At 68.1% G+C, this 41,309-nt stretch carries 38 protein-coding genes; 6 read left to right on the top strand and 32 right to left on the bottom strand.

All coding sequences use genetic code 11. From position 1 onward, the window contains the following. Together ABD401_RS17975 and ABD401_RS17970 are read left to right on the top strand one after the other, a co-directional pair. Positions 1 to 1,601 (top strand): tyrosine-type recombinase/integrase (locus tag ABD401_RS17975; protein WP_344607247.1); only part of this gene is annotated, 1,601 nt, incomplete at its 5' end. After that, positions 1,573 to 2,430, top strand: coding sequence for an alpha-hydroxy acid oxidase (locus ABD401_RS17970; RefSeq protein ID WP_344607246.1), 858 nt, complete (start codon positions 1,573 to 1,575; stop codon positions 2,428 to 2,430). The genes ABD401_RS17975 and ABD401_RS17970, both read left to right, overlap by 29 nt. A 26-nt stretch (positions 2,431 to 2,456) precedes the next feature. Here the strand turns inward: ABD401_RS17970 and mftD are convergent, their stop codons facing one another. From mftD to ABD401_RS17945, 5 genes are read right to left on the bottom strand one after another with little or no spacing between them, the layout of a single operon-like run. Beyond that, positions 2,457 to 3,629: a pre-mycofactocin synthase MftD gene (gene mftD / locus ABD401_RS17965; RefSeq protein ID WP_344607245.1), complete on the bottom strand. Its 1,173-nt coding sequence runs from the start codon at positions 3,627 to 3,629 to the stop codon at positions 2,457 to 2,459. Positions 3,630 to 3,681: 52 nt separating this feature from the next. Beyond that, positions 3,682 to 4,668, bottom strand: a complete 987-nt coding sequence (locus tag ABD401_RS17960) for a hypothetical protein (protein WP_344607244.1) — start codon at positions 4,666 to 4,668, stop codon at positions 3,682 to 3,684. A gap of 4 nt (positions 4,669 to 4,672) precedes the next feature. Continuing rightward, positions 4,673 to 5,851 (bottom strand): thiolase family protein, encoded by a 1,179-nt coding sequence (locus ABD401_RS17955; RefSeq protein WP_344607243.1) that lies wholly within the window; start codon positions 5,849 to 5,851, stop codon positions 4,673 to 4,675. After that, a complete protein-coding gene (locus tag ABD401_RS17950) occupies positions 5,848 to 6,312 on the bottom strand; it encodes a Zn-ribbon domain-containing OB-fold protein (RefSeq protein WP_344607241.1) in 465 nt (154 codons plus the stop codon). Before ABD401_RS17950 ends, ABD401_RS17955 begins: the two co-directional genes overlap by 4 nt. After that, on the bottom strand, positions 6,309 to 7,181 hold the full coding sequence (locus tag ABD401_RS17945; RefSeq protein ID WP_344607238.1) for an amidohydrolase family protein: 873 nt from the start codon (positions 7,179 to 7,181) through the stop codon (positions 6,309 to 6,311). The genes ABD401_RS17950 and ABD401_RS17945 overlap by 4 nt, the downstream gene beginning before the upstream one ends. 134 nt (positions 7,182 to 7,315) lie before the next feature. On the opposite strand from ABD401_RS17945, the gene ABD401_RS17940 reads away from it, so the two are divergent. Next, positions 7,316 to 7,978, top strand: coding sequence for a TetR/AcrR family transcriptional regulator (locus ABD401_RS17940; protein ID WP_344607236.1), 663 nt, complete (start codon positions 7,316 to 7,318; stop codon positions 7,976 to 7,978). Between the two features lie 24 nt (positions 7,979 to 8,002). On the opposite strand, the gene ABD401_RS17935 is transcribed toward ABD401_RS17940, so the two are convergent. The 27 genes from ABD401_RS17935 to ABD401_RS17805 form a co-directional block, all read right to left on the bottom strand. Beyond that, complete coding sequence (locus tag ABD401_RS17935) at positions 8,003 to 9,592, bottom strand: AMP-binding protein (protein WP_344607234.1); 1,590 nt, start codon at positions 9,590 to 9,592, stop codon at positions 8,003 to 8,005. A 40-nt stretch (positions 9,593 to 9,632) separates the two neighbouring features. Continuing rightward, a complete protein-coding gene (locus ABD401_RS17930) occupies positions 9,633 to 11,312 on the bottom strand; it encodes an FAD-dependent oxidoreductase (RefSeq protein WP_344607232.1) in 1,680 nt (559 codons plus the stop codon). A 4-nt stretch (positions 11,313 to 11,316) separates the two neighbouring features. Further along, positions 11,317 to 12,573, bottom strand: coding sequence for a cytochrome P450 (locus ABD401_RS17925; RefSeq protein WP_344607230.1), 1,257 nt, complete (start codon positions 12,571 to 12,573; stop codon positions 11,317 to 11,319). A gap of 12 nt (positions 12,574 to 12,585) precedes the next feature. Next, positions 12,586 to 14,565, bottom strand: coding sequence for a flavin-containing monooxygenase (locus tag ABD401_RS17920; RefSeq protein WP_344607228.1), 1,980 nt, complete (start codon positions 14,563 to 14,565; stop codon positions 12,586 to 12,588). A 102-nt stretch (positions 14,566 to 14,667) separates the two neighbouring features. After that, the gene (locus tag ABD401_RS17915; protein WP_344607226.1) at positions 14,668 to 15,897 is read right to left on the bottom strand and encodes a cytochrome P450; all 1,230 of its coding nucleotides are present in this window, start codon (positions 15,895 to 15,897) and stop codon (positions 14,668 to 14,670) included. A gap of 25 nt (positions 15,898 to 15,922) precedes the next feature. Then, on the bottom strand, positions 15,923 to 16,738 hold the full coding sequence (locus ABD401_RS17910; protein ID WP_344607224.1) for a mycofactocin-coupled SDR family oxidoreductase: 816 nt from the start codon (positions 16,736 to 16,738) through the stop codon (positions 15,923 to 15,925). A 31-nt stretch (positions 16,739 to 16,769) separates the two neighbouring features. After that, positions 16,770 to 17,927 (bottom strand): acyl-CoA dehydrogenase family protein, encoded by a 1,158-nt coding sequence (locus tag ABD401_RS17905; RefSeq protein WP_344607222.1) that lies wholly within the window; start codon positions 17,925 to 17,927, stop codon positions 16,770 to 16,772. After that, positions 17,917 to 18,132, bottom strand: coding sequence for a ferredoxin (locus ABD401_RS17900; RefSeq protein ID WP_344607220.1), 216 nt, complete (start codon positions 18,130 to 18,132; stop codon positions 17,917 to 17,919). Before ABD401_RS17900 ends, ABD401_RS17905 begins: the two co-directional genes overlap by 11 nt. Before the next feature lie 8 nt (positions 18,133 to 18,140). After that, complete coding sequence (locus ABD401_RS17895) at positions 18,141 to 19,622, bottom strand: aldehyde dehydrogenase family protein (RefSeq protein ID WP_344607218.1); 1,482 nt, start codon at positions 19,620 to 19,622, stop codon at positions 18,141 to 18,143. A gap of 63 nt (positions 19,623 to 19,685) precedes the next feature. Next, positions 19,686 to 20,510: a mycofactocin-coupled SDR family oxidoreductase gene (locus ABD401_RS17890; RefSeq protein WP_344607216.1), complete on the bottom strand. Its 825-nt coding sequence runs from the start codon at positions 20,508 to 20,510 to the stop codon at positions 19,686 to 19,688. A 109-nt stretch (positions 20,511 to 20,619) separates the two neighbouring features. Then, the gene (locus ABD401_RS17885; protein ID WP_344607214.1) at positions 20,620 to 20,958 is read right to left on the bottom strand and encodes a cytochrome C oxidase subunit IV family protein; all 339 of its coding nucleotides are present in this window, start codon (positions 20,956 to 20,958) and stop codon (positions 20,620 to 20,622) included. After that, a complete protein-coding gene (locus ABD401_RS17880) occupies positions 20,955 to 21,563 on the bottom strand; it encodes a cytochrome c oxidase subunit 3 (RefSeq protein WP_344607212.1) in 609 nt (202 codons plus the stop codon). Before ABD401_RS17880 ends, ABD401_RS17885 begins: the two co-directional genes overlap by 4 nt. Next, positions 21,560 to 22,321, bottom strand: coding sequence for a hypothetical protein (locus tag ABD401_RS17875; RefSeq protein ID WP_344607210.1), 762 nt, complete (start codon positions 22,319 to 22,321; stop codon positions 21,560 to 21,562). The genes ABD401_RS17880 and ABD401_RS17875 overlap by 4 nt, the downstream gene beginning before the upstream one ends. A 119-nt stretch (positions 22,322 to 22,440) precedes the next feature. Beyond that, positions 22,441 to 23,667, bottom strand: coding sequence for an acyl-CoA dehydrogenase family protein (locus tag ABD401_RS17870; RefSeq protein ID WP_344607208.1), 1,227 nt, complete (start codon positions 23,665 to 23,667; stop codon positions 22,441 to 22,443). Further along, positions 23,664 to 24,641 (bottom strand): cyclase family protein, encoded by a 978-nt coding sequence (locus ABD401_RS17865; protein WP_344607206.1) that lies wholly within the window; start codon positions 24,639 to 24,641, stop codon positions 23,664 to 23,666. Before ABD401_RS17865 ends, ABD401_RS17870 begins: the two co-directional genes overlap by 4 nt. Next, positions 24,638 to 26,245: an AMP-binding protein gene (locus ABD401_RS17860; protein ID WP_344607204.1), complete on the bottom strand. Its 1,608-nt coding sequence runs from the start codon at positions 26,243 to 26,245 to the stop codon at positions 24,638 to 24,640. Before ABD401_RS17860 ends, ABD401_RS17865 begins: the two co-directional genes overlap by 4 nt. Beyond that, positions 26,242 to 27,435, bottom strand: coding sequence for an acyl-CoA dehydrogenase family protein (locus tag ABD401_RS17855; protein WP_344607202.1), 1,194 nt, complete (start codon positions 27,433 to 27,435; stop codon positions 26,242 to 26,244). The genes ABD401_RS17860 and ABD401_RS17855 overlap by 4 nt, the downstream gene beginning before the upstream one ends. Beyond that, positions 27,432 to 28,328, bottom strand: coding sequence for an enoyl-CoA hydratase (locus ABD401_RS17850; RefSeq protein WP_344607200.1), 897 nt, complete (start codon positions 28,326 to 28,328; stop codon positions 27,432 to 27,434). Before ABD401_RS17850 ends, ABD401_RS17855 begins: the two co-directional genes overlap by 4 nt. A gap of 4 nt (positions 28,329 to 28,332) precedes the next feature. Then, positions 28,333 to 29,280, bottom strand: a complete 948-nt coding sequence (locus ABD401_RS17845; RefSeq protein ID WP_344607198.1) for an LLM class flavin-dependent oxidoreductase — start codon at positions 29,278 to 29,280, stop codon at positions 28,333 to 28,335. Next, on the bottom strand, positions 29,277 to 30,281 hold the full coding sequence (locus tag ABD401_RS17840; protein WP_344607196.1) for a Rieske 2Fe-2S domain-containing protein: 1,005 nt from the start codon (positions 30,279 to 30,281) through the stop codon (positions 29,277 to 29,279). The genes ABD401_RS17845 and ABD401_RS17840 overlap by 4 nt, the downstream gene beginning before the upstream one ends. Before the next feature lie 113 nt (positions 30,282 to 30,394). Next, positions 30,395 to 31,090: an ABC transporter ATP-binding protein gene (locus ABD401_RS17835; RefSeq protein ID WP_344607195.1), complete on the bottom strand. Its 696-nt coding sequence runs from the start codon at positions 31,088 to 31,090 to the stop codon at positions 30,395 to 30,397. Continuing rightward, complete coding sequence (locus ABD401_RS17830) at positions 31,090 to 31,887, bottom strand: ABC transporter ATP-binding protein (RefSeq protein ID WP_344607194.1); 798 nt, start codon at positions 31,885 to 31,887, stop codon at positions 31,090 to 31,092. Before ABD401_RS17830 ends, ABD401_RS17835 begins: the two co-directional genes overlap by 1 nt. Continuing rightward, on the bottom strand, positions 31,887 to 33,908 hold the full coding sequence (locus ABD401_RS17825) for a branched-chain amino acid ABC transporter permease (protein WP_344607193.1): 2,022 nt from the start codon (positions 33,906 to 33,908) through the stop codon (positions 31,887 to 31,889). The genes ABD401_RS17830 and ABD401_RS17825 overlap by 1 nt, the downstream gene beginning before the upstream one ends. After that, positions 33,905 to 34,219: a hypothetical protein gene (locus tag ABD401_RS17820; RefSeq protein WP_344607191.1), complete on the bottom strand. Its 315-nt coding sequence runs from the start codon at positions 34,217 to 34,219 to the stop codon at positions 33,905 to 33,907. Before ABD401_RS17820 ends, ABD401_RS17825 begins: the two co-directional genes overlap by 4 nt. A 50-nt stretch (positions 34,220 to 34,269) precedes the next feature. Further along, the gene (locus ABD401_RS17815; protein ID WP_344607189.1) at positions 34,270 to 34,677 is read right to left on the bottom strand and encodes a hypothetical protein; all 408 of its coding nucleotides are present in this window, start codon (positions 34,675 to 34,677) and stop codon (positions 34,270 to 34,272) included. Further along, entirely contained in the window at positions 34,674 to 36,104 is a 1,431-nt protein-coding gene (locus ABD401_RS17810) for a hypothetical protein (protein ID WP_344607187.1), read from the bottom strand. The genes ABD401_RS17815 and ABD401_RS17810 overlap by 4 nt, the downstream gene beginning before the upstream one ends. Continuing rightward, positions 36,101 to 37,732 carry an ABC transporter substrate-binding protein gene (locus ABD401_RS17805; RefSeq protein WP_344607186.1) on the bottom strand — a complete coding sequence of 544 codons (1,632 nt, stop codon included), beginning with the start codon at positions 37,730 to 37,732 and terminating at the stop codon, positions 36,101 to 36,103. The genes ABD401_RS17810 and ABD401_RS17805 overlap by 4 nt, the downstream gene beginning before the upstream one ends. 177 nt (positions 37,733 to 37,909) lie before the next feature. Between ABD401_RS17805 and ABD401_RS17800 the strand changes: the two genes are divergently transcribed. The 3 genes from ABD401_RS17800 to ABD401_RS17790 all read left to right on the top strand — a co-directional run bounded on the left by ABD401_RS17800 (position 37,910) and on the right by ABD401_RS17790 (position 41,252). Continuing rightward, entirely contained in the window at positions 37,910 to 38,620 is a 711-nt protein-coding gene (locus tag ABD401_RS17800) for a PaaI family thioesterase (protein ID WP_344607184.1), read from the top strand. 14 nt (positions 38,621 to 38,634) lie between these two features. Beyond that, positions 38,635 to 39,273: a TetR family transcriptional regulator gene (locus tag ABD401_RS17795; protein ID WP_344607182.1), complete on the top strand. Its 639-nt coding sequence runs from the start codon at positions 38,635 to 38,637 to the stop codon at positions 39,271 to 39,273. Positions 39,274 to 39,623: 350 nt separating this feature from the next. Further along, positions 39,624 to 41,252, top strand: coding sequence for a hypothetical protein (locus tag ABD401_RS17790; RefSeq protein ID WP_344607180.1), 1,629 nt, complete (start codon positions 39,624 to 39,626; stop codon positions 41,250 to 41,252). The last annotated feature ends 57 nt before the right edge of the window (positions 41,253 to 41,309 follow it).

The following is a 41,309-nucleotide window of genomic DNA, read 5'->3' as shown; positions in this document are numbered from 1 at the left end:
GCCTCGGTCAACCGCGCAAGCCCGCGACACCGACAGCCTCACGAAAGATCGAGGCTAAAGCGGGTGTCCGCAGTTCGAATCTGCGCGGGGGCACATCTTCTGACCTGCGGGTTTGTCTCCACAAAGTTCACCAAGGTGAGCCGCGTGGCATGAAACGTGGCATGAACTCCCGTAGCCTGCAGATGTGGCGGTGGTCCGGGGGACGCGCGGAGGGGAGCATCGAGCTGCTCCCCTCGGGCCGGTATCGCGTCCGCGTGTACGCCGGCCGGGACGCCTTGACCGGGCGGCAGATGTACCTCCGGGCCACAGCCCGCACCAAGACCGAAGCTAAGGCGGAACTCGCCCGCCTGGTCAGCCAGATTCACGACCGGCGCCAGCCGAAAGCGTCGATCTCCATGGCGCAAGCAATCGAGCAGTGGCGCGAGGTGGTCCGACACGAGGCCAGTACTCGGGAGCGCAACGAGCAGCTGATCCGGCTGTACATCGAGCCGACGCTGGGCAAGAAGCCGGTTCACAAGATCACGGCCGAACAGCTGGAGCTGCTCTACTCGCGTCTGCTCAAGTGCCGGGCGCTGTGCAGCGGCCGCCCGAAGGCCGGGCACCAGTGCGAGCCTCTGGCGCCGAACACGGTTCGCAAGGTGCACTTCATCATCCGCTCGGTCCTCGACCGCGCCGTGCGGTGGAAGTTCCTGTCCGTGAACGAAGCAGAACTGGCGGAACCGCCGGCGTCTCACCGGCACGAGCCCGACCCTCCGACGCCGGAGGAGGCCCGGGCGCTCCTCGCCGAGGCATCCCGCGATCCCGACTGGGCGCTTCTGCTCTTCCTCACCATGGTGCTCGGTTGGCGTCGCGGCGAGCTCTGCGCCCTCCGGTGGACCGACGTGAATCTGAAGGACGGCTACATCACGATCGAGCGGAGCCACTGGGGCGGCGTCGAGAAGCGGACGAAGACGAATCAGACCCGGCGTGTGGCACTGGACCAGCACTCGGTCGACCAGCTGCAGGAATTGCGCAAGCGACGGCAAGCCGCGTGCGCAGCGCTGGGCGTCGAGTGGTCCCGCGATTCCTTCGTCTTTTCCCGGGCCGCGGACGGAACGACCCCACTCACGCCCTCCAGCGTCACCCAGCGATACCGAAAGCTCGCGGTGAAGTTGGATCTCCGCAGCACGCGCCTGCACTCCTTGCGGCACTACTCCGCCACCGAGCTGATCGCCGCGAACGTCGACGTCCGGACAGTCGCCGGCCGACTCGGCCACGGCAGCGGTGGGACCACGACATTGCGCACCTACGCCGGGTGGAGTGCCGACGCCGATCGCCGGGCCGCGGAGAAGATCGCGGGGCTGATCCCGCGACCGGAGCCCGCCCTTCGGCGGCCGCAATCGCCCTACGAGCAGCTGGCCGCCAGCCTCCGGGCGTCGATCCTGTCCGGCGCTCTGCCCGTCGGTGCCCAGTTGCCGACCCTCGCCGAGCTGGCGTCTGAACACAACATGGCACCCAACACCGCAGCACGGGCCATCGCGATGCTCAAGGACGAGGGACTCGTGTCAGCCGAGCGCGGCCGCCGAGCGATCGTTGTCGGCCGCTCAGAATCGCACACCTGAACTGACGAGCCGTCACTCAGGCGCCGCGACCGCTTCACAGAGCAATCCTGTGATGGTCGGGCGTCCGATCATTCCGGACGCCGGACTGATGGAGTCTCTGGTCAAGCGTGCCTACGCCGCCGGCTACGAGGCGCTCGTGATGATGGTCGACGCCCCGGTCGGCGGGAGCCTTGAGCGCTCGCTACGCCGCGGCGCGATCCCGGCCAAGTACACGGTGCGCAACGTGCTCGATGTGGCGTCGCGACCGCAGTGGGCGGCGGGCTTCCTGCGGACCGCGCACCTCATCGCCGCACGCAACCTCGGCGAGGCGGAGGTGAAACGCAAGTTCCCACCGCGGCCCGTCATTCCCGGCCAGGCGTTGTCCAGTGGCCCGAAGCGGAGTTGGGACGACCTGCAGCGGGTTCGCGACCGATGGGACCGCCCGCTGCTGGTGAAGGGCATCCTCGACCCCAGCGACGCGGTTCAGTGCATCGAGCGCGGCGCCAACGGCGTGATCGTCTCGAACCACGGCGGTCGGCTTCTCGACGGTGCGCCCGCCAGCCTGTCCGTGCTGCCGGAGATTGCCAGCGCGGTCGCCGGACGCGGTGATGTCCTGCTCGACGGCGGCATCCGGCGGGGCAGCGACATAGCGAAGGCCCTGGCCCTCGGCGCGACGGCGTGTTGCATCGGTCGGCCGTACCACTACGGCCTCGGAGCTGGCGGAGAACCCGGGGTGAGGAAGGTGCTCGACATCCTCCTCGCCGAAATCGATCGGACGCTTGCGTTCCTGGGTTCATCCTCGGTCCGCGAGATCGGCGCTGATCGCGTCCGGCGCCGTCAGCCGCTCTGAGAGACCGAGCGTTCCGGGCCTACGGGTCAGTCCGCGCCGAGGGCGCGGGTGAACCCGTCGGGGATGAGGATGTCGGAACGGGAGAACTCGCTGACCTCGGACTTGCCGGTGGCGAGCATGGTGGAGTCGATACCCGCACGCAGGATGTCCAGGACGTTCTCGACCCCGGCCTGGCCGTTGGCCGCCAGGCCCCACAGGTAGGCGCGGCCGATCATCACCGCACGGGCGCCGAGGGCAACGGCCTTGACCACGTCCGAACCACGGCGGATACCGCCGTCGAAGAGAACCTCGATCTGGGAACCGACCGCGTCCGCGACCGCCGGCAGCGCCCGGATCGCCGCGGGGGTGCCATCCAGATTGTTCCCACCGTGGTTGGACACCGAGATCGCCGAGACCCCCGCATCGACCGCGCGCTTGGCGTCATCGACCCGGCACACGCCCTTGAGCAGGAACGGCCCGTCCCACTGCGAACGCAGCCAGGCCACGTCCTCCCACGACGGGGGCGGGGTCATCATCCACTCGCCGTACGCCTCGAAGAACCCCGGCGAGGGCTCCGTGCGCGGGCGCACGTTCGGCACGCCCAGGTCCGGCAGCTTGCCGGTCTTGGCGAAGGCCAGCAGCCACTGCGGCCGGATCGCCACCTCGGGAGCGAACTTCACCGCGGTCTTGACATCGATCGACTGCGGGATCGAGGGCGAACCCCAGTCGCGCTGGTGGGAGAACGACCAGTCCAGCGTCAGGATGATTCCCTTCGCCCCGTTCGCACGCGCGCGGTCCAGCCGCGCGATCATCGCCTCCCGCGACCCGGACCAGTACAGCTGGAAGAACGTCGGCACCCCGGTCGCCACGACGTCCTCGATCGGCTTGGACGCGAACGAGGACAACCCCATCGCGATCCCCCGCGCCGCCGCGGCCCGGGCCACCGCCACCTCACCGTCGGGGTGCACGGCCTGCACACCCGTCGGGGAGATCAGCACCGGCATCGAGATGTCCTGGCCCAGCACCCGCACGCCCTGCTCACGCTTGGCCGACGCACCGGCCACGTGCGGGGCGAACCCGAGCTCACCGAACGCCTTGAGGTTGTCCTCCAGCGTCAGACCACGCTCCGACCCGGCGATCAGTGCCTTGTACACCGACCGCGGCAGCCGCCGCTTGGCCCGCCGCTGCGCCTGCGCGACCGTCTCGAACCATGTATTCACAGGGCCACCACCACTGGGGCATTTCCGGCGCCGGGCAGAATCTGTCGGATCATCAGTACCTTCCTCGGCTGCGCCGGACGAATTGGCGGAAGAAGTCGGCCGGGAACACCTCGCAGGTCCCGCCCCAGACCTGATCGCCACTGTCGAGCTGCCATTCGTAGAGCGCCGGGAACGCAATCAGACCCGGCAGTCCGGACCACTTGAGCAGGGCCACGCGCCGGCCTTCGGCGGCGAAGCGGCGACCCAGCTCGTCCTCGCCCTCTATCGCGACGACCGTCGCCACCCCGTCACGCCGCCTCTCCAGCACCTTCCGGTCTCCCCGAACTAGAGCAGCAGTTCGGACACCGTCGTGGAACCAGCCGGACAACAGACGATCGCTGGCGTAGTGGACGAAGTCGCGTTCGGGCTCTCTCGTCGGCACCGTGTACATGCTCATCGCGCGACCGGCGCCGTCGTTGAACCACGGCCGGTCGTGGCGTGGGAACTCGGCCCACGAACGGCGCCGATAGTCGCGCACTCCCCACATGCGACCGCGGCTGGAAACGCACGAGATCGAATGCTTCTCGCCTCGAATCCAGAGAACGCCGGTCATCCGACCCGGTTGCTCGTCCTGGCCCGATCCCCACCCGTCCGATCCGGGCTCGAACGGGCTCGTCACGACGGGGGCCAGTCCGTTGAACTCCACGTCGAGTTCGACGTCGTTGCGGTCATAGGTGATCCGGTATCTGTTGCCCGGTTCGACGCACCGGACGGCGAGGTTGTCCGGCTTGGAAAACTCGAACAGCGCAGCTTCCACGTCCACCGCCGGACGTTCCACCCAGTCGTAGTGGACGCAGTCGTAGACCTCCTCACCGACCGGCTCGTAGAGGACGACGCCGGTCGAAGCGGTGCGCAGGCGCGGCCGGAGGTCGACGCAGATGAACCCGTGCAGCTTCCGCTCGGGAACGCTGATGGTGAACCAGGCGCTCTCGCGCCAGAGCGGATCTCGTGCTCGGGGGTGGGAATAGTCGTCCTCCAGGATCACGGAGGCGGTGACCACCCACTTACCTCCCTGCGGTCAACAGCATTGAACTCGCGGACGCGCCTCCACCGACTCCCGCGACGGCGACCTCGGCCTTGTCGAGCTGGCGCAGCCCGGCCTGACCCCAGAGCTGGTGCAACGCCTCGGCCAGGAAGCCCCAGCCGTGCAGTCGTCCCCCGGAGAGCTGTCCACCCCAGGTGTTGATCGGGAGCTCGCCGTTCAAGCCGATGCGATGTCCACCTTCGACGAATGGGCCGCTCTCGCCGGGCTTGCAGAACCCCAAGGCTTCGAGCCAGAAGAGCACGAACGGGCTGAACGCGTCGTAGATCTGCACGACGTCGACGTCCGACGGCCGTAGATCGGTCTGGCTCCACATGTGGTCGGCGGCGTCGTGGGTCGCCATCTCCGTGAGATCGGGCCAGTGCTCCCAGTACGGCCGATGACGCATGGCCGTACCCAAGGCCTCGATGGTCGCGTAGTGCCGCGCATCGGGAGCCGTGTCGGGGTGCGAGACCACGATCGCGAGCGATCCGTCCACCGGGATGTCGCAGTCCAGCAGCGACAACGGGGTCGAAATCATCCGACTCGACAGGTAGTCGTGCATCGACATCGGTTCACGCATGATGGCGTGCGGGTTCAGCATCGCCGCGGCACGCTGCGCCACGGCCACCGCACCGAGCTGTTCTTTGGTGGTGCCGTATGCCCGCATGTGGTGCTGGGTGTAGAAGGCGGTCCAGTTGGCGGCGGACACTGCTCCCGATGCAAGCAACCAGGACAGGACCCCTTCCATCTCGAACCCAGGAGACCCGAGCCCCCCACGACGGCCGCCGCTCTGCGCGCTCGCCTCCGTGGTCGTGCGAAAGACCACCGCATGGCGACAGAGTCCCAGGCTGACCGCTCCCGCCGCCGCCGCGACGGACATGAATTGAGCCGGCCCCTGACACACGCCGAGGTGCCAGTTGAGGGACAGCCCGAGCCCGTCCTGGATCTCGTAGAGGTCAGGTCCGTTGAAGCCCGGATTCAGTGGCACGGCGTTGCCGGGGTACGTGACGAGGCCGTCGATGTCCCGGACCGAGAGGCCGGCGTCATCGATCGCCGCGAGGATCGCGTCGATCGTCAGTTGGTACGCGGTCTGCGGTAGGCGCCGCCCGATGGCTGACTGTCCGATTCCCGTGATGATCGCGTGGGGCTTGTCCGTCATGCGCCGAGCCAGGGTACGAAGCCGATCCGGGTGAGCCCTTCGGAAAAGGGCGTGAAGGTGAAGTCGAGAAGGTCCCCGATGCGGGGTTCGCGTTCCAACTGGTCGAGCACGCCGACCATGCGGATGCGGTCGTGTTCGGGAAGTTCCACCAGACCCACCGTGTAGACGCCGAGACCCGGCGCCCACGGGTGGTGGTTGTGTGTGAAGGCGTGGAGCACCGCCGGCGGCGCGACGTCGACCCAGGACAGCGACCGGCCGAGACACCGGCGGCAGATGCCCCGGGGCGGGAACACGTGGAGCCCGCAGTCGTCGCACCGTTCGACGACGAGGCGGCTCTGTGCGGCGGCGTCCCAGAACGGCTTGGACTCCGGAGTGATCGCCGGACGTACGCCGAGGACGGCGAGATCCTCCAGCGATGGTCTCGACGCCATCGCGCGGGCGGCCGGCATGGCGCGCGTCATCGGGCCGCCCCTGCCGTAGCCCCAGGCCCCTCGACCGCAACGTCCGCAACGTCCGCGATGTCCGGGAAGAACATGCGCGCCGCGTTGCCGTAGGCGAAGTCGAACCGTGTCTGCTCGTCGAGGTCCATCGCGGCGATCTGCTCCCGACACCGCGAGAATTCGAGGATGGGGTAGTCGCTGGCCCACATGACCCGCTTGCGGCCCCGGCCCCTGAGGTAGTCCACGGCCGGCGTCGGGATGCGCCGCGGCGAGTACGCCGACGTCATGTAGTGGAGGTTCTCCCACTTGGTCATGAGCTTGACGCAGACGTCCGCCCACGGGTCCCCGCCGTGCGACATGACCACCGTGAGCTCGGGGAAGAAGCAGCAGACCTCGTCGAGGGAGATGGGGTCCTGCACCCGGCCCGGAACCCGCGGCCCGGGGATGCCGACGTTCACGGTGATGGGCACGCCCAACTCGGCGCATTTCGCGTAGACGGGGAAGTAGGACGCGTGGTCGTACGGGAGCTGGGTCTCCAGCGCGAGCACACGGATCAGGACGAAACCGAGGTCGCGAACGACGTGCTCGATCGCTCGCACCGCCGCCATGCCGGTCCGCGGGTCCACGACCAAGGAGCCGGCAAATCGATCGGGGTGCATCTGAATCGCCTCGGCGACCCAGGGCAGGTTGTCGGCGCCGCGGTAGCCCGCGCAGAGGATCGCCCGCCGGACGTTGGCCTCATCCATCTCGTCGACCAACTGCGGCAACGTGGTTCCGCGACGTCGGCGCTCCGCCAACCCGCGGAAAAGACCAGCCACCGCCGGGTCGACCTCCGTCACCGCGAAGTTCGGGTTTACCCAGGGGTCGATCATGGGAAACCGCGTTGCCACCAGGCCCACCTTCGATGCGACAGACTGACGATTCTTGTTACTTAGTCAGCAGTATCCGTCGCACACGGGAGGCCGTCAAGCGCTGTGACAACCTTTGTCACGCTGTATCATGTGATCGACCTTCAGGAGGCTCCTTGTCCCGACGCAGCAGCTCCCGAACCAGCAATGGCGACGTGCGGGGGACGGTGCTGCGCGCCGCCGAACGTTGCATCCAGCGCCACGGCATCCGCAAGACGACGATGGATGACATCGCGCGCGAAGCGGGCATCTCACGCCCGAGCGTGTACCGCTATTTCGCGGACCGCGAGGACCTGCTCCTCGCCCTTCTTGACGAACGTTCACGCGCACTGACCGAGCGCGCTCGCAAGTTCATCGACCAGTTCCCCACCGTCGAAGAAGGGCTCGTGGAGGGCCTCGTCTACATCGCCGAGCACGGCCACCGGGACGAATTCACCCGCTACCTCGCGTCGATGGACGACAGCGACTTCGGTCGCCGGGTCGCCGACACTGACGCGTTCGCGACGCTGACAGCCGAGTTCTGGGACCCGTTCCTCGACGCCGCCGAGAAGCGCGGCGAACTGCGGTCCAGCCTGAGCCGGCACGACATCCACGTGTGGTTGGGCAGCGTCGGGCTGATGCTCATGAGCATCCTGGACCGCGAGGAGATCCCGAACCCCAAGGCCATGCGCGAGCTGGTCCGACAGTTCGTCGTCCCTGCCTTCGTCTCCCCCGACTATGCGCCAGAGGAGACGAAGGCGCCGCGTGCCACCAGCAAGACCAGCAAGAGCCGCCGGTAGCTACCGTCGACCGGACCGAGCGTCTTACCGACGTCGGTCCGGTCCCCGGTCGTAGCACGTCGGTCCGGCCACCTGGTTACGGAGGTCGACCTTCTTCACCTTGCCCGTGGGCGTCTTCGGAAGCGCGGGGACGATCTCCACGTAGCGCGGGACCATGAACTTCGGCGCCCGCGGCAGCAGGAACTCCACCAACTGCTCCCCCGTCAGCGTCGAGCCCTCGGCCAGGACGACGAAGACCTTCACGTCGTCATCCTTGACCGCGTCGTTCTCGTGCGCGAGCTCGGACGGGACACCCACGCACGCGGCCTCGACGACGTCGGGATGCGCGAGGGCCTCGGCCTCAACCTCGAAACTCGAGATGTTGTGCCCGCGGCGGCGCAGGCTGTCCTTGAGCCGGTCGACGAAGTAGAGGTTGCCCTCCTCGTCGAAGCGGCCCGCGTCCCCGGTGTGGAACCAGCCGTCCCGCCAGGCGTCTGCCGTCGCCTCGGGCATCCCGAGATACCCCTTGTTCAGACGCCAGGGCTTGTCGTGGCGGACGAGGATCTCGCCGACGGTGCCCGTCGGGAGCGCTTCGCCGAACTCGTCCGCGATCCGAATGTGGTAGCCCGGCGCCGGCCGGCCGTTGACCTTGTGGTCCGCCGGCGCGGACGTCGTCGCCGCCCACCCGACCTCGGTGTTGCCGAAGCCCGCGCTGACGCGGACCCCGAATCGACGCTCGAAGTCGCGGAAGGCCGGGATCAGCGGGTACATGCCGACGCGAACCAACGGGTTGTCAGCGTCGTCCGCCCTCTCCGGCTCGTTCATCAGCAGGCCGGAGACCACGAGGAGCGGCGCATGTGTGCAGCCGTACTTGCGGATGTCCGACCAGAACGCACTGAGGCTGAAGCCCTCGCGGAAAACCATACGGAGGTCGAACATCGGCGCTGCGACCATGCCGAACTTGCCGCTGCTGTGGAAGGTCGGCCAGCAGGTGAAGATCGCACCGTTGTCGTAGTTCGCCGGGTTGTCGTCGGGGAACATGCCCCACGCCATCCCGTGCAGGTTGACCCACGGCTGGAGCACACCCTTCGAGGGCCCGGTCGTCCCGGAGGTGTAGATGACCGCGTGGGTGTCGTGGTACCTCGGCGTCGAGTAGCTCGCCTGGATCCCGTTCGCCAGGAATTCCTCCCCGGAGAGAACTCGCCACGGCAGGTCCGGGAGTGCGCCCGTGGCGTCCGGCACCACGACGGTACGCAGGTGCGGAAGGCTGTCCCGCAGCAGGTCCAGGCGTTCGACGAAACGCTCGGCGATGACCAGCACCTCGGCCCGAGAGTGATTCAGCGGGTACGCCAGGGTCTGGCCGAGAAACTGCGGGTTGATCGGCACCTCGATGGCGCGCAGCCAGCTCAGCCCGAGCCAGCAGCGGTACGAGGTGATGTTGTTGGGCAACATGGTGGCGACGACCGCCTCGGCCTGAACGCCGACCGCGGCGAAGCCGTCCGCCCACCGACGAACCGAGTCATGGAAGTCCCCGTACGTGTGGGTCGGGCCGTCGATCTCCTCGATGAAGGTTCGCCCGGGCTCCTTCTCGGCAAGATCGGCGATGAGAACGGGCAGCGGCGTCTCGAGGTCCATCGTTCTCCTACGGTCGGTCAGACGTCCCACGGTCACACGGTCAATCGGCGGAAGCGGCAGCAACTAGGTCAACGGTGGTCACGAGCTTCACGCGCGGGCGCCCCGCGGAGGCCCCCGCGTTCCGTTCGGCCGCGTCGATCCTCGACCACTCCGGAAGTCCGAGCGGGACGACCCCGCGTTCGGCGAGCAGAGCGTCGAGCTCGTCCAGACTTCCGGACGGAGGCGTCAACGCACCCGCGGCCCAGTCCTCCAGAAGCGCGGCAACGGTCTCCGACGCGCAGTGCTTGTTGGTCCCGACCACGCCGGTCGGTCCGCGTTTGATCCACCCGGTGACGTACGTACCGGCGTCTCCCCCGGACTCCGCCCGAACCCGCCCGTGCTCGTGCGGGACGGTTCCCCGCCGCTCGTCGAACGGAAGACCAGGGATCGGCTGCCCTCGGTACCCCACAGATCGCAGCACCAACTGCGCTTCGAGGACCTCGGTCTCTCCGCTCGGCACGGCCGTGACGGACCCGTCGGGGTCGACCGTCAGGCGGTTGCGCACGATCTCGACCTTGTCGACGCCGTCACCCCCGAGCACCTCTGTGGGCGAGGCCAGGAAGCGAAGGACAATCCGCCGGTAGCCGGTCGACGCCTCGCCGGCCGGCCGATCCGCGATCTCCCGAAGCACGGCCAATTTCCGAGCCACCGTCAGATCCAGCGTCCCGGACGCCTCCTGGGCAGCCGTGTGTTCGTCGAGCTCCAGATCCTGCGGGTCGACGACCACCTCGACGCCGGGTAACTCCAGCAGATCCAGCAGTTCCGGGGTGGTGAAGGCCGCCTGAGCAGCACCGCGCCGCCCCAGGACGACAACCTCTTCCACCGCACTGTCCCGCAGCACCTGCAACGCGTGATCCGCGATGTCGGTGGCAGCAAGGCGATCGACATCGCCGGCCAGCACGCGGGCGAGGTCGAGCGCGACGTTGCCGTTGCCGACAATGACCACACGCCGACATTCGCTGAGATCGACCGCAAGATCCGCCCGCGCAGGGTGGCCGTTGTACCAGCCGACGAAGTCGGTCGCCGAGTACGAACCCGCGAGGTCCTCGCCGGGGATGCTCAGTCGGCGGTCCGAGTCGGCTCCGACGGCGTAGATCACGCCGTGGTAGTACCGCGACAGTTCTTCGTGGGTGATCTGCGTCCCGACCTCGACCCCCAGTCGCAGGCGCAGCCCTCGCATGGCGTTGTACGGGTACGCCTGCACGACCTTCTTGGTCTGCTGGTGGTCCGGCGCGATCCCGAACCGGACCAGGCCGTACGGCGTGAGCAGACGTTCGTAGAGGTCGACCTCGACGCCGGGCCGATCGAGCAGGGCGGCCGCCGCGTAACTTCCGGCCGGCCCGGACCCGACCACCGCGACCCGCAGACCCCGGACGTCGACGTCGGAGCGCGCGGGGACCGGCGGGTCGCCGAAGCTTTCCAGGGGATTGCGGGCGTAGAACGCGGCATTGATGTCGAGATACTGCGTCTCAGCGCCTTCCAGGTCCTCCTCGGCCTTGATGGCGTCCACCGGACACACCTGGACACAGGCCGAGCACTCGATGCACGACTCCGGGTCGATGAAAAGCATCTCCGTGGTGAGGTACCCAGGCTCCCCCGGCGCGGGGTGGATGCAGTTCACCGGACAGACCGGAACGCAGGACGCGTCGTTGCAGCAACGCGCAGTGATGACGAAGGTCATCTGGTCAATCCTTACGCGCCGGGCGGAAGGTCAGCGGCAGCCCCGTCACCCGCCGGACGACGCCGTGAGCCACGAACTGGACGTCTTCCGCAGCCACGGCCAGCTGGATGTCCTCCAGCCGCGAGAAGAGTTGCTCACAGGCGATCCGGGCTTCGAGCCGGGCCAACGGTGCACCGAGGCACATGTGGTTGGCGTGCCCGAATGCCGTGTGGCTCGGGCCCTTCCGGAAGATGTCGAAGCGGTCGGCGTCCGGACCGTAGATCTCGGGGTCGCGATTCGCCGCACCCCAGCCGAGCATCACGCGCGAGTTGGCCGGAATCGGGACGTCGCCGATCTGCGCGCCCTCGGTGTAGACCATCCGCGGGTTCCACTGCACCGGCGACTCCAGGCGCAGGACCTCCTCCAGCATCGCGGGAATCAGGCTGAAGTCGGCGAGCACGGCCTCGAACTGCTCGGGGTGCGTCAGCAGCAGGTACATCGCCGACCCGAGCAGACTCGCCGTGCTCTCGGTCCCACCGGCCACGAAGATTCGGATCAGTTCGAGGATCTCCGGCAGGTCGAGCGGCCGTTCCTCGTCGGCCCTCGCCGTGATCATCGCGCTGAGGAGGTCGTCGCCCGGTTCGGCCCGCCGCTGCTCGATCAGGTCGGCGAAGTAGAGCTGCATCTCAACCATCCCGCGGGCGCACTCGAGGCCGCGCTCGCGAGGCAGTGCCCCGGATGCCATCTCCGCGATGATGTCGGCCCAGCGGCCGAAGTTCTGCAGGCCGTCCTCGGGAACCCCCAGGATCGCGCCGATGATCGTGGTCGGGAACGGCAGTGCGAACTGGCTCATGATCTCGACGTGCCCGTCGGCCTCGAACCGGTCGATGAGGTCGGCGACCGTCTTCCGGATCAGGTGCTCATGCGCCAGGGTCGACTTCGGTGTGAAAGGCTTGTTGACCAGCTTCCGGTAACGCATGTGCTCCGGCGGGTCACACGTCACGAGTGCAGCCACGGCGGGGTAGCCGTTGGCGCGGATGGCGTCGAACTCGGGGTCGCCGGCCCCCATCGTCGGACGCAAACTGCTGAATGTCGCAGTGTCCTTTGCGACGGCGCACACCGTGTCGTACCGCGTCACCATGAACCCGCCCATGGCGGGGACGGGGTAGGCGGGCGTCTCGACCCGCGCGCGGTCGTAGAAGTCGTACGGGCAGGCCGCAACGCCGGGCGACGCGTAGTCCGCCGGCGCGGCGGCTTCCTGTGCCTTGTCCACCGAGGCCATGTCCTCAACTCCTCATTGATGCGATGCCGTCGACGAAAGACCCAAGGTGTTCGCGGCTGCCGAGTCCGCTTGGGGAACCACGATGTACTCCGAGAGATCAGCCGCCCGAGTCATCCGCCAGAAGTCGACGTTGCGGAATGGGCTGATCGCGACCACCCGGCCGCGCGAGTTCCGGTAGTAGGTCGTCATCGCGGGATGCGTCCAGACCATGCCTTCGTGCATCCTGTCGACCGTCTCGGCGTACTCCCGGTACACGTCCTGTCGGACTTCCACAGCAGCCAGGTTCTGTTCCACCATCGCGGTGATCAGACTGGCGATGTAGTTCAGCTGAGCTTCCGCCGTGTAGATGAAACTGCCACCGTGGCCGGTTTGGGTGTTCGGCCCGTACACCGTGAAGAAGTTCGGGAAGCCGTGGATCGTGAGGCCGAGGTAGGCGCGGCAGTCGTCGTCGTCCCACTCCTGGCGCAGGTCCCGGCCGTCCCGGCCGAGGACGCGGAACGTCGACACGAAGCGCACCACGTCGAACCCGGTCGCGAACACCACGACGTCGCCGGCGTGGTGGACGCCGTCCGCGGTCACGACGCCGTCGGGCCGAACCTCGGCCACGCCGGCAGTGACGAGCTCGACGTTGTCCCGGGTCAGAGTCTTGAACCAGCCGTTGTCCTGAAGCATCCGCTTGCCGAACGGCGGGTAGCTGGGGACCACCTTCTCGAGAAGATCCGGCCGGTCGCCGATCTCGCTGCGGATGTAGTCGGTGAAGTACGCCCGGTGCATCTCGTTGACGGCGTTGATGGTCCGCTCGTCCGACCAGCCCGGTTCGCGCTGCAGGGCCTGGTAGAGCTTGTCGTGGAAGATCCAGCTCAGTCGCAGTCGGTACCAGGCCCGGTAAACGGGGACCGCCTGGAACAGCACACGGAGGGCATCCGGCACCGGCTTGTGCAGCTTCTCGAACGGCTGCACCCACTGCGGCGATCGCTGAATGATCGTCAGCTTCGCCACGGACTCCGCGATGGCCGGCACGACCTGCATCGCACTCGCGCCGCTGCCGACGACGATCACCGACTTATCGTTGATGTCCAGGTCGTCCGGCCAGTCGGCCGTGTGGAACAGCGGACCCTCGAACGAGTCGAGACCCGGCACCTGGGGAATCACCGGGGGGTTGAAGGCACCCACGCAGCTGAGGACGACGTTCGGTCGCAGTACCTCGACGGATCCGGTCGTGTCGCGAACTCGGACGGACCAGCGGCAGTCCTCGGCGTCGAACTCGGCGAGCTCCACCTCGCAGCCGTAACGGATGTGCGCGTCGAGACCGCGGGCGTCGACGACGCTCTCGACGTACTCGACGATCTCGTCCCGCATCGCGAAGTACTGAGTCCAGTCCTTCGTCGCGAAGGAGTACGAGTACAGGTGACTCGGAGTGTCGACACCTGCTCCGGGGTACCGGTTGTCGCGCCAGACACCGCCGGGCGCCGGCGCACGCTCGAGCACGACGAACGGGATGCCGAGCTCCTGCAGCTTTACCGCGGCGGCGACCCCGGAGATGCCTGCTCCGATGATGACCGCGGAGAAGCCGGTCGGTACCTGCACCCGGCTCGGCGGCGGGGACGTTCCGATTCCGGCAGAGAGTTCCTCCAGGAGGACCTCGCCGTACTCGGACGGGACCTGCTCACCCATGCTGACGCCCAGCATGCGGACCAGGAGCTCAGGGTCCGGGTTCGGGAGGGCCATCGGACGACCGCGACGCCAGGCCACGATCGCCTCGGCAGCCGCACTGCGAACGGTGACCTGCACCTCGGACGGAAGTCCCCCGTCGTCGTGGTCCGCCATGCCCTTGGTCCGCGTGGGCTGGTACGGCGGTTCCAGCCAGGCCAGGTCTCCGGTCAGGTGGACGAGCACCATCAGCAACGTGGGGACGTTGGCCTCCGCCACGGCGGCCCGCACGGCGGCGTCGTCGATTCCCGCGTCGACGGGCGACGGCGCGTGCACGGTCATGGAGAGCTCCGGTGGTGACGTTCTGACAATTCTTGTCCTTTTGTCCAGTATCGCGACGCCAAGACGGCGGGTCAAGTCATTGACCCGCCGTCTCTGAGAGCCTTAGCGAGCAAGCAGGACGGGGACAGCCACTGGCCCGCGGGCCATCGACGCGCGCCACTTGATCTCGGCGTCGGGAACGACCTCGAAGCGTGACAGAGCACAGATTGCCCGAACCATCGCCTTGATCTCCCGGCGAGCGAGGTGCGCGCCGAGGCAGCGGTGAATACCGCTTCCGAACGCTACGTGGGACGCCACGTTCGGTCGGTCGATGTCGATCGTGAGCGGATCCGGGAATTGCGCCGGGTCCAGGTTGGCCGCAGCCCAGTTCAGCATCACGCGGTCGCCCTTCTGGATCGGGCATCCACCCATCTCGACGTCCTTGGTCGCCGTTCGCGACAGCTGCGAAACGGGCGTCGCGAAGCGCAGGAACTCCTCGATGGCGCGGTCGATGGTGCGCTCGTCGGCGTCGCGCAGGCGGGCGCGGAGTTCCGGACGGGTTCCCAGGAGCCACGCGGTCGCTCCGAGGCCGCCCATGGTCGTCTCCATGCCCGCCATGACAGCGAGGTTGATGGTCTCGATGCGCTGCTTCTCGTCCATGTGCAGGCCGCCCTCACCGAACCCCATGTGAGCGATGACGCCGGCGAGGTCCTCCTTACGTCCGGCGGCACGACGGCTCTCCAGCAGCTCCCCGCACCACGCCAGCAGCTTGGGCGCCGCCTCCATCGTCAGTTCGGGCTTGGTGAGCATGATGTCGACCAGTTCCAACAGCTGGCGCCCCTGCTCCTCCGTCGAGTCCAGGAACCCTGGACCGAGGAACACCACCGGCGGCAGCTTCGCGGTGAACGACGACACGAAGTCCACTGGGCCCTCCTGGGCCAGACAGCCCTCCAGCAGGCCCGCCACGACCTCGTTGATCTCCCCGACCTTCTCCTCCAACGCGTACGGGGTGAAGAACGGATTAAGGGCCTTCCGGATCTCGCGGTGGGTGGGCGGGTCGGTCTCGACAGGGATCAGGCGAAGAATGTCGAGCGGCAACTGAACCGAGGACACACCGTCGGCGCTGCTGAAGGTCTGCCAGTCCGTCGCCGCGGCCATCACGTCCCGGTGGGTGTTGATGATCCACTGACCCGACTCGGTCATGCTCCACTGCGACGTCGACCAACCGACTGGGCACTTCTCCCGAACCTCGGTCAGCACGTTCCAGTAGTCGTCGTGCACCCGCGGGTCCAGCGGCGCGAAATCGACAACCGGGTACGTGGGTTCGCTGGCGGACGCTGCGGGCTCGCTCATCGGGTTCCTCTCAGGGGGCGTTGCATCACTTGGTGGTGAAGCCGGCATCCACCGGCAAGGTGACCCCGGTTACGTACCGGGCGGCGTCCGACACGAGCCAGAGGACGGCACTGCTGATGTCATCGGGGCTCATCCGCCCGACCGGAAGCAGGTTGGTCCACGCCGACAGGTCGCGGTTGGCCATCAGTTCCGCCATAGCCGGGTTGACGACCATGGGCGTGTCCACACCCGCCGGGTGGACGGTATTGACGCGAATCGAGTGCTGCGCCAACTCGGTGGCGTAGGCGCGCATCAGGCCGACCATCGCGTGCTTGGACGCGGAGTACGCGTAGCCACCGACGGTCTTCATCGCCAGGGTGCCCTTCAACCCGGCGGTGGAGTTGATCAGCACGATGGCGCCGCCGTTACCGCCGGAGATCATCGCGGGCAGGCTGACCTCGACCGTGTGGAAGACGCCGGTCAGGTTCGTGTCGATGATGTCCTGCCACGAACGGGTCGGTGACGCCGGCGCCAGCTCCAACGGAGCGATGGCGGCGTTCGCGACGACGATGTCGAGGCGGCCCAGCTCGGCCAGCCCCTTCTCGGCGGCCGCGGCGAGGGCCGACCGGTCACGGACATCTGCCTTGACGGCCACGATCCGGCGGTCGAGCCCCTCCACCTCCCGGACGGTCTCCGCAAGGTCGGCGTCGGTGGACATCGCGTACGGGACGGTGTCGTACTGCTCGCACAGGTCCACGGCGAGGATGTCCGCACCCTCGGCCGCCATGCGAATCGCGTGCCGACGACCCTGGCCACGGGCCGCGCCGGTGATGAACGCGACCTTGCCGTCGAGAATCCCCACGTCGGTCTCCTGATGTTCTTCGTCGTTGCCGTCAGAGATTGAGGAGATCGCCGATGCGCTCACGGTGCTGGTACGAGTCGCCGAACAGCACGGAACTGGATCGGGCCCGCTTGAAGTACAGGTGAGCGGGGTGCTCCCAGGTGAAGCCGATTCCACCGTGGACCTGGATGTTCTCCGCCGCACAGAACGCAAACGCGTCACATGCCCGCGACTTGGCCGTCGAGGCGGCCAGGGCACGATCGCGCTCGTCCGCCTCGACGCACTTGCGGGCATAGGCCACCGCCGAGCGCGCCGTCTCGACCTGCAGCAGCATGTCGGCGCACTTGTGCTTGATCGCCTGGAAGCTGCCGATCGGGCGACCGAACTGCACGCGGACCTTCGCGTACTCCACCGCCATCTCCAGCACACGGTCGGCCCCGCCGACGCTCTCCGCCGCCAACGCGACCGCCGCGACGTCCACCAGCTTGGCGACCCGCTCCTGCGCCCCCGGCTCCCCGACCAGTTCCGCCGGGACACTGTCGAAGGTGAGGTCCGCGAGGCGCCGGGTCTGGTCCATCGTGGGCAGCGCCGTGCGCGTCAGCCCCGGCGCGTCGCCCGGCACCGCGAACGTGGCCAGGCCGTCGCCCGTACGCGCGACGACGAAGACGACATCGGCGGCAGCACCGTCGACCACGTACGTCTTGCGGCCGCTGAGGGTCCATCGACCGCCGCTGAGCACGGCCTGAGTCGTCGAGTCGGCCGCGTGCCACGCGCCGTCCGGCTCGGTCAACGCGACGCCGGCGATGCTTGCGCCGGAGCAGAGGTCCGGCAGCCACCGGGCCTGGGCCTGCTCGTCCGCGGAGTCGAGCAGCAGCGTCTGCGCGAGCACTGCAGTCGACAACAGCGGAACCGCCGCGAGCGATCGGCCGAGCTCTTCGCAGAGAACGGCGACCTCGACGAACGAAGCACCCCCACCACCGAACTCCTCCGGCACGGACAGCCCGGCGACACCGAGTTCCTGCGCCATCGTCCGCCACAGGGGTCGGTCGATGCCTTCGGAGGAATCCATGACGTCGCGGACGCGGGTCTCCGGCGACCGCTCCGCCAGGAGCTCCCGGATCGTGGTCGCCAGGTAGGACTGCTCCTCGGTCAGCAGGAGGGTGTCCACCTCGGCGTTCGCCGACGTCGCAGCGACGAGCTCAGTGGTCATCGGACATCAGGATCGCGCCGAAGGGGCAGGCGTGCGCGGTGTCGCGGGCCCGGTCGATGTCGCTCTGCTCGACGAGCTCGCTGCGGATCGGCGCGGAGACCTCGCCGTCGACGCGAAACAGGTGCGGTGCCATGTGCTGGCAGGTCCTGGATCCGAGGCAGAGCTCGGCGTCCACCGTGACAGTTACGGTCTGCTGCTCGTTCATCGCGCTGCTCACAGGGACGGGAGGGGATCGAAGGGCGTGTACACGTTCTTCGTGCGTGTGAACTCTCGGACGCCTTCACGGCCGCCGAGCCGGCCGTAGCCGCTCTGCTTGTGACCACCGAACGGCGCGCCCGCCGGGATTCCGAGGAACCCGTTGATCCATACGTTCCCGGCCTCAAGGCGGTCCGCGACCACATGGGCACGGCGCAGGTCGTTGGTCCAGATGTACGCGGCGAGCCCGAAGTCCGTGTCGTTGGCCAGCCGAACCGCCTCCTCCTCGTCGGAGAACGGAGTGATCGCGATGACCGGGCCGAACACCTCCTCGCGAGCCAGCTCGCTACCGGGGGCGACGTCGGCGAAGACCGTCGGTGCGACGAACGACCCCCGGGCGAGGTCACCCTCCCCGGGCGTACCGCCCGCCACGAGCCGCGCGCCCTCGGCCTGCGCCCGCTCGACCATCCCCAGGATCCGGTCGCGTGCGGCCGTGTTGATCACCGGCCCCATCTGCGTGGTCGGGGCGAACGGGTCCCCCAGGGCGATGTGGCCGGAGAAGGCCTGCACCATGCCCACGACCTGGTCGTAGACGTCCACGTGTGCCAGGACGCGCATGCCGTAGATGCAGCCCTGGCCGGACAGCACGGCGAGGTTGCCGATCGACTCGACCACGGCACCCTGCAGGTCGGCGTCCGGAAAGATGATGCGCGGAGACTTCCCACCGAGCTCGAGCCCGACCGGCTTCAGCGTCTCCGCCGCAGCGGTGAGGATATGACGAGCCGTCACTCCGCTGCCGGTGAAGTGGACGTAGTCGACACCTCGGTGCCGCACCAGCGCTTCTCCACCGACCGGACCGGCCGGGACCACGTTGATCACCCCGGGCGGGAAGCCCGCCTCCAGCGCGAGCTCGCCCAGCCGCAGAACGGACCAGGGCGCGAGCTCCGGCGGCTTCACCACAACGCAGTTGCCCGCGGCGAGAGCGGGCGCCATCGTCATGCCCGCCGAGCCGAAGGGCCCGTTCCACGGGATGAGAATGCCGACGACCCCGTACGGCTCCTCGACGGTGTAATCAAGTGCGCGTAGCGGCCAGGTCGGGACGACCTCACCACCGATCTTGTCCGTCCAGCCGGCGTTGTACTCCAGGAGGTCAGCGACGAGTTCGGGGTAGGAGTCCGCGAAGGGGCGCGGCGTTCCGTTCTCGATGATGCACAGTTCGGAGAGTTCCTCCGCGTGCTCACGCACGAGGGCGGCCAGACGCAGCATCGCCCGTCGGCGGACATTCGGCGCCACAACGCGCCACTCCGCGAACGCGCTGCGGGCGGCCGCCACCGCCTGGTCGATCTCGGCCGGGCCGGCAAGCGGGACGCTGCCGGTGACCTCCCCCGTGCCCGGGTAGACGTGGTCGATGCTTCCGACGCTGCTCGACAGCACCCGGTCGGAACCAATGAGCAGGCCGGCCTTCGGCAGGCGCTCGAGCGGTGGAGACGTGAGAGTCATCAGGCGTCCTTTAGGAACGAAAGACAGGGCGGAGGTCCGACGTCGACGCGCAGGAGCGCTCGGTTACTTGACGGTGAAACCGGCGTCCACCGGCAGCGCGACGCCCGTGACGTACCGAGCCTCGTCCGAGGCCAGCCAGGCCACCGCGGCACTGACGTCCTCGGGCTCGATCATCGCCACACCGGGCAGCAGGTTGACGAGCGCCATCCCGGCGGAGGGGTCGCTCTGCAGCAGCTCACCCACGGCGGGGTTGTTCACCATGGCGGTGTTGACGCCGCAGGGGTGGACGGTGTTGACGCGGATGCTGTGCTCGGCGAGGTCGTTGGCGAAAGCCCGCATCAGCCCGACAACACCGTGCTTCGCCGCGGTGTACCCGAAGCCACCGATCGTCTTCATCGTCAGGTTGCCCTTGAGACCGGCCGCCGAACTGGTGATGACGATGCTGCCGCCGGCGCTGCCGGCCACGATCGCCGGCACCGCAGCCTGGATCGTGTTGAACACACCGGTCAGGTTGACGTCGATGACGGCCTGCCAGGTCGCCACCGGGTCCTCGGGGGTCTTCGTCAACGGGGAGATGCCCGCGTTCGCCACCACGATGTCGAGTCGGCCGAGCTCCGCCACGGCGTCGCGGACGACCGCCTCCATAGCCGCGGCGTCGCGCACGTCGACCTGAGCCGCGACGATTCGGCGGTCGAGCGCCTTGACGGCCTGAACCGTCTCCTCAAGATCCGCCGCAGTCGCGAGGGAGTACGGGTTCTCGGCGATGTCCGCGCAGATGTCGACGGCGACGATGTCGGCGCCCTCCTGGGCCAGACGCAGGGCGTGTGCACGCCCCTGGCCACGAGCCGCTCCGGTGATCAGGGCAACCTTGCCCTCAAGCTTTGCCATCGTGCTGGATGCCTCTCCTGGTTACGAACGCATGTGGCGTAGGCGACAATGAGACGATAGGTCAAAATCTGTCAGCATGTCAACGCCGGTACGTGCGCTTACACCGAGCTCACAGCAGTACGTACAGCAGGCAGAGCAGGGCGGCCGCCAGGACGGCCCACGCCTCGAAGATGCCGCGGAGCACCCTCGGCGCGGTCGCGAGCTCCATGAAGTAGATACCGACGAAGCGCACCTTCGCGAGGGCGATCACCAGCAGCAACGTGTTCATCGGGTGCACGTCGCCCGGAGTGCCCTCCTCGTTGATGCCGATGACCCACGAGGCACAGGTGGCAAGAATCAGCATCACCCAGACCACGAGAATCGCGCGCTGGCTGGGGTGGACGACGACGTCGATCGAGTCCTCTGGTGGCATCGACGCACCCGTCTGCACCGTCTCGGTTGCACTCATGGCATCAGGTACAGCAGCGGAAAGATGACCATCCAGAGGAAGTCCACCATGTGCCAAAAACACGCACCGCCTTCGAACAGGATCCACTGGCTCCTGCCCGGCGCCGGACGCCGAGCCAGAACCGCGAGGTAGATCAGCAGGAACAGGCCGATCACCAGGTGAAGCGCATGGAGACCGGTCATCAGGAAGTAGAAGGTGAAGAAGTGATCGGACGTCAGGGTGTGCCCCGCGTCCGCCTCATGCATCCACTCCGTGACCTTCAGAGCGAGAAACGCCAGGCCACAGGCGAAAGCGCCGAGGAAGTTTCGCGCGGCCGCATGCCCGTCCGCCGACCGCAGCCGGTGGAGAGCGCGGACGACGTACAAGGAGCTGAGCAAAAGAATCAGCGTGTAGATGATTCCGTAGTTCTGGTTCAGGTGCTCGGAGCCGGCGGCGAACACTACCGGCTCGTTGCTCCGCTCCGCGAGGAAGACGGCAAAGATGTAGGTGAAAACCACCAGGTCGCCCAGGATGAGGACCCAGATGCCCACCTCGCCGGGGACCCGGCGGCGCGTCGAAACGCGCGCGCCGGGCTCCTCGAGCGACTCGGTCGCCAGCACGGTCATGCGTGAACCCGCTCCTCCGCCTGCGCCTGCCGCTCAAGCAGAGCCACGCGGCGTTCGAGGTCTGAGATGGGGTCGCCGGCCAGGGTCCCAGCCGCCGTCTCGCGCTCCTGGCGTGCAACCGCCTGCAGGAGCAGGTACGTGGTCACCATGAGCCAACCGAAGATCGAGGCCAGCAGGAGCCACCACGAGATCGCCCCGTTCCACGCGAGCGGCCCGTCCTTGAAGAACACGTTGAAGCCTGACGGCAGGTACAGGAACGCGACCCAGATGCTCATGTAGCCGTACCACCGGGGGAAGAGTGGCGTCGCACGCTTGTCCATCAGCACGGCGGCGCCGATGACAGCGTTCTGCCAGATGATGGTCCACACGAAGCCGTCGAAGGGCAACCAACCCATGTCGTTGAGCATCTGCTGCATCTCCGGGTCCCGCTCCCGGTAGGACGCCGTCAACCAGAAGTAGGCCGGCATGATGAACTCGATGCACGCGCACGTGCCCATCGCGAGCTGAGTCCAGGCCAACGGCGCGCTACGCCCCTCGATGCGGAGCATCTGGTTGGTCATCTGCGCACTCCAGATGATCCACAAGCCGCCGGCGAAACACATCAGCACCAGACCGAGGCGGATGGTGTCGGTGTTGTTCGCGTAGAAGTCCGCAGTCTCCTGCGGACTGGCCCCGGGGCTCGGAGGCACCAGGTACCCCGCGATGGCAAACGCTCCGAAGAACACGAGCGTGCACGCGGGCGCCGCCCACGTGCACACGCGTTGCATTGTGAAGTGCTGATCCACCACGACCTCCGCCGACGAATAACGCTGACGAACTGACCATATTTGTCAGTACGTCTGCCTGGCAACCGGTCGGAACAAGAATTTATGGATCGTCAGATCCGCCGTTGATCGCGCCACGGGAGCGACCGGGCCGGGCCCGGCTCCGCCGGCAAACCCAAGACGCGTTCCGCGAGGATGTTGCGCTGGATCTCGTCACTCCCGCCCGCGATCCGGAAGCCTGGCGCTCCCAGCAGGTGTTCCGACCAGGCGTACGTGCCGGGACCTCCGTCGTCCGCGACGATCCGAGGCCCGAGGACTGCAGCAGCTGCGTCGCCGATCGCCTGCAGCCCCTGGACCCAGAGCAATTTGCCCATGGAACCTTCAGGTCCTGGGGCGGTCGAATGAAGAGATCGCTCATCCGCACGCTGCCGCGTCAGCATCCGCGTGCGCTCGTGCACGTACGCGCGGACCACCTGATCACGCACTGCTGGGTCGATTCGCGTGCTGCGACGCGCCAGCTGCAGGAGTTGTTCCGCCGATGCTCCGACACCCGCGCGCGATCCGCTCTGGCTACGTTCGAAGGCGAGCATCGACGTTGCCACGCGCCAGCCCTCGCCCGGCGCGCCGAGGCGAAACTCGTCGGCCAGCCGCACATCGGTCAGGAAGACCTCGTTGAACGAGGCACCACCAGTCATTTGACGGATCGGTCGGACTTCGATGCCTTCGACGTTCATGGGAAGCAGGAACGCCGTGATCCCACGGTGCTTCGGTTGGTCGGGATCGGTCCGCGCAAGCAGGAATCCCCAGTCCGCGAACTGCGCACCGGAGACCCAGATCTTCGCGCCGTTGATCACCCAGTCCGACCCGTCGGCGGCGGCCCGTGTCGCCAACCCCGCGAGGTCCGACCCTGCTCCCGGCTCGGAGTACAACTGACAGACGAACTCCTCGCAGCGGAGGAAGGGCCGGACGAAGCGCTCACGCTGCTGCTCCGTACCCCAGTCTCGAACGGTGGGAGCGACGAGATTGACCGTGATCCGGCGCAGCTCGTGGTCGGCCGGCGTCGCGTACTGCGCCTCCGCAGCCGTGAAGGCCCGCGCGTGCGCGGGGGTGAGCCCCGCGCCACCGAACTTCGGCGCCCAGGCGATGGCGCCGTAGCCGGCGTCCATCTTGCGCCGCTGCCACTCCCCCGCACCGGAGATCAGCGCCCGCTCCCGGTCGTGCGGAAGGGAGTGGAACACCGCGACGTCGTTGAGGCCCCGGTCCGCGGCCGCGCGCGGGCACTCGGAGCTGAGCCAGTCGTGCGCCCGGCGGACGAACTCGTCGAGAGGAGGAAGACTCACAGCACCACCTGCGGATTGATCGGCGACCCGACCCCGCCGGTGACCGGCAGCGGCGGCGCCAGGAACAGGAACTCGTAGCGACCGTCGGTGGCACAACGCTCGGCGAGCGCTTCCAGGTCGAAGATCTCCCCGACCCACAGGCCGAGCATGACGATCAGCAGGATGTGGACCGGGCACATCACGTCCGGCGTCTCGGCCGGGATGACTTCGACCGACCACGTGTCCGTCGCCAGGCCCGCAATCTCGTGCTCCGCGATCCAGCTCACGCTGTCGAGTCCGATGCCGGGCGCGGAGCCCCCGGCGTAGTCCCCCCAGCCCTCGCCGGCCCGAGCACGCGCGAGATGGCCCGTGCGCACAAGGACGAAGTCGCCGGAACCCACCGTCACACCCGCGTGTGAAGCGGCGCGCTCGAGATCGGCGGACCCGATGGCGTACCCAGGCGGTAGCGAAGCGACTCCGGCCGCGGCCGGAACATCGAGTAGTACTCCACGTCCCACCATCCGGTCGGTCGCCGTGGTGATGGCGTTGCGACGCGCACCGGAACTGGAGACCTCGGCGGCGGAGTACCCGTTGTACATCTGTTGGTCGAAGAAGACATGCGCGAGGCCGTCCCACTGCGTCGCCGCCTGCAGCGGCAGAATGAGGATGTCGTCGGCGTTCTGCAGGTATCCGCGGCGCGGGTCGCGATCGGCCGATCCCGGGGCGGTGAAGTCCCGACCGTCGTAACGCATCAGATGGATGGGGTTGAACCGGCCGCTCCCGGCCGTCTGCGGCCCGTCCTCGCCGAGCGGGATGGCCAGCGAGAGCACGTCGCCGGTGCGAACCAGCTGGGCCGCGGCCACCCGGTGTTCCGGGCGGAGGTGGTTGAGGGTGCCGAGCTGATCCTCCGGACCCCAGCGCCCCCAGTTGCTCCACCGTGCGGCCATCTCCCGGACCGTCTCGATGGTCGGTGGAGTCTTGGGGTCGCTGCTCATGAGGAAATCGCCTCCATCGGCGCGCTCCCGGAGGATTGCTGAGCTCGGGCCAGGGTGGCGGCGCGGCCGGAGGCCCACCGGTAGTCGAGCTTGCCCGCGATGGTCCGTTCCACCGCCGGAACGACGAACACGTGCTTGGGCACCTTGTAACCCGCGAGCCGCTCCCGGCAATATCTACGCAGGTTCGTCTCGTTGGGTGACGCCCCGTCAGACGGAGCCACCAGGGCCGCAACCTTCTGACCCCACCGCTCGTCGGGCAAACCGACCACGACCGCGTCGATCACGTCCGGATGTTCGCGCAGGATCTGCTCGACCTCCTCGGGAAAGATCTTCTCCCCGCCCGAGTTGATGCATTGGGACCCTCGTCCGATGAGGCGCAACTGGCCGTCCGGGTCGAGCTCGGCGAGGTCGCCGGTGAGGGCGTAGCGCTCCCCGTCGATCGTCACAAAGGTATCGCCGCTCTTGGCGGCATCACCTCGGTAGCGCAGCGGGACCCGGCCGCGGCGGGCCACGAGGCCCGGGCCGGGAGCACCGGCCGGCTTGGGGGCACGCGTCTGCGGGTCGAACAGGACGGTGTCCACGACAGAGAAGCCGGTTGCCGTGCGGCCGGAGTCGGATACACCCCAGCCGTGGACGCCGGTTTCCGACGACCCGTAGCTGTCCTTGACCGTCAGCCACGGCAGTGCGGCGAGCAGCTGCGATCGCACCGCGGGGCTCAGTCCCGCTCCCCCGGTCGCGACGGTGCGCAGGCACGTGAGGTCCGCACTTTCCGGCACGGCGGAAACCAGCGGGCGCGCCATCGCGTCACCGACGATGTTCATGGTCGTGACCCGCTCCCGGGCGATGTGCCGCCAGATGTCAGCGGGATCGAACCGAGGAACGAGAACAACCTTGCACCCAGCGAACAGCCACCGCAGGGTGGTCCACATACCGGCCGCGTGCACCAACGGCGGGGCGGGGAGGAACGCTCGATCCTCGAGCAGACGGTCCAGGAGCTCCGTGGGGGTCGACACCGGGCCGCGGTCACCGGTTGGATCGCCGCCGCCGACGCACGCGAAGAACGCGTCCTCCATCCGCCACTCAACTGCCTTCGGGTGCCCGGTCGTGCCGCCGGTGTAGAGGGCGTACACGTCGTCCCCGGAGCGGGGCCGAACTGCCGCCGGTGAGCTCGCACCCACCGCCGCACCGAAGTCGGTACCGGCCTCCAGCGTCCAGGTCAGACCCGGGACGTCCTGCCTTGCCTCGTCGACGGCCTCGCGCAGGTCCTCGTCGTGGACGACGCCGCTCAGGCCGGCATCGGCGTACAGGTACCGCAACTCCTGCGGCCCGAAGCGGTAATTGATGTTCACCGGGACGGCGCGCAGCTTGTAGGCCGCGAGCATGGTCTCGACGTGCTCGGACCGGTTACGCATCTGGACGCCGACGTAACTCCCCGGGACGACGCCCTGCGCGGCGAGCCAGCCGGCCAACTGGGCGGCCCGTTCGTCCAGCTCAGCGAAGGTCAGGCGCGTCGATTCGCAGACCAACGCGGTGCGATCCGGAACCGCCGCACTCACCAGTTCCCAGAGATCGCCGAACGCGAAGGAGACCTGACGATCAGTCATGACTTGAGCAGATCCCGCCATGGGCGTCCCTTGTCCGCGCGGGGCTCGGGCGGAAGGCCCAGAACACGCTCACCCGCCACGTTGCGCGCGATCTCATTGGTGCCGCCCTCGATGGACATAGCTCGACAGCGCAGGATGAAGCGGTGCGGCGAAAGGCTGCCGAAGTCCTTGGCCGCGGTGGAGCGTGGATCGAGGTCGTCCTCGAACGCCGCCTCGTAGTCGGCGGCGGCGACGGCGGAGGGCCCGAGGAGGACCGCGAGGAGATCAGCGTGCCGTTGCGCATGCTCGCTCGCGGCGATCTTCGCGATGCCGCCGAGTCGGGCCTTCTCCGCCGGATCACCGCTCCGCCGGGCCCGGGCCCCGGAGAGCTGGTTCACCCGCGAGGAGACCCACAGGCGTACGACCTCGTCCCGGAGCGCAGGCGCAGGCCGCGGTGAGCTCGTGCGCCACAGTTCGAGGATCTCCTCCACAGGCCGGTCGAAGAGCTCACTGGCGCCGTCCCGCTCCGTGGTCAGGATGTGCATCGCCATCGCCCAGCCGGCGCCGACGTCACCGACCCGGTCCGTATCGCTGACCCGCGCGTCGACCAGGAACACCTCGCTGAACCGCGCGCCGCCGTCCATCTGCCGCAGCGGCCTGACCTCGACGCCGGGCTGCCGCATGTCGAGGACGAACATGGTCATGCCGCGGTGCTTCACCTCGCCGGGATCGGTCCGCGCGAGCAGGAGAGCATGGGAGGCGTGGCGAGCGTTGCTCGTCCACACCTTCTGCCCGTCGATGTGCCAGGTCCCGCCGCGCAGTTCGGCGCGGCACCCGACGTTCGCGAGGTCGGATCCGGCGCCGGGCTCACTGAAGAGCTGACACCACTGGTCCTCCCCCGTGAAGATGCGCGGGATCAGGGCCCGCTGGCGGTCGGAGCCGAAGTCGTGGAACAGCGCCGAGGCCTGGTGCAGTCCCACGAAGCTGGCCGGTGTCCGCGGGAGGTCGATCTCGGTCAGTCGCGCTCGGACCGCGCGGGCCTCCGCGCGGCTCAGGCCGAGGCCCCCTTCCCCGACGCGGAAGTGCGGCCAGGCGAGACCGAGTTCGTACTGACGCCGGAGAACCTGGTCCACGTCGGCGTTACCGGCGGCGAAGTCCGTGAGGGTCTGGATCGCATCGAGGACCGTCGGGGCGAGGCTGGTGCCGGTCATGGGGTCGCTGCGTCCCGCGGTCGGGGCGGACCTGCGTCCTTCCACCCGGGAAGGCCGAATTCCTCGGTTCCGAGGATCACCTTGCCGCCGCTCACCTCGGCCCAGTAGGCGTGGTTCAGTTCGTGCAGGGTGAAGCAGGCGTTGAGAGCGTTGTAGAAACCCATGTTGTCGACGCTCTGGTTCACCGATTCCTTGATGAGCAGAGCCGCCATCGACGGCATGCGCGCAATGCGCCGCGCGAAGGCCAGCGTCGACTCCTCGAGCTCCGCGCGCGGGAAGACCTTGCTCACCATGCCGATGCGGTACGCCTCGTCCACGGTCAGCGTGTCGCCGGTGAGGAGCAGCTCCTTGGCGCGACGAGGTCCGAACTCCCAGGGGTGCCCGAAGTACTCGACGCCGCACATGCCGAGTCGACTGCCGACCACGTCGGCGAACTCGACGTCATCGGCACCGACGATGAGGTCGCAGGCCCAGGTCAGCATGAGCCCGGCCGCGAAGACCTTGCCCTGAACCTGCGCGATGGTGATCTTCCGGAGGTTGCGCCAGCGTCGCGTGTTGTCGAAGAAGTAGTGCCACTCCTGACGCATTCGCTTCTCGGTGGCGGGCTTCGTGCCACCGTTGATCCGGCGGCTGGGGTGCTGTTCGGGCCCCTCGTTGAGCTCGGCCAGATGCACCTTCGAGCCCAGGTCGTGGCCGGAGGAGAAGAGCGGACCCACACCGCCGAGGATGACGACGCGGACGCGGTCGTCCTCCTCGGCACGGGCGAAGGCCTCATCGAGCTCGACCAGCAGCCCACGGTTCTGGGCGTTACGGGTCTCCGGCCGGTTCAGCAGGATCCGCACGATCGACGCGTCGTCGATCTCCTCGTAGATGAGGAATCCGTAATCCGTCATGACGTCATGCCTCCAGGGCGACGAGCGAGGGGCGGGCGGCGCGCACCAGCGGGATCACCTCGTCGACGATGCGGGTCGCTTGGGGAAGCCAGCCCTCCGTCGGCAGGTAGAAGCTGACGTGCTGCACGCCGGCCTCCACGAACGCGAGGACCCGCTCGGCCACGACCTCCGGCGGTCCGTACGCGGTGTACTTCTCCAGCGCATCGGGTTCGAGGTTCAGGCGCGAGATCGCGGTTCGCGTGTTCTCCCGCGCCGTGGCGAGATCGTCGTGCACGTGGGCAAGCAGCTCGAGGCCGAAGGTGAACTCGGCGATGTCGCCATCGCGCAGGTCGGTAATTTCCTCTCGGATCGACGCGCACCGCTGTGGGCTGACCCAGATGTTCAGGCTGCCGTCACATCGCGCCGCCCGGCGGACTGCCGCCCCGGCGCGGCCGCCCACCCACAGCGGGACGCGGCCGCCGACCGGCGGAGGGTCGATCGCCACACCCGGGCTGACGGCGTACCGGCCCGCGCGCTCCTCACCGTTCCAGTACCAGTGCAGCGCGTCGATGGCCTCGTCACAGCGCGCGCCGCGATCGCGCAGACTCACGCCGGCCGCGATCCACTCGGGCTCGAACCCGCCACCCACGCCGATGCCGAGCACCACGCGACCCGAGGTCAGTTGGCTGATCGAGGCGTAACTCTTCGCCACGTCCACCGGCCGACGGAGGGGAAGCTGAAGCACGTTGGTGCCCACCTTGACCCGCGACGTGAGGGCCCCGAGCACCGCCGTGGCCACCGTGGCGTCGTGGATCGGTGCGCTGTACATGAGGTGGTCGCCCACCCACAGCACATCGACGTCAGAACGGTCGCCGAGTTCCGCAGCCGCCCGCAAGTCCGAAAGGCCGCACGGCTCGAACTCTGCGAGGGTAGGAACGAGCAGCCCGAAGCCGAGCGAGTCGGTCGGGGTCACGCGGCCCCGCCGGAGTTCGAGTACTGCCCCTCGATCCACCGCCGCAGGGCGTGGAAGGACTTGACCTCGGTGGCCGCGAACGGCGGCTTCGCGATGTAGGTCATGTTCTCCCACACCGGGAAGTCGGCGACGTGCTGCGTGGTCTGCTGGCGTGCCCAGCGGTCACGTACCGACTCGTCCAGCTTCGAACCGTCACCCCGCACCTTGGGGACCCACACCGTCGCGCGGTGGTCGGAGGTGTGGCGGTCGATCGGCGTCGTCGAGGCGAGCGTGTAGACGAGGTCGAAGGACTCGATGCGCCCCGCAGCGAGTCCCATCCCGTGGCACGTCGTGACGATCCGCCCGTCCACCGGCCCGTTGGGTGTGGCCCAGGTGGTCGGGGCGTGGCCCCCGAAGGTCACCTTGAACCCCGTGGTGAACCAGTGCTCGCCCTCCGACCACTCCTCGACGTCCGGCACTGACGCGGCGCCGTGGACATAGTGGAAGTGGGCTGCGTCGCCACTGTTCTCGGTGGCGACCTGCGGCGGGAATCGCAGACCGGGCCAGACGTGGCACGTGTCCGGGTAGACCGGCCAGAAATCCGTGAGGTGGTCGGCGCCCTCCGGCAGCATCCGCGGCGGGTCCCAGGTCGGCGCCTCGCCGTTCGCCCCGAACCACATCAGCACGAGGCCGTCGACCTCGGCGACGGGCCAGTGCTTGATCTGCAGCTTCATCCGCTCGGGGTCGCTGTACGGGATGTCGACGTTGCGACCTTCGGCGTCCCACTTCCAGCCGTGGAACGGGCAGACGATGCAGTCTCCTTCGACCTTGCCCCCGTAACCGAGGTGCGCGCCGAAGTGGAGGCAGAAGGCGTCACTGATCCGTAGGTCGCCGGACTCGGTTCGGAAGCACACGAGGTCCTTCTCGAAGTACCGAAGCGGGACGACCGCCCCGGGACCGAACTCTCCGCTCCACCCCACCTGGTACCAACCGCTGGCGTAACCGTGAGGGAATCCGTGCATGAGTGACATCCTTAGTTCTGACACACAGACGCTTTTTGTCCGCTCGTCCGCATTCTCGCCCGGAGTGGCCGGGGCGTCAAGCCAGACTCACGCAGACTTACTCGCAGCACGTGCTACTGGCCGGCCCCGACGTAATGCTCGGCCAGGGCGTCCGCGTCGAGCTGACTGGGCTCACCCGCGAACCCGACCTGTCCGCGGTTGAGGAGGTAGACGTAGTCGGCGGCCGCCAGAGCCCGAGTGACGTACTGCTCAACCAGGAGCAGCGCCGTCCCCTCCTGGGCAAGACGGGCAAGGAACTCGAAGATCTCGTCGACGATCTTGGGCGCCAGACCCATGCTGACCTCGTCGAGCAGGACGAATCGCGGGCGCTGGATGTACGCCCGACTGAGAGCGAGCATCTGCTGCTCGCCACCACTCATCGTCCGCGAGACCTGATCGAGGCGCTCACCAAGACGCGGAAACGCGTCGACCGCGCGCTCGATCGCTTCCTTCTCGCCGCCGCGGCGCGAGCAGAGAACCAAGTTCTCACGCACCGTCAGGGAGCCGAAGATGCCGCGACCCTCCGGCACCAGGCAGAGCCCTTTGTCCACCAGCTGATGGGGCGCCGCTCCCGTCACGTCCACACCGTCGATACTCATGCGTCCACGGGTGGGCTTGAGCAGTCCGCTGGCAACGCGAAGCAGCGTAGTCTTGCCGGCCCCGTTGGGCCCGAGCAGCGCGACGACAGAGGAGACCGGCACCTGGATGTCGATCCCGCGCAGCACCTGAGTCGCGCCGTAGTGAGCGTCGACCCCGGAGAGTTCGAGCATCAGGCACCTTCCTCGACCAGTTCGAGCTCGGAGGCTTCCGAGCCGAGATACGCCGCGCGGACCAAGGGGCTGCTGGCGACCTGCGGCGGTGTGCCTTCGAAGATGGGCTTGCCGAAGTCGAGGACATGGATGTACTCGCACGTGCTCATGACGAGGGCCATGTCGTGTTCCACGATCAGGATCCCGACGCCACGATCGGCGACCAGGGAACGCAGGATCCGCCCGAACTCCTCGGTCTCCTCCCCGTCAAGACCGCTGGAGGGTTCATCCAGCAGCATGATCGTGAACTCACCCGCAATGCATCGTGCGAGCTCGACGAGCCGACGCTGCCCGGTCGACAGATCGCTGGGCCGGCGATGAGCCAGGTGGCCGATGCCGCACATGTCGAGGGCATCATCAGCCAGTCGGTCGACGAGCGCCGCCTGCCCGCGCGGAGCCCGGAGATGTCGCAGCGGGTTGCGTCCCGCCATGCCGCCTTCCTTGCCCATTCGGACGTTTTCCCGGACGGTCAAGGTGTCGAAGAGTTCCATGCGCTGAAACGTGCGACCCAGTCCACGTAGAGCCCTGGCCTGCGGCGGCAACGACGTGACGTTCTCTCCGAACAGGCTGACCCTGCCGGCGGTGGGTCGGAGCATGCCGGTGCAGGCGTTGAACGTCGTGGTCTTGCCCGCACCGTTCGGCCCGATCAGCCCGGTGATCCTGCCCCGGGGGGCCGTCAGAGTCTGTCCGTCGACCGCAGTGAGGCCACCGAAGCGAACGACCAGTCCCTCGACAGAGAGCCCGTCAACCTGCGCCATCAATGCCGCCCCTCATCAGCGCCGGCACCGGCCAGCACCCGTTCGCGTTCGCTGTCACCTCGCCGGACCCGGTCGCGCCGCACGGATACCCGCGACACGTCGCCGGTGCGGGCCGCCAAGCGTGACGTCGGCTCACCCGGTGCCGGCACACCACTGCCCGCGTCCGGCGCCGCGCCGGAGATCGCCGTGAGTCGATCGATCCACCTTCCGACACCGCCGGAGGACGCGCAGGCGGCCACAATCGCGAAGAAGCCGAAGCCGAACTGCAGCCAGTACCCGGCCGTGGCGTTGTCGAGATAGTTCGGAACCACGTAGAGCAGGAGCGATGCGACGACCGCTGAGGGCACCGTGCGCCGTCCCGAGATCGCCAGCACGGCCAGCAGCAGCAGGGACTGGACGTAGTTGTAGGTGTCGATACTGGAACTCCGGAACAACGAGGCCGTCGTCGCCCCGCTGATGCCGGCCAGGAAGCCCGCCACGCAGAAGACCAACGCGCGAGTGACGTTGATACTCACTCCGACGGTGACCAGCGCCGTGGGCGAGTCACCGAGGCCGCGCAGCAGGCGTCCGAAGCGCGAGCGCTCGATCGACACGACGAGCGCGATCGCGAGCACGGTGACGGCGAGCAGCAGGTAGTAGTACCGCTTGTCGTCCTCCATGCCCCAGAACTGCGGGCGCGGGGTCTGGATCACGCCGCCGCCCAGCATGTAACTCTTCGGGTACGCGTACTGGGCGATGAAGATGCCGAACCCGAGAGTCGCCAGGCCGAGGAAGAGTCCGGACAGACGGATGGCGGGGATGGCGATCAATGCCGCGAGGGGCACCACGGCAATGCCGGCGAGCAGCACGGAGACCACCCACGGCAGCCCGTCGGACTGGGTGTGCGCGAACGTACTGGCGCCGATCGCCGCGAAGGCGATGTGACACAGGGAGATCTGACCGGAGGTCCGGACCAGCAGACCGAGCGAAAGGAACAGAACCATGGCCGCGACCGCCTGGCTCCAAGCGGTCAGGTGAGACCCGACGAAGCCGAAGTGCGGCACGAACAACGCGAAGACCGCGAGGGCTGCGTAGCCGACCGTGCGGACCTGGGGCGGGAACAGGCTGGGCCGCGGGGCCTGGGCCTTGATGGTGCGTCCCGCTTCGACCAGCGAGTTCTTCGAGGCGACCAGCAGGAAGATGAACAGCACGATGAACGGCACGTTCAGGTCGATGCCCTGCAATTGATCGTGTCCCACGATCAACTTGGCCACGATCTTCTGGGCCAGACCGACAATGATGCCGCCGACGAAGGCCATCGGCAGGCTGGTGAAGCGGGCGATTGCCGCCGCGCCGAAGGCCTGCACGACCAGCAGCGAAAGCAGGTTGATGTCGAGCTGCCCTTGGGCGGAAGCGAACAGCACGCCGGACAGAGCGGCGAGCATGGAGCCGATTACCCACGCCAGCCGACGCACCTGTGCCGGTGCAACGCCAGCGACGTCGAGCAGATCCGGGTCGTCGGCGACGGCCCGCATCTGCAGACCCAGCCGGCTGAAGGTGAAGAACAACCACAGCGCGACGGCTAGCGCGATGCCGAAAGCCAGGTTGACCACGTTGTCCCAGCTGACCGCGACGCCGGAGATGGTGAACGCCGCCTCGCTCGGCAGAAAGCTCTCGAAGACGAACGTCGAGTTCGGGCCGTAGTAGATCCCGGCCAGGGCCAGGATGCACACCAGCAGACCGACGGTAGCCACGATCCGGTTGGCGACCGTGACCTTGGCGAGCTGGACCGCCATACGTTCCAGGATCAGTCCGGCGAGCGGGCCGAAGACGAACACCGCGATGAAACCGGCGATCGGCCACGGAAGCCCACGGACCTGACAGCACTCGTAGAACACGTACGCGCTGACCGCGCTCACGGCGCCGTGCGCGAAGTTGAACACGCCGGAGGTCTTGTAGGTCAGGACCAGACCCATAGCGGAGATGCCGTAGATCGAGCCGGCCGTCAGGCCGAAGATCAGATACGGCAGGTACTCGTTCATCGGAGCGCCACCTCGGAGACGGGAGCGAGTTCAGCCACCGGGCGCGGGCGCTCGGCCGGGATCTCGAAGTGCACAGCGACGGGCGGGAGGGCGATCAGCAGGCGGTTGACGGCATCGTCCTTAGCCTCCCGCAGCCGCCGGAATCCGCGCAGGAGCAGGTGAACCGCGGCGAGGATGATCAGGGCGGCCGCGACTACCGCGCCGACCACCCAGTCCTTACCGTCCTCGAAGGTCCGCTCGCCGCTACCGCCCCACCAGCAGAAGACCAGCCCGATCGCGCCGATGACGCCGAGCCCGCCTGCCAGTCTCACCTCACCCCGCGTCCACAGTTCCTCGGACGGCGCGGGGCGACGACGCCCCGTCACCACGCCGAGGAGGAGTTCTCGCGCCCGGCGTGCGACGCCACCGGAACCGCATTGTGCGCGGCCTGCGTCCGCCCGTGCCGTGCACCGGACTCCTCGTGGGTCAGGACCTCGACCTGGGCCAGGGCGACCCGCTCGGTCTCGAGCCGGTCCACGGTGAGCCGCAGGCGGCGCAGCTCACTCCACTCGTCCCGCATGTCCGAGGCCACCCACAGGGCGGCCCCGACGCCGACCAGAGCGATGCCGCCGATCCCGCCCGAGATCATGTAAGGCAACTGCTTGACGACCGCGTCGGCACCGCTGATTCCGACCCACCCGAGCAGCAGAGCCACCAGGCCGGCGGCCACCAAGGCTGCCGCCGCAGCACGGTCCCACTGATTACGGGTCAGTTTCATCAAGTCGCTCATCGGCGAACCCCCAGCAAGCGCAGGACCGTCGTGACCACGAGCTGACCGACGACGAGGAGAACGAGGAGGAAGTAGAGGTTGTTCAGGTCGCTGTTCAAGGGCAGTGAGCTGGTGGAACCGGCCTGCGCGATCGGCTGGCCGCCCGCGGACGGAGCGGGGGCGAGATTCACCGTGGCCGGGACCTCACCGGGCACCGCGCCGCCCAGGTCGGTCCCGAGACCGGCCAGGTCGGGCGCGCTGGCCCCATCGACCCCCGCGGGGGCCGGAGCAGCGACGACACCGGTGTCGACTCCGGCGTCGATTGCGCCGGTCGCAGGCGCCAGGCCCACCGGCGTCAGGTTCACACTCGCCACGGCCGACGCAACGTTGTAGGTCACCGGGACCGGACCCGAGAAGTACTGATTGTCCGGCAGGTCGGCGAAGGTGTACTTGGCGGTGAAGACGCCGCCCTGCACACCGGTGGCCGTCTCGACTGCTGGCTGGTAGGCCAGCTCGACGCCCGCGGCCTTCAACCCGTCGAGCACGGCCTGGGCCGGAATCGCGAACTTCTGGCTCCCGAATCCCGGCAGGGTGGTGGTGAACGTTCCGTCGATGAATCCGATCTCCGGGGCGGGCAGGGTTTGCCCCGCCATCGGCAGCGGAATCGACGGGAGTGCCACCGGAGGAGCCTGCGGCAGGCCCGGCAACGGGTTCGGCAGCGAGAGCTGGGCGGGGGACTTCTCCGGCACCGTCACCGACAGCCCGGGCACGGTCAGCCGCCCGATGCTGAACGAGGACTTACGGGTCAGTTTGCCCGTGGTCGAGTCCGCGAGAACCCAGACGGTGGAATGCACGTTGCTGAGCGTCAGAGAACCGCCGAGCTTCAGCGAGTCGAAGTGCGCGGTCGCGGTCGACACGACATTCCCCGACTCGTCGCGGTCGATGCGCGATGCCGATCGACCACCGGCAATACCTGCCCCGGCGTCCCCGACGACCGCCTCGGCGACGTTGCTGGCGGTCCCACTCTCGGCGTGCAGCGACACCCCGGGGAAGTCAATGTCCTGAGGAGGTTGGCCCGCGCCGGTGGCGGCCTGCGCTGGGTACTCGATCCCCGGGAGCCCCAGCAGGAGCGGCGGCCCGAGACCGAACAGACCCGGAACCACCGTCCCCGTGTAGGGGAAGGACGCCTCGGCATCGGATTGTCCGAAGGAGGTGACCCGAGAGGAAGCCTCCGGACCGATGCCCTCGATGACCAGGCCCAACGGCAACGACTGGTTACTCAAGGTCGCCTGCACACCGATGCCCTGGGCGAAGGCGTCGAACACGGCGCCTTCCGCCTGAGCAGTCCCGGCCGAGAGGAACAGGTGGGCTCCGGCCGACAGCACGGTGACCGGAACGACTGCCAGAGCGAGCCGCCGACGCCGAGCCGGCTTACGACGTCGCGTCATGCCACTCGCCTCCCCTGGCGCGTCGCCGTTGCGGCGGGTCGCAGATAGGTCTTCGCCTCACTGGCCGGCGCCTGATGCGGGGAGGCGGCGCCCGATTGCGCACCATTCGCGGTCAGGTTCTTGGCCAGGCAGGACGCCTTGCCCTTGGACGGGTCCGCGATGCCGTTCGCAAGCACGACCGTGATGTAGGCGCACGGCTGCGCCGGGTGCGGTTCGCCCGCCTTGAACGTCAGCGGCGCTGCCACCAGACCATCCAGACGCTCGTTCTTGATGCTGTTCAGGCCCTTGAGGATCATCGCGGTGGTGACCGGCCCACTTCGCGCCTCAGAGGCGACCTTGGCCAGCGCCGCCTCGAAGAGGCGCCCCGCCGTGTAGGCGGACATGGACGAGCTGTCCAGCTCGACACCCGGCGCGTAGCGCTTCATCACCCGCACGAAGTCGGCCACACCAGGGGTGAAGGTATTGAAGTGCGGCGCGTTCACCGGGGTAACGGTGACCGTCGACTTGCGCACGTTCGGGTCCGCCGCCGCCGCGGCGCCCACAGCCAGACCGATCGTGGCCGACGGCGGGTAGTAGCCGATCGCCGCGCACGAACGGAAGAACCGCTGCAAGGCCGAGGAGTCGAACACCGCGAGCACCGATTCAGCACCGGCGTTCTTGGCGGTCTGGCAGTTCGAGGTGTAGTCGGTCTGTGTCAAGGAGATGGACTGCTGGTTGACAATCTGCACGCCCGCCGCCTCGGCGAGATTCTTCGCCTGCTGATTCGCCTGGGCGCAGGGCGCAGCTTCCACGCAGTACACGACCGCGAACTTCTTCAGCCCGGTCCGCTCGGCCGAGGCCTTCATCGCCAGCGCCATACCGGGCAGGAGGGTCACACCAGTCGGATAGATCAGCGGATCCTGGCCCCACTGGGAGTCGACGTTGTCGCCGCCGATGGTCGGGATGCCTGCCGGATCGACCACGGACCGGTAGGAGGTGATGTTGAAGGGCACGACCGCGGCCACCATGGCCACGACCTTCTTGTTCTCGATCAGGTCCTTGGTGTTGGACACCGTCTTGGCGGGGTTGGACCCGTCGTCGACCTGGAAGAGCTTCACCGGGTGGCACTGCACGCCGCCGCGCGAGTTGACGTCAGCGGCCCAAGCGGCGAGGCCAGGGCGGAAGCCCTGAAGCGAGCCCTGAAGGAAACCACTGAAGGTGCCGTTCTGCCCGAGAAGGATCGGGTCGAGCGTCTTCGCGCACGGCGCGCTCGATCCACCCGAGGCTGACGCGCCACCGCCCGCGGTACTGCTCTTCCCGCCGCCCGGTGCCACGGCCGAGCCACCCGCATTGCCGGTGCCGGCGGTGCTCCCCTGGGACGGACCTGCGGTTCCGCCGCCCGTCTGCGGAGCGGTGACGCCCGGGGCAGCCGCGCCGGACGTTCCCGCGCCGGCGCCAGTGCCGGCCGGAGCGGCTCCCGAGTCGCCGACGGCGCCGACGGCAGCCCCGCCGTCCTGGGTCACCGCGACTCCGTCACCGAGACCGAGTTCGGCGTCGTCCAGCCGGTGGCCGCACGAGGCCAGTACAAGCGGGGTCAGCAAGGCGGCGACAACCGACTTGCGCCGCGAGAGAAACACCCTGTCGCGCACTCCGAACGACCTCTTCCACGGGGGCTAGCCCGACCTCCGGGCCTGACATGCTGACACTCTACGTATTTGTGTTACATGTGTCCAGCGCCACTTGCATGAGCTCCGGACAGCGTTCGGGCAGCGCTGACCAAAGACGACGGCGTCCGAGCTGGTCTTCGGGCTTCCGCACCGTTGCCCGTGAAGACGCCAGCGAATGTCGGCACGATTGCGGGAGACGCGGAACGAATTCCGTTGGCGTGTCTACTGTGTCGCCGCAACGCCGCCGCTTCGACGAATGACAAGGGACGTCATATGGTCCAGCAACTCCCTCCCCATGCGGTCGCTCCGGGCGTCGTGGACGGCTTCGCCGACCTGGTGACTTCGGCGCGCGACTTCGTGGATGCGCTGTGCGCGTCCGAGGCACCCGAGGATCTGCAACGCGGGGTCGCTCAGACCTTGCGATCCGCCGCCGCGGAGCTCCGCTCCCACACCGTGGACCGGGACGAGGCGCCGGCAGGGCGCCGGCCGGATCTCCCGGGCCAGGGCCACCCCCTCCTGCCGGCGGTCGTCGTCACCGAGCTGTGCGAAGGTCGCGTCCGCGCGGAGGTGACGTTCGGAGCCGCGCATCACGGCAGCGGAGGAGCCGTGCACGGCGGCGTGATCCCTCTAGTCTACGACGACGTCCTCGGCCGCCTTGCCGCACGCAGCGTCGTCCCTGTCGCCCGGACGCGTTCGTTGGAGGTGAGTTACGAAGCGGTCACCCCGGTCGCTCGCAGGCTTTACATCGAGGGGTGGATCGACGAGCTCAACGGACGGAAGATCTTCACCTCGGGCTGCATGAGCGACGGCACCCGTGTGCTCACCACGGCCAAGGGTTTCTTCGTCGCCCTCCGTCCCGGCCAGCCCTGACCGGGACGATCACCATGCCCCGCCCTGTCCTGCCGATCCTGGACCGCCGACTCATCACGGCGAGCGCGCTCGCCCTGATCGACGAGGAAGGTCTGGGCGCGTTCAGTACTGTCCGGCTTGCCCGTCGGCTCGGAGTCCGCGCACCCTCGCTGTACCACCACGTCCAAAGCCGCGCCGAGATCCTCGCCGGTGTCGCCGAACTGGTGGTGCGGGAGACGCGCCTACCGCCCTACCAGCCCGGCGACGACTGGGTGGCCTGGCTGGTCGACGGCTGCACCAGTCTGCGACGGGCGATTCTGCGGCACCCCAACGCGGCGCCGGTGCTCCTGGAGCACCTCCCGCGCGACCTTCTCACCTCGTACTACAACATCGGGGCGGGGATCCTCACCATCGCCGGAGTACCGCTGGCTCTCCAATGCCTCGTGCTCGACAGCTTGGAGACCTACACCATCAGCTCCGGCCTGATCACCGCGACCGCCGGTCTCACCGACCCGCCGTTCGCCACTGAGCGCGAGGACGTCAATCCCCACCTCGCCCGCGCCGCCGCCGCCGATTCTTCCGTCGATGCGGAGGACCGCTTCCGTCTCGGGGTCCGCGCCGTCGCCGTCGGCGCGGTTCGCAGTTCAGTAGTCCTGCGGGGCGCCGACCGCTGATCCCGCTCGTCGCACCACCACTGGCGCGATCTCTCGCCTCCGAGTTCAGCAACCCGCAAGCGCGTGGCATGAAATGCGGCGTGAACTCCAGCGGTTCCCGGCGCTCGCAGCGACTGTCGATGCCTGGACTGCAACTGCAGTGAGCGTCAGAGGCCACGGTCAACGTGGTGCGCCGTCCTCCTGAAGCGGGTGCGCCTAGGTTCGGGTCGCGCCGGACGCACCAGCAATTCGGCTATCGAGGTCCGTGCGGACGCCACGGATCATCCCCTCCGCGGGTTCAGGCTCTACCGCCCCGCGCAGACCCCACCTAGGGTCGTCCGGGAGATCGCACGCCACAGAAGCGAGGATTGATGAGCGAGGAAGGCTGGCACGAGGCGCGTCTCATTCCGACCTCAGGCATTTCCGGCGCAGAAGAGCAGGAACGCCGGGCCACCTCGGCACTGCTGGCCGTGCTGTCCGCGGTGAAAGAGTTCGGTCGCGCGATCACGGCACCACTCGGCGCCCCCGCAGGCACTGTGACGACCTACATCGAAGTGCCGTTCCTGCTCGATGGACGGCGCTGCTATCCGGATGGGTTGATCCGGGTTGCGCGGGGCAGCCGCTCGTGGACCTGCCTCGTCGAGGTGAAGACCGGCGCTAATGAACTCGAGACCGAGCAGCTTGAGACATACCTGGATGTGGCCAAGGAGCAGGGCTTCGACACGCTGCTCACCATCTCGAACCAGATCCCGCCGGCGGCGGGCATGCACCCGACAAAAGTCGACAAGCGCAAGCTCAAGAAGGTGACCCTGCATCACCTCTCGTGGACCCAGGTCCTCGCTGAAGCCGTGATGCAGAAGGAGCATCGCGGCGTCGCAGATCCCGATCAGGCGTGGATCCTGGGCGAGCTGATCCGGTACCTGGAGCACCCTCGATCGGGTGCACTGGAGTTCGACGACATGGGCGCCAGTTGGGTGGGCGTACGCGACGCCGTCGCAGCCGGCACCCTGCGGGCCAGCGACAAGACGGCTCCCGAGGTGGCTGCACGTTTCGACGCGCTGGTCCGATTCCTCGCCCTGCGGATGGGACGCCAGCTCGGAACCGAAGTAACGCCAGTGGTCAGCCGGAAGGATGCCGCAGACCCCGCGCTGCGGACCCAGTCGCTGGTTCAGTCCCTCGCCACGAACGGGACGATGTCGGGTGCCGTTCGGATACCTAACACCGTCGGGGACCTGACGGTCACGATGGACTTGCGTGCTGGCCGCGTCACCTGCCATGTCGATGTCGACGCACCCCGAGAGGGCCGGCCCGCCACACGGGTCAACTGGCTTATCCGCCAACTCAAGGACGCGCCCGAAAGCCTTCGCGTGGAGGCTTTCAGCGCCTACGCCCGTGGGGGAACCGCCGAGCTCCTCCGGGACGTGCGGCCGAATCCGATGGTCCTGGTCGCTGATCCCACCAAGGAGATTCGTACCTTCCGTCTCGCCCTCACCAATCAGCTGGGAGCCAAGCGCGGCCGCGGGCGCGGGGGCGCTATCGACAGCGTTCTCGACGCTGCCGATGCCTTCTACGCTGACGTCCTCGGTCGGATAAAGGCCTGGACCGCCGCTCCGCCCAAGCTCCGCGAAGAGCGCCACGAACAGCCCGCGGTGGACGACCAGCTCGTCAGCACGAGCTTGAGCTCCCAGGACGGTGCGAGCACAAGCGACCGAGACGCTCATTCGCAAACGTCACACGAGGACCTCGGAACGGCGGCCGCGACCGAGCCGGGACCAGCCCCTTGCGAAACGGGCTCCTCCGCCGCCGGCGAGGAGACAACCGATGAGGTGCCCGCAGCCTGGCTCTCGCAGCGAGAGGATGCCGACGCGACCCAGCCGCGGACCGATTCAATCCGCGGCCCTGTCTCGTCGCCTCCTCCCTCGGACGATGACACCGCGACGGACCAGGAAGGTAGCGAGGGGGCCGCTTGGCGGTCTGACCTCGTGGAGCCGCAGCCCTAGGGCGTGTTGATCAAGTGATCTGAGGGGAAGTTCGGCCAGGCTCGGGGTCATGGTCAG

It is taken from the genome of Sporichthya brevicatena (genome assembly GCF_039525035.1).
GTDB lineage: Bacteria > Actinomycetota > Actinomycetes > Sporichthyales > Sporichthyaceae > Sporichthya > Sporichthya brevicatena.
Note: the sequence above shows the minus strand (reverse complement) of the source record. Positions and strands in the feature narration are given on the sequence as shown.

Coding starts and splice junctions, on each gene's coding strand:
- ABD401_RS17810 (WP_344607187.1), bottom strand. CDS start 36,104: ATGACGCGACGTCGTAAGCCGGCTCGGCGTCGGCGGCTCGCTCTGGCA.
- ABD401_RS17830 (WP_344607194.1), bottom strand. CDS start 31,887: ATGGCGCAGGTTGACGGGCTCTCTGTCGAGGGACTGGTCGTTCGCTTC.
- ABD401_RS17865 (WP_344607206.1), bottom strand. CDS start 24,641: ATGAGCAGCGACCCCAAGACTCCACCGACCATCGAGACGGTCCGGGAG.
- ABD401_RS17880 (WP_344607212.1), bottom strand. CDS start 21,563: ATGACCGTGCTGGCGACCGAGTCGCTCGAGGAGCCCGGCGCGCGCGTT.
- ABD401_RS17825 (WP_344607193.1), bottom strand. CDS start 33,908: ATGAACGAGTACCTGCCGTATCTGATCTTCGGCCTGACGGCCGGCTCG.
- ABD401_RS17795 (WP_344607182.1), top strand. CDS start 38,635: ATGCCCCGCCCTGTCCTGCCGATCCTGGACCGCCGACTCATCACGGCG.
- ABD401_RS17950 (WP_344607241.1), bottom strand. CDS start 6,312: ATGACGCGCGCCATGCCGGCCGCCCGCGCGATGGCGTCGAGACCATCG.
- ABD401_RS17860 (WP_344607204.1), bottom strand. CDS start 26,245: ATGACTGATCGTCAGGTCTCCTTCGCGTTCGGCGATCTCTGGGAACTG.
- ABD401_RS17930 (WP_344607232.1), bottom strand. CDS start 11,312: ATGACCTTCGTCATCACTGCGCGTTGCTGCAACGACGCGTCCTGCGTT.
- ABD401_RS17935 (WP_344607234.1), bottom strand. CDS start 9,592: ATGGACCTCGAGACGCCGCTGCCCGTTCTCATCGCCGATCTTGCCGAG.
- ABD401_RS17925 (WP_344607230.1), bottom strand. CDS start 12,573: ATGGCCTCGGTGGACAAGGCACAGGAAGCCGCCGCGCCGGCGGACTAC.
- ABD401_RS17895 (WP_344607218.1), bottom strand. CDS start 19,622: ATGACTCTCACGTCTCCACCGCTCGAGCGCCTGCCGAAGGCCGGCCTG.
- ABD401_RS17790 (WP_344607180.1), top strand. CDS start 39,624: ATGAGCGAGGAAGGCTGGCACGAGGCGCGTCTCATTCCGACCTCAGGC.
- ABD401_RS17815 (WP_344607189.1), bottom strand. CDS start 34,677: ATGAGCGACTTGATGAAACTGACCCGTAATCAGTGGGACCGTGCTGCG.
- ABD401_RS17955 (WP_344607243.1), bottom strand. CDS start 5,851: ATGACGGACAAGCCCCACGCGATCATCACGGGAATCGGACAGTCAGCC.
- ABD401_RS17905 (WP_344607222.1), bottom strand. CDS start 17,927: ATGACCACTGAGCTCGTCGCTGCGACGTCGGCGAACGCCGAGGTGGAC.
- ABD401_RS17890 (WP_344607216.1), bottom strand. CDS start 20,510: ATGGCAAAGCTTGAGGGCAAGGTTGCCCTGATCACCGGAGCGGCTCGT.
- ABD401_RS17835 (WP_344607195.1), bottom strand. CDS start 31,090: ATGCTCGAACTCTCCGGGGTCGACGCTCACTACGGCGCGACTCAGGTG.
- ABD401_RS17900 (WP_344607220.1), bottom strand. CDS start 18,132: ATGAACGAGCAGCAGACCGTAACTGTCACGGTGGACGCCGAGCTCTGC.
- ABD401_RS17840 (WP_344607196.1), bottom strand. CDS start 30,281: ATGCACGGATTCCCTCACGGTTACGCCAGCGGTTGGTACCAGGTGGGG.
- ABD401_RS17885 (WP_344607214.1), bottom strand. CDS start 20,958: ATGAGTGCAACCGAGACGGTGCAGACGGGTGCGTCGATGCCACCAGAG.
- ABD401_RS17855 (WP_344607202.1), bottom strand. CDS start 27,435: ATGACCGGCACCAGCCTCGCCCCGACGGTCCTCGATGCGATCCAGACC.
- ABD401_RS17850 (WP_344607200.1), bottom strand. CDS start 28,328: ATGACGGATTACGGATTCCTCATCTACGAGGAGATCGACGACGCGTCG.
- ABD401_RS17920 (WP_344607228.1), bottom strand. CDS start 14,565: ATGACCGTGCACGCGCCGTCGCCCGTCGACGCGGGAATCGACGACGCC.
- ABD401_RS17915 (WP_344607226.1), bottom strand. CDS start 15,897: ATGAGCGAGCCCGCAGCGTCCGCCAGCGAACCCACGTACCCGGTTGTC.